The organism is Frischella sp. Ac48 (assembly GCF_019641635.1).
Lineage (GTDB): Bacteria > Pseudomonadota > Gammaproteobacteria > Enterobacterales > Orbaceae > Frischella > Frischella japonica.
Window position 1 is genome coordinate 1 of record NZ_JAETXP010000004.1, and the last position, 53,078, is coordinate 53,078.

53 protein-coding genes, 1 tRNA gene and 1 pseudogene are annotated in these 53,078 nt (G+C 32.3%); 26 read left to right on the plus strand and 29 right to left on the minus strand.

Going from position 1 to position 53,078, the window contains the following annotated elements; genetic code table 11:
- Positions 1 to 212 (plus strand): T6SS immunity protein Tli4 family protein (locus JMI89_RS03440; RefSeq protein ID WP_220679340.1); only part of this gene is annotated, 212 nt, incomplete at its 5' end.
- A gap of 93 nt (positions 213 to 305) precedes the next feature.
- Entirely contained in the window at positions 306 to 1,439 is a 1,134-nt protein-coding gene (locus JMI89_RS03445; RefSeq protein WP_220679341.1) for a T6SS immunity protein Tli4 family protein, read from the plus strand.
- A gap of 413 nt (positions 1,440 to 1,852) precedes the next feature.
- Here JMI89_RS03445 and narL read toward each other — a convergent pair whose 3' ends face one another.
- Entirely contained in the window at positions 1,853 to 2,506 is a 654-nt protein-coding gene (gene narL, locus JMI89_RS03450) for a two-component system response regulator NarL (protein WP_220679342.1), read from the minus strand.
- 3 nt (positions 2,507 to 2,509) lie between these two features.
- The gene (gene narX, locus JMI89_RS03455) at positions 2,510 to 4,318 is read right to left on the minus strand and encodes a nitrate/nitrite two-component system sensor histidine kinase NarX (protein WP_220679343.1); all 1,809 of its coding nucleotides are present in this window, start codon (positions 4,316 to 4,318) and stop codon (positions 2,510 to 2,512) included.
- Between the two features lie 219 nt (positions 4,319 to 4,537).
- On the opposite strand from narX, the gene rplU reads away from it, so the two are divergent.
- From rplU to JMI89_RS03520, 13 genes are all read left to right on the plus strand, one after another.
- The gene (rplU, locus tag JMI89_RS03460; RefSeq protein WP_039103244.1) at positions 4,538 to 4,846 is read left to right on the plus strand and encodes a 50S ribosomal protein L21; all 309 of its coding nucleotides are present in this window, start codon (positions 4,538 to 4,540) and stop codon (positions 4,844 to 4,846) included.
- 15 nt (positions 4,847 to 4,861) lie between these two features.
- Complete coding sequence (rpmA, locus tag JMI89_RS03465) at positions 4,862 to 5,122, plus strand: 50S ribosomal protein L27 (protein WP_187754170.1); 261 nt, start codon at positions 4,862 to 4,864, stop codon at positions 5,120 to 5,122.
- A 129-nt stretch (positions 5,123 to 5,251) separates the two neighbouring features.
- Positions 5,252 to 6,220 carry a DMT family transporter gene (locus JMI89_RS03470; protein WP_220679344.1) on the plus strand — a complete coding sequence of 323 codons (969 nt, stop codon included), beginning with the start codon at positions 5,252 to 5,254 and terminating at the stop codon, positions 6,218 to 6,220.
- Positions 6,217 to 7,380, plus strand: a complete 1,164-nt coding sequence (gene cgtA, locus JMI89_RS03475; RefSeq protein WP_187754172.1) for an Obg family GTPase CgtA — start codon at positions 6,217 to 6,219, stop codon at positions 7,378 to 7,380. Before JMI89_RS03470 ends, cgtA begins: the two co-directional genes overlap by 4 nt.
- A gap of 536 nt (positions 7,381 to 7,916) precedes the next feature.
- Positions 7,917 to 8,480, plus strand: a complete 564-nt coding sequence (locus JMI89_RS03480) for an NADH-quinone oxidoreductase subunit J (protein ID WP_220679345.1) — start codon at positions 7,917 to 7,919, stop codon at positions 8,478 to 8,480.
- Positions 8,461 to 8,763 (plus strand): NADH-quinone oxidoreductase subunit NuoK, encoded by a 303-nt coding sequence (nuoK, locus tag JMI89_RS03485; protein ID WP_187754174.1) that lies wholly within the window; start codon positions 8,461 to 8,463, stop codon positions 8,761 to 8,763. Before JMI89_RS03480 ends, nuoK begins: the two co-directional genes overlap by 20 nt.
- Complete coding sequence (locus JMI89_RS03490) at positions 8,760 to 10,607, plus strand: NADH-quinone oxidoreductase subunit L (RefSeq protein WP_220679346.1); 1,848 nt, start codon at positions 8,760 to 8,762, stop codon at positions 10,605 to 10,607. Before nuoK ends, JMI89_RS03490 begins: the two co-directional genes overlap by 4 nt.
- A 29-nt stretch (positions 10,608 to 10,636) precedes the next feature.
- Entirely contained in the window at positions 10,637 to 12,244 is a 1,608-nt protein-coding gene (locus JMI89_RS03495; protein WP_220679347.1) for an NADH-quinone oxidoreductase subunit M, read from the plus strand.
- Positions 12,245 to 12,249: 5 nt separating this feature from the next.
- Positions 12,250 to 13,947: an NADH-quinone oxidoreductase subunit N gene (locus JMI89_RS03500; protein WP_220679348.1), complete on the plus strand. Its 1,698-nt coding sequence runs from the start codon at positions 12,250 to 12,252 to the stop codon at positions 13,945 to 13,947.
- Between the two features lie 143 nt (positions 13,948 to 14,090).
- Positions 14,091 to 14,426 carry a preprotein translocase subunit YajC gene (yajC, locus tag JMI89_RS03505; RefSeq protein ID WP_187754178.1) on the plus strand — a complete coding sequence of 112 codons (336 nt, stop codon included), beginning with the start codon at positions 14,091 to 14,093 and terminating at the stop codon, positions 14,424 to 14,426.
- A gap of 48 nt (positions 14,427 to 14,474) precedes the next feature.
- Positions 14,475 to 16,331 (plus strand): protein translocase subunit SecD, encoded by a 1,857-nt coding sequence (gene secD / locus JMI89_RS03510; RefSeq protein WP_370633709.1) that lies wholly within the window; start codon positions 14,475 to 14,477, stop codon positions 16,329 to 16,331.
- A gap of 9 nt (positions 16,332 to 16,340) precedes the next feature.
- Positions 16,341 to 17,393: a protein translocase subunit SecF gene (gene secF, locus JMI89_RS03515; protein WP_187754180.1), complete on the plus strand. Its 1,053-nt coding sequence runs from the start codon at positions 16,341 to 16,343 to the stop codon at positions 17,391 to 17,393.
- A 129-nt stretch (positions 17,394 to 17,522) separates the two neighbouring features.
- Positions 17,523 to 17,598, plus strand: a tRNA-Ala gene (locus JMI89_RS03520).
- A gap of 1,033 nt (positions 17,599 to 18,631) precedes the next feature.
- Here JMI89_RS03520 and JMI89_RS03525 read toward each other — a convergent pair.
- The 6 genes from JMI89_RS03525 to JMI89_RS03550 form a co-directional block, all read right to left on the minus strand.
- Complete coding sequence (locus JMI89_RS03525; protein WP_220679350.1) at positions 18,632 to 19,330, minus strand: hypothetical protein; 699 nt, start codon at positions 19,328 to 19,330, stop codon at positions 18,632 to 18,634.
- A 61-nt stretch (positions 19,331 to 19,391) separates the two neighbouring features.
- Positions 19,392 to 20,075 carry a hypothetical protein gene (locus JMI89_RS03530; RefSeq protein WP_220679351.1) on the minus strand — a complete coding sequence of 228 codons (684 nt, stop codon included), beginning with the start codon at positions 20,073 to 20,075 and terminating at the stop codon, positions 19,392 to 19,394.
- On the minus strand, positions 20,075 to 20,374 hold the full coding sequence (locus JMI89_RS03535) for a hypothetical protein (protein WP_220679352.1): 300 nt from the start codon (positions 20,372 to 20,374) through the stop codon (positions 20,075 to 20,077). The genes JMI89_RS03530 and JMI89_RS03535 overlap by 1 nt, the downstream gene beginning before the upstream one ends.
- Positions 20,375 to 20,378: 4 nt before the next feature.
- Entirely contained in the window at positions 20,379 to 21,305 is a 927-nt protein-coding gene (locus JMI89_RS03540; RefSeq protein WP_187754185.1) for a hypothetical protein, read from the minus strand.
- A gap of 1,065 nt (positions 21,306 to 22,370) precedes the next feature.
- The gene (locus JMI89_RS03545) at positions 22,371 to 23,324 is read right to left on the minus strand and encodes a hypothetical protein (RefSeq protein WP_220679353.1); all 954 of its coding nucleotides are present in this window, start codon (positions 23,322 to 23,324) and stop codon (positions 22,371 to 22,373) included.
- Between the two features lie 19 nt (positions 23,325 to 23,343).
- The gene (locus JMI89_RS03550; protein WP_187754187.1) at positions 23,344 to 23,610 is read right to left on the minus strand and encodes a hypothetical protein; all 267 of its coding nucleotides are present in this window, start codon (positions 23,608 to 23,610) and stop codon (positions 23,344 to 23,346) included.
- Positions 23,611 to 24,554: 944 nt separating this feature from the next.
- On the opposite strand from JMI89_RS03550, the gene JMI89_RS03555 reads away from it, so the two are divergent.
- The 3 genes and pseudogenes from JMI89_RS03555 to JMI89_RS03565 all read left to right on the plus strand — a co-directional run.
- Positions 24,555 to 25,679 carry a glycosyltransferase family 4 protein gene (locus JMI89_RS03555; RefSeq protein WP_220679354.1) on the plus strand — a complete coding sequence of 375 codons (1,125 nt, stop codon included), beginning with the start codon at positions 24,555 to 24,557 and terminating at the stop codon, positions 25,677 to 25,679.
- Positions 25,672 to 26,475, plus strand: a complete 804-nt coding sequence (rfaP, locus tag JMI89_RS03560; RefSeq protein ID WP_220679355.1) for a lipopolysaccharide core heptose(I) kinase RfaP — start codon at positions 25,672 to 25,674, stop codon at positions 26,473 to 26,475. Before JMI89_RS03555 ends, rfaP begins: the two co-directional genes overlap by 8 nt.
- 15 nt (positions 26,476 to 26,490) lie before the next feature.
- Positions 26,491 to 26,628 (plus strand): annotated as a pseudogene (locus tag JMI89_RS03565) (DUF2813 domain-containing protein); the annotation flags it as partial.
- Between the two features lie 20 nt (positions 26,629 to 26,648).
- On the opposite strand, the gene JMI89_RS03570 reads toward JMI89_RS03565, so the two are convergent.
- The 14 genes from JMI89_RS03570 to JMI89_RS11865 all read right to left on the minus strand — a co-directional run bounded on the left by JMI89_RS03570 (position 26,649) and on the right by JMI89_RS11865 (position 37,146).
- Positions 26,649 to 26,849 (minus strand): hypothetical protein, encoded by a 201-nt coding sequence (locus JMI89_RS03570; RefSeq protein ID WP_220679356.1) that lies wholly within the window; start codon positions 26,847 to 26,849, stop codon positions 26,649 to 26,651.
- A gap of 147 nt (positions 26,850 to 26,996) precedes the next feature.
- A complete protein-coding gene (locus tag JMI89_RS03575) occupies positions 26,997 to 28,472 on the minus strand; it encodes a hypothetical protein (protein ID WP_220679357.1) in 1,476 nt (491 codons plus the stop codon).
- Positions 28,473 to 29,056: 584 nt separating this feature from the next.
- Positions 29,057 to 29,797 carry a peptidoglycan-binding protein gene (locus tag JMI89_RS03580; protein ID WP_220679358.1) on the minus strand — a complete coding sequence of 247 codons (741 nt, stop codon included), beginning with the start codon at positions 29,795 to 29,797 and terminating at the stop codon, positions 29,057 to 29,059.
- A gap of 96 nt (positions 29,798 to 29,893) precedes the next feature.
- Positions 29,894 to 30,883 carry a hypothetical protein gene (locus JMI89_RS03585; RefSeq protein ID WP_220679359.1) on the minus strand — a complete coding sequence of 330 codons (990 nt, stop codon included), beginning with the start codon at positions 30,881 to 30,883 and terminating at the stop codon, positions 29,894 to 29,896.
- A 3-nt stretch (positions 30,884 to 30,886) separates the two neighbouring features.
- Positions 30,887 to 31,492: a hypothetical protein gene (locus tag JMI89_RS03590; RefSeq protein ID WP_187754195.1), complete on the minus strand. Its 606-nt coding sequence runs from the start codon at positions 31,490 to 31,492 to the stop codon at positions 30,887 to 30,889.
- Positions 31,493 to 31,637: 145 nt separating this feature from the next.
- Positions 31,638 to 32,228, minus strand: coding sequence for a hypothetical protein (locus JMI89_RS03595; RefSeq protein ID WP_187754196.1), 591 nt, complete (start codon positions 32,226 to 32,228; stop codon positions 31,638 to 31,640).
- Positions 32,229 to 32,230: 2 nt separating this feature from the next.
- Positions 32,231 to 32,788, minus strand: a complete 558-nt coding sequence (locus tag JMI89_RS03600; protein ID WP_220679360.1) for a hypothetical protein — start codon at positions 32,786 to 32,788, stop codon at positions 32,231 to 32,233.
- Between the two features lie 174 nt (positions 32,789 to 32,962).
- Complete coding sequence (locus JMI89_RS03605; RefSeq protein WP_220679361.1) at positions 32,963 to 33,505, minus strand: hypothetical protein; 543 nt, start codon at positions 33,503 to 33,505, stop codon at positions 32,963 to 32,965.
- Between the two features lie 399 nt (positions 33,506 to 33,904).
- Complete coding sequence (locus tag JMI89_RS03610; protein WP_220679362.1) at positions 33,905 to 34,510, minus strand: hypothetical protein; 606 nt, start codon at positions 34,508 to 34,510, stop codon at positions 33,905 to 33,907.
- A gap of 414 nt (positions 34,511 to 34,924) precedes the next feature.
- Positions 34,925 to 35,530: a hypothetical protein gene (locus JMI89_RS03615; protein ID WP_220679363.1), complete on the minus strand. Its 606-nt coding sequence runs from the start codon at positions 35,528 to 35,530 to the stop codon at positions 34,925 to 34,927.
- Positions 35,493 to 35,783 carry a hypothetical protein gene (locus tag JMI89_RS03620; protein WP_220679364.1) on the minus strand — a complete coding sequence of 97 codons (291 nt, stop codon included), beginning with the start codon at positions 35,781 to 35,783 and terminating at the stop codon, positions 35,493 to 35,495. The genes JMI89_RS03615 and JMI89_RS03620 overlap by 38 nt, the downstream gene beginning before the upstream one ends.
- 160 nt (positions 35,784 to 35,943) lie before the next feature.
- The gene (locus JMI89_RS03625) at positions 35,944 to 36,549 is read right to left on the minus strand and encodes a hypothetical protein (RefSeq protein WP_187754202.1); all 606 of its coding nucleotides are present in this window, start codon (positions 36,547 to 36,549) and stop codon (positions 35,944 to 35,946) included.
- Positions 36,550 to 36,594: 45 nt separating this feature from the next.
- Positions 36,595 to 36,999: a M15 family metallopeptidase gene (locus JMI89_RS11965; protein ID WP_220679365.1), complete on the minus strand. Its 405-nt coding sequence runs from the start codon at positions 36,997 to 36,999 to the stop codon at positions 36,595 to 36,597.
- Positions 37,000 to 37,017: 18 nt separating this feature from the next.
- Positions 37,018 to 37,146, minus strand: coding sequence for a hypothetical protein (locus tag JMI89_RS11865; RefSeq protein WP_255562844.1), 129 nt, complete (start codon positions 37,144 to 37,146; stop codon positions 37,018 to 37,020).
- A 281-nt stretch (positions 37,147 to 37,427) separates the two neighbouring features.
- On the opposite strand from JMI89_RS11865, the gene JMI89_RS03635 reads away from it, so the two are divergent.
- The 7 genes from JMI89_RS03635 (at position 37,428) to JMI89_RS03665 (ending at position 44,819) form a co-directional block, all read left to right on the plus strand.
- The gene (locus tag JMI89_RS03635; protein ID WP_220679366.1) at positions 37,428 to 39,338 is read left to right on the plus strand and encodes a BglG family transcription antiterminator; all 1,911 of its coding nucleotides are present in this window, start codon (positions 37,428 to 37,430) and stop codon (positions 39,336 to 39,338) included.
- Between the two features lies 1 nt (position 39,339).
- Positions 39,340 to 39,819, plus strand: a complete 480-nt coding sequence (locus tag JMI89_RS03640) for a fructose PTS transporter subunit IIA (protein WP_220679367.1) — start codon at positions 39,340 to 39,342, stop codon at positions 39,817 to 39,819.
- An 11-nt stretch (positions 39,820 to 39,830) separates the two neighbouring features.
- The gene (locus JMI89_RS03645; RefSeq protein WP_187754206.1) at positions 39,831 to 40,145 is read left to right on the plus strand and encodes a PTS fructose transporter subunit IIB; all 315 of its coding nucleotides are present in this window, start codon (positions 39,831 to 39,833) and stop codon (positions 40,143 to 40,145) included.
- A 17-nt stretch (positions 40,146 to 40,162) separates the two neighbouring features.
- Complete coding sequence (locus JMI89_RS03650; protein WP_187754207.1) at positions 40,163 to 41,218, plus strand: PTS fructose transporter subunit IIC; 1,056 nt, start codon at positions 40,163 to 40,165, stop codon at positions 41,216 to 41,218.
- Positions 41,219 to 41,237: 19 nt separating this feature from the next.
- Complete coding sequence (locus JMI89_RS03655) at positions 41,238 to 42,509, plus strand: class II D-tagatose-bisphosphate aldolase non-catalytic subunit (protein WP_187754208.1); 1,272 nt, start codon at positions 41,238 to 41,240, stop codon at positions 42,507 to 42,509.
- A 252-nt stretch (positions 42,510 to 42,761) separates the two neighbouring features.
- Entirely contained in the window at positions 42,762 to 43,712 is a 951-nt protein-coding gene (gene tal, locus JMI89_RS03660; protein ID WP_220679368.1) for a transaldolase, read from the plus strand.
- A 447-nt stretch (positions 43,713 to 44,159) separates the two neighbouring features.
- The gene (locus JMI89_RS03665; RefSeq protein WP_220679369.1) at positions 44,160 to 44,819 is read left to right on the plus strand and encodes an HAD-IA family hydrolase; all 660 of its coding nucleotides are present in this window, start codon (positions 44,160 to 44,162) and stop codon (positions 44,817 to 44,819) included.
- Positions 44,820 to 45,165: 346 nt separating this feature from the next.
- Here JMI89_RS03665 and JMI89_RS03670 read toward each other — a convergent pair whose 3' ends face one another.
- The 6 genes from JMI89_RS03670 to metN form a co-directional block, all read right to left on the minus strand.
- Positions 45,166 to 45,855 carry a winged helix-turn-helix domain-containing protein gene (locus JMI89_RS03670; RefSeq protein ID WP_187754211.1) on the minus strand — a complete coding sequence of 230 codons (690 nt, stop codon included), beginning with the start codon at positions 45,853 to 45,855 and terminating at the stop codon, positions 45,166 to 45,168.
- Between the two features lie 478 nt (positions 45,856 to 46,333).
- Positions 46,334 to 47,674 carry a histidine-type phosphatase gene (locus JMI89_RS03675; RefSeq protein WP_220679370.1) on the minus strand — a complete coding sequence of 447 codons (1,341 nt, stop codon included), beginning with the start codon at positions 47,672 to 47,674 and terminating at the stop codon, positions 46,334 to 46,336.
- A gap of 91 nt (positions 47,675 to 47,765) precedes the next feature.
- A complete protein-coding gene (tsaA, locus tag JMI89_RS03680; RefSeq protein ID WP_220679371.1) occupies positions 47,766 to 48,461 on the minus strand; it encodes a tRNA (N6-threonylcarbamoyladenosine(37)-N6)-methyltransferase TrmO in 696 nt (231 codons plus the stop codon).
- Between the two features lie 99 nt (positions 48,462 to 48,560).
- Complete coding sequence (locus JMI89_RS03685; RefSeq protein ID WP_187754214.1) at positions 48,561 to 49,442, minus strand: MetQ/NlpA family ABC transporter substrate-binding protein; 882 nt, start codon at positions 49,440 to 49,442, stop codon at positions 48,561 to 48,563.
- Between the two features lie 20 nt (positions 49,443 to 49,462).
- Positions 49,463 to 50,122, minus strand: coding sequence for a methionine ABC transporter permease MetI (locus JMI89_RS03690; RefSeq protein WP_187754217.1), 660 nt, complete (start codon positions 50,120 to 50,122; stop codon positions 49,463 to 49,465).
- Between the two features lie 112 nt (positions 50,123 to 50,234).
- Complete coding sequence (metN, locus tag JMI89_RS03695) at positions 50,235 to 51,266, minus strand: methionine ABC transporter ATP-binding protein MetN (RefSeq protein WP_187754215.1); 1,032 nt, start codon at positions 51,264 to 51,266, stop codon at positions 50,235 to 50,237.
- A gap of 115 nt (positions 51,267 to 51,381) precedes the next feature.
- Here metN and gmhB point away from each other — a divergent pair, with 115 nt between their 5' ends.
- A complete protein-coding gene (gene gmhB, locus JMI89_RS03700; RefSeq protein ID WP_220679373.1) occupies positions 51,382 to 51,918 on the plus strand; it encodes a D-glycero-beta-D-manno-heptose 1,7-bisphosphate 7-phosphatase in 537 nt (178 codons plus the stop codon).
- A gap of 36 nt (positions 51,919 to 51,954) precedes the next feature.
- Here gmhB and JMI89_RS03705 read toward each other — a convergent pair whose 3' ends face one another.
- The gene (locus tag JMI89_RS03705; protein ID WP_255562845.1) at positions 51,955 to 52,674 is read right to left on the minus strand and encodes a DUF4184 family protein; all 720 of its coding nucleotides are present in this window, start codon (positions 52,672 to 52,674) and stop codon (positions 51,955 to 51,957) included.
- Between the last annotated feature and the right edge of the window lie 404 nt (positions 52,675 to 53,078).

The window sequence follows — 53,078 nt, forward strand, 5'->3', positions numbered from 1 at the left end:
TTTCCGATGAATCAGGTTATGAGTCAGATGACGAGTGGTATAAGTTTATATTAGGTATAAATATGCTCGATCCAACCTATAAAACGCCACAGTTGCAAATCAAAATGTATTATAAAATTCCCGAAGATGAAACTCAGGGGTATACACAAGAGCAGTTGATGGTGATTTGGCGAGAAATCACCAACAGTATTCGAGTGCGCGAGGGCTTTTAAAGCGGAGTAAAATTGGCTTATTATTTTTGAGAAAAAGAGTCAAGATCGGCTGCTGCGAGCGATTGTTGATATGATAAAAACGGAGTGTCTGGCATGAACGCATTGAGAAAAAATACGGCAGTTATGGTGACGATGCTATTAATACTAAGCATATTAATCAGTTGTCAGGCATTTAACAAGGATATCCAAAAAATGACTTTATCAGCAAACGAACAGCAGCAAGTTGATGTTTTACTAAACAATTCCCCGACACGCTGTGTTGGCACTTATTTAATTGATTTTCCTGCGGCATTTAAAGTCAATAATGAAAGCCTGTTTTATTATAAAGGCACGGGTGATTTTGTGATTACCACCAAGAAGCAGTATTTACCGCCGTTTAAACAGATGATCGCCCGGCGTGAGCAGGCGTTAAAAGAAACTAAAACGATGGTCCCGATTGATAGCCCCTATTTAAAAGCAATATATCCGGTACAGACTAATCATCCGGATAAAATGCAAGGGATTATTTTTGAACGGATGGAGAGTCCAGGTACCGATGATTCCGCCAGGGTTCTTGAAGGTTACCGCTGGCAAGATGAAGTGACGTTAAAAATTGAGATGAAAGCGCAAAACGGTTCTGATGAAAAGCATGATGAAAATCGGATGAAATATCCAGAACTTTATACCAATAATGTCCCACAAAAATTACAAGAACTGCGCCAATTGTTTGAGCGAATTCAGCCACGCGATGATTTAACTATCCCAACCACACCAGGCTTTTGTCTGTTACATGGATTTATGCAAGGGGAGGATAGCGAATGGAAAGATACCGGGGTTACTTATCGGTATAATGAGGGCAATAATTTTTATTTTAGTATTTCGTATAACAATTATAAAGGTTTTTATAAGCTACTTGATCAAGCCGAAAGTTACGTCACCGATGATCGGGGGCACACAATTTATAAGGGTACGCGCGAAAGTCAAGGTTTGCAGTTAGAAGAGTGGTTAACCAAAGGGCAGTTTTTTTCGGATGGATCAGGTTATGAGTCAGATGACGAGTGGTATAAGTTTATATTAGGTATAAATATGCTCGATCCAACCGATAAAACGCCACAGTTGCAAATCAAAATGTATTATAAAATTCCCGAAGATGAAACTCAGGGGTATACGCAAGAGCAGCTGATGGTAATTTGGCGAGAAATTACTAACAGTATTCGAGTGCGCGAGCGTGCTTTTGGATTGGAGTAAGGATAAATAATTGTGATATTGCCTTAATATATTGAGGTATTTTCTAATTAAAACTAATTTGCTTGAATAATAATTCGATACTCGATCCCAAACGGCGGTGATAGTATCCTCTAAAATGTGACGCTCTCCTTTAATGCGCCATCATTTTAACGAACAGTTTAGTTAACTCATTATTTCAGTTTATTTTCAAATTGAACAGGGGGTAAATAATTCAAATGCGAATGTTTTGTTATCCAGTTATAGTAGGCTTCAAAATACCACAATCTCATCGATTAGCCTTTTTCGTCACGATTAATAAATATCGCAATGACATTGGTTTAGTGATTTTTGATGTTGGCAATATAGCAGTTATTTTTGTTTCTGTAGAATAATTGCTTATATATTGTTCAGTTATTATTATTTGATGATGACGATTATTCCTTGCTTTGTAAGTACCATACTGTCATTTCCATGCGTGATTTAAAATTGAGTTTTTTAAATATATTTTTAATATGGACTTTGACAGTACTTTCAACAATCGCTAATTCTTTAGCGATCAGCTTATTAGATAACCCCTTGACTAATAGATGAAAAATTTCCTGCTCTCTGGGAGTGAGTAAATCAACGTTATGTTGATGATTGGTTGTTGATTTATCACCATAACGCATATAGTCTAACATGATGTGAGAAATCGCATCATCCATCACCACTTTACCCATCGCAATATTGTGTAACGCTTTTAGAAAATCTTCTGGTTCCATATCTTTTAATAAATAACCATCAGCCCCGGTTTTTAGCGCCGTAATAATATCTTCTTTGGCATCTGAAACCGTAAATATGATGATCCGGCTAGCAATATTCTTAGCTCTTAAATGGCGTAAAATTTCTAATCCATTCATATCATTCATATTGATATCAAGTACAATGATATCGGGTTCAAAAGTTTCAGCTAATTGGATACCTTCGATACCTGATCCGGCTTCACCGATTACTAAAAGACGATTATCGGTACCAATAAGTTGTTTTATCCCGTTACGCAACATTGGATGATCGTCAATTAAGAGAATCGTATTGTGTATTTGATCCATTTATCACTCTTCAATTGTTTGATATGCAATCGCGGTGGTAGCTTTAAACGTTATCATTATTTGTGTTCCTTTATTGGGGTTGCTATCGATTGTAAGATTTCCATTTAACAAGTCAACGCGATCTTTCATTATAATTAGTCCGTAATGGTTTTCCTGTCTTATATTAGTAGGTAAACCAACACCATTATCGCGAATAGTGATCGTAATAATTTGATCATGGTTGATATTAAAATTGAGAGCTACTTCACTTGCTTTGGCATGTTTGAAGATATTATTCATTGCTTCACGAACAATTTGCAATAAATGAATAGCATATTTACTGGTGATCATATTTAACGGTAGTTGGTAATCAAATGCGATATTCAGTTGCAATTTTTGATTAAACTCCTCTATCAGTTCGGTAAGACTGGCGTAAAATCCCGTTTGATTTAAACGTAGACGAAATGAAGTGATTAATTCTCTCAATTGTGAATAAGTCATATTAACCTCCTTACGCATCGTATTGAGTAAATTAATGCTTTCAGGTGAGGTTAAATCGGCTTGCATTTGTAAACAGCTAAGATGAATTTTGATGCAAGAAAGTGACTGAGCAATCGAATCATGTAGTTCTCTCGCCATTGCGGTACGTTCTTTTATTAATAAATAATGTTTTTGTTGTTCAATTTGCCGATCGAGCATTATTGCCGTGGTCATCTGTTCAATAATACTGTTAAGTAAATTTTCTTGTTCTTCGGTTAGAGGATTGGTTGGCGATTGAACGGCAAATAGTATGCCATATTTTTGTTGATTATCTTGCAAATACCAGTAACGTTGCCTGCCATTTTTAGGGTGAGGTTTAGCCGGAATTAAGCAAGCATTGCATTGTGGATCTTGACAATAAGGGTGTTTTTGTTGATTTGCATAGCTAATTTGTTGATAGCGTTCTGGAGCATCTGATTCATATAAACGAATCTGAAATTGGCTTAATGGGACTAATTGTTCTAGATTGTGTAAAATGGTCAAAAAGCGTTCGCATAGCGGTAAGGAAGAATGTAACTGTTTTATGGCTTGATATTGAAAAGAAACAATATTATTTTTTTGCTGTAGTTCGGCAGTTTTTTCCGCTACTTTTTCTGCTAATAACGAGTATTGAAACTCAATTTGGTCGGACATTTTATTTAACGCTTGTCCTAGCAGATCAAATTCATTCATTCTGGGTCTAACAGTAAAACGTTCAGTAAATTGATGTTGTGCAATGGCTTCTGCCATAGAAATCAACTTACGCCAAGGGGCAAATAAATAACGTCGCAAATAATAAATTTGTATGATTAAGCATATGCTAATGAGTATAATAAATAAAATTTGTAACTGGGTAATATAACCAATTTGGTTTTCAGTTTTTAGATCGATTTGATGCACTAAAGCGTCAATACGTGCTACGTATTGATCAATGTCGTTACGTATTGTTTCGATATGTTGTGCTTGTTTGAGTTTTGGACTAATATCAACTAACCAATCGTTTTTTAATTGATAAAATTCATTAATTAAATGGTAACGATTGAGAGTCTCAAGGTGTTGTGTTGTTGGTAAAAGATTATCAAAAAGATTAAGTCGAGAGTATTCATCCTGTTGCAATGGGATCATGGATAATAACTGATAATTTTTCATTCTTAGCAATCCTAATTGATTGATCATATAGGCACTGCCTTTAGTGTCATTAGCAAAGCGATTTGAAAGCGATAAAGCTAGTAAGGCGATCACGCCTAAGAAAAACATTAATAGCGTTAACCAATTGATTATTGATACACTATGGTTAATTTTTCTTTTTAGCATGGTAATGAGATGAATTCGATTATTGATATTTATTTTTAGTAATATTATAACGTTAAAATTTAATACGCTGATCTTTTTTTGTTACTTTTTGCGATCTTTTACTAAACAGCACTTGCATACCATATAAAATTTGCGTAAAATTCACGCCCTATATGATTAATCTATGCAGACCGTAAAGAATTTAAACGATGTTGTCTGCTTTTTATTGCGGAGTTAGATATGTACGCAGTTTTCCAAAGTGGTGGTAAACAACACCGAGTCAGCGAAGGGCAAGTTATTCGCTTGGAAAAATTAGAAGTCGAAACCGGTTCAGAAGTTGTTTTCGATAAAGTTTTAATGGTAGCAAATGGTGAAGACATCAAAGTTGGTGCTCCGTTTGTTGAAGGTGCAACAATTAAAGCAGAGATTGTTGAACACGGTCGTGGTGACAAAATTAAGATTGTTAAATTCCGTCGCCGTAAGCATTACCGTAAACAACAAGGTCATCGTCAGTGGTTTACTGATGTTAAGATCACTGCAATAGCTTAATAGGAGTAATTAACAATGGCTCATAAGAAGGCTGGTGGTTCATCACGTAACGGACGTGATTCCCATAGTAAACGTTTAGGTGTTAAACGTTACGGTAGTCAGGAAGTTTTAGCGGGTAACATTTTAGTTCGTCAACGTGGAACTCAATTCCATCCAGGGACAAATGTTGGTTGTGGTCGTGACCATACTTTATTTGCTTTAGTAGATGGTCAAGTGAAGTTTGAAGTTAAAGGTCCTAAAAACCGTCGCTATGTTAGTGTTGTCGCTAATAGCTAATTAAAGCGAATCTGATTGATGAAAGCCCCACAAATCCTGTGGGGCTTTTTTGCATTTTATTCTTTAAATCAATCACTTATCCCAAAGATGATGTAAACTATACATAATTATTCTTTGGGTGATGCGCTTATGAGTAAGCAACAAAACGTTAAAATCGGTTTTATACTCGCAATGTTAACCGCTATATTGTGGGGAGCTGTACCTATTGCAATGAAATATGCAATGGTATCTATTGATGCATATACCGTGGTATGGTATCGATTTTTGATCTCCGCCATCGGATTAACTGTTTGGTTAGCTTATAAACAACAATTCCCTAATTTTCAAATTTTTAAAAAACCACGGCGTATTATCATGTTAATTATTGCCGGATTGGGTTTAATGGGGAATTTTGTATTATTTGCGTCAGGGGTAAAGTATTTATCACCGACAACCTCGCAAGTTGTTGCTCAACTAGGAATTGTTATTTTTATGATCGCAAGTGCGATTGTTTTTAAGGAACATTTAAAAGCTTCGCAAATCGTCGGTATGATTATACTGCTTATTGGATTGGGATTGTTTTTTAATAAAAGTATTATTGAGCTTTTTACTAACATCTCGCAGTATGGTAAAGGAGTATGGTTAGGTGTATTAGCGGCTATTGCTTGGGCAATTTATGCGTTGGCACAAAAGGTATTATTAAGTAAATTACGAGCGGAACAGTTGCTGTGGTTGCTTTATATTATGTGTTCGATTGTTATTATCCCGATTACTACTCCGAGTGAGATTTTTAACGCTGATGCTGGACAATTATTAGCGTTAATTTTTTGCGGAATCAATACAATCGTATCGTATGGTGCATTAGTGGCAGCAATGGAACGTTGGCAAGCTGCGCAAGTAAGTGCCGTAACCACTTTAACCCCATTATTTGCGTTGATATTTTCCGATCTATTTGCGTTATTATGGCCAGAAAAATTTGCCATGCAATATCTTAATATTTGGGGTTATATTGGTGCGTTAGCTGTAATTTGTGGCGCCATGTTTGCTACGATTGGGCATCAGATATGGCATCCAGGAAAAGGTTTTCTGTTTAAGCAGAAAACGGGAGAAAAAGAATGAAATTTGTTGATGAAGCTTCGATTCGTGTTGAAGCAGGTGATGGCGGAAATGGTTGTGTAGGTTTCCGTCGAGAAAAATATATTCCAAAAGGTGGACCTGACGGCGGTGATGGTGGTGACGGTGGTGATGTGTATTTTATTGCCGATGAGAACTTAAATACCTTAATCGATTTTCGATTTGAGAAAGCTTATCGCGCAGGTCGTGGGCAAAATGGTCAAGGTTCTGATTGTACTGGAAAACGTGGCGAAGATATTACGGTGAAAGTGCCAGTGGGAACTCGAATTACCGATAAATATACTAATGAGGTGATTGGTGATTTAACACAACATGGGCAAAAGATCATGGTTGCTAAAGGGGGATTTCATGGTTTAGGCAATGCCCGCTTTAAGTCATCGATTAATCGAACACCACGACAAAAAACCAATGGAACACCTGGTGAAAAGCGCGATGTATTATTAGAGCTATTACTACTAGCGGATGTGGGGATGCTTGGTTTACCTAATGCCGGTAAATCGACATTTATTCGTAGTGTTTCAGCAGCAAAACCGAAAGTAGCTGATTACCCTTTCACGACCTTAGTGCCTAGTCTAGGGGTGGTGAGAATGGATAATGAGCAGAGTTTTGTGGTTGCTGATATTCCTGGTTTAATTGAAGGTGCTTCTGAGGGAGCGGGTTTAGGTATTCGTTTTCTTAAACATTTGGAACGTTGTCGGGTGTTAGTACATTTAGTTGATATTGCTCCGATTGATGAATCTGATCCTGCGGAAAATGCGCGCGTTATTGTTCAAGAATTACAACAATATAGTGATGAATTAGCCAATAAACCACGTTGGTTAGTTTTCAATAAAACCGATCTTATTGGTCAGGAAGAAGCAGAACTTAGAGCTAAGCATATTGTTGAACAATTAGGTTGGCAAGACAAGTACTACTTGATTTCAGCGGTTAATCATGATGGACTGAAGTCGTTGTGTTGGGATTTAATGACTTATATTAATGAGCATCCAAGAGAACAGGCGCAAGCTGATGATAAAAATGAGAAAGTAGAATTTATGTGGGATGACTATCATCAACAAGCGATGGAAGACGCATTAGCCGATGACGACTTTGACGATTGGGATGAGAGTGATGAAGAAGGTGTAGAGATAATTTATAAAAAATAGTTAAAATGTGTGAGTCATTAATTGATTTTGAAATATTGAAACAATATAAAAAATAAAACTTGATTTTGCAAATGATAATTATTATCATCAAAGCCGTACTTGATTAGTTGCAGATGCTTCTAGAGAGTATGACATTGCTCACATTGCTTCCAATGTTTGCCAGCTTGATTCGTTATTAAGCTGGCTTTTTTATTTTATATGATTTTATATACCTTTTGAAATATCCAAAAGTTACAAAAATTGGTTATTATGGATTGTATTTAAAAATTGATGGTCTGTTTAATTTTTAATTTAATTTAAAGAAATTTACGATAAATTTTATTTAATTATACAAATTAGCTAGACTTTTTGCTTAATAAGCATAAGAATAAGTTAATAATGTCAATAAATAGTTTATATATTGCTATCCTTAATTAACTGCAAAGTAAAATTTCCGTGGAAGGATATCGAAACTAAAGTAGCTAATTTTATTTTGCTAAATGTTAATTGGTATCGTTAAATAAGATATAAACTATTATATAGATATGGATAATTAAATGGTTTGGGTTTTTTATATTGCTGCTATTATCACTGTCATAGCAAGTATTAAAGTCATTATTAGCAGAAATACGATGCAGGCTTTATTATATTTTGTCATTTCATTATTGGCAACGTTAATGGTTTTTGTCGCCATGAATGCTTATCTTTCTATTTTTTTAGTTATTATACTTTTTATTGGTGCGGTCTCATTAATTTTCCTTTTGCTGTTGTCTTTACTCAAATTACGAACGGATGTTGTTGAACAAAATAAATATGGCATCAATCCTAAAATATGGTTAGGTCCTTTAATTTTAGCATTTATTCTATTTGTGATGCTGATATATGGTATCACCAGCACGGATTATTCTACATTGCAAAATGGTCGGATTGATGAAGTCGCTACAGCCAATTTACTTTTCGAAGAATATATTTTAATCATTGAATTAGCTGTATTATTACTTGTTGGAGCGTTAGTGATTGCCTATCATTTTGTATATCGTCTATATATTAATCAAGACACTAAATTACTAACACAAAATAAAAACGATTCTGGGGAAAAACATGATTCCGTTAATGCATAGTTTTATTTTCGCCGTATCGCTGTTTATGGTTGGATTATTAGGTGCAATGATTCGTCGCAATTTCTTTTTTTTATTATTAAGTTTAATGATCATGATTAATGGTGCAGTTATTGCATTAGTTGCCGCAGGGGCTTATTGGCAGCAACAAGATGGTCAATTGATTGCAATGCTTGCTATTAGTACAGCATTAGCTGAAACATTAGTGGGTTCAGCTTTATTGATTAAAATGTTTTATCGACGTAAAACCGTCAATATTGATTCTTTGAGTGATATGAAAGGATGAATTTACTTTATTTAACCATTGTCATTCCCATACTATCTTTCTTACTATTAGTTTGTTTAGGTCGTAATATTGGTAAGGGTAACATTGTTGTTACAGGCATTAGTACTATTGGATTATTATGCTTATTAATGGTGTTTATTTGTATTGATTATCATGTTAATTCAGTACCGGAAACCTCATTAATTTATACGCGTTTTTTATGGAATTGGTTTACTATCAATGATCTTACTATAACGGTAGCGCTCTATTTGGACGGTTTATCTTTAATCTTTCTGATCATTATTGTATTTTTTAGTTTAGTCATCTATATTTTCGCTGCTTGGTACTTTTCGTCTTCTAATGATATTTATCCCTTTTATGCTTATGGTAATTTACTGATTGCCAGCATATTTTTACTGATTCTAGCCGATAATTTATTTATGCTTTTTGTTGGTTGGGAAGGTGTTAGTATTAGTTGTTATTTATTAATTGGTATTTATTACCGTGCCATGAGAGTAAGTTATTCAGCCATTAAATGGTTTGTGATGACCCATATTGTAGATGTGTTTCTGTTAATTGGTATTTTTTTGATTTATTGTGGCTTAAACACACTTAATATTCGCGAAGTTCTAAGTCTTGCTAATAATGATTTGGCTGTCGATTCAGACATTATTTTTGGGATAACATTAATGCTCTTTATTGGTGTAATGGGGCGTTTAGGATTATTTCCTTTTCATCTGGGCTGTGCACAATTTGTGGTTGCACCTATGCCTTCAGTGGCTCTTTTACAATCTTTCACAACAGTATTATCTGGCGGATATTTGATTCTAAGACTTAGTTCGCTGTTTGCCATGTCGAGTGATATCTTCGTATATATGGGAGTTATCGCCGGTATTAATATTATTTTCGCTAGTTGTATTTCACTTGTACAAAATGATATTAAACGTTTAGTAATATATATTAATTTAAGTCAAATTAGTTATATATTCTTAGCATTCATGATCCAAAATTGGATTTTATCTCTAAACTTCATAATCAGCTATGGGGTAACGAGTGCATTATTATTGTTGTCAACTGCCATTCTGATTAAAGCATGTAATGGTGAACGAGACATTAATAAAATAGACTGTTCATATCGTAACCATCCATTATTATATGGTTGTTTTTTACTATCAGCGGGATCTGTCTCCGCTTTACCTTGGGTTATGTCTTCATTTTATACTGAAGGTGACATTATTTGGGGATTAATAACAGCGAATAAAATGGGCTTAGGGATAATTGCTTTGGTGGGGATTTTATTATCAACATTAAGTATTTTAAGGCTAATTTTCCTCGTATTTCATCACAAAAGAAAAACCTTACCTAATATAAAGGTGAGTTATTGGATTTATATTCCGTTAATTGTTTTAGCAATTTTAGCGACGGCGATATTTATTTATTTACCATTACCAATTCAAGGAATTATTCCTATTATTGATTTTAATAACCATAATCAATTAGCCTTACAATTATTATTAGTATCCATTACTATTTTAGGTATTCTAATTGCTTACATACTTTTTTATCACCCGAATCCAGAAATTAAGGAAATTGCTAGTACACCAATTAGTAAGGTCTTGATCAGATTATGGGGTAATGACTGGTATTTTGATAAATTAATATTGTTATTATTGGTAAGGCCATATATTTATATTGCACAATTAATCCAAAGGGATCCGATATCAAAATGGATGTATTTTATTAATTGGGGAATTAAGAAAATTAATTTTCAGATTATTTCCTTAGAAAGCGGGCGCTTACGATGGTACATTATGTCTATTGTGACTGGTAGTATTATCATATTATTCCTGTTAATTTTAATTTAATTGATTCATCACTCTAGAAAGGATTTTACGTGTTAGTTTGGCTGGTATTTTTACCTTTATTAGGTGGATTGGTAGGCTGGTTACTCGATGCCTATTTGCAACGTTCTTTTGCCCAAATAAAGCAAAATAAACGCAATCTGGATAATAGCTCAGATTTAATCTGTAAATTGCGCGATGAGTTCCGTTTGTTTTCGGCTAACTGGATTGCGTTAGCGTTTGTGCTAGGATCATTGGTTATAACAGGCATATTTATGCTTAAAGCGTTTAATGGAGAAAATCCAGAGTTAAGTCGGATAGAAGTTGTTGATCTTGATTGGATGCCATTACTCGGTATACGTTTTCATTTGGTGTTAGACGGCTTAGCTGTTTTGATGATTTTTCTAACCCTGATTATTACCGCGATTGCTATTATTTATTCTCGTAGAGAACGCCCCAATAGTTCAGGGTTGTTCTATTTTTGCTTATTATTTATGTCTTCAGCTGTAATCATGTCATTTGTAACTGTTGACTTATTTTTATTTTTACTAATATGGGAGGCGGTTTCCATTCCCGTATATTTTCTAATTGTATTGTGGGGCAGGCGAGATTCTAATGCACAATTGCGATTTAATGGTGCGAGTAAATTTTTGATTTACACTCAAGTCAGTAGTTTGCTTATGTTGATATCAATAGTATCGTTAGCTTTAATCAATTGGAAACTGACTAATAAATGGTCTTTTGATAGTGCGACGTTAATCAATACCCCAATATCAAGTTATGTTGAATTTTTATTGATGTTAGGATTCTTGGTCGCCTTTTTAGTTAGAATTCCTTTATTGCCTTTTCATGGTTGGTTTATTCAAGCACATATCGAATCTTCGACTACGGGATCAATTATGATCAGTGGATTACTGGTCAATACGGCGACTTATAGTTTGTTACGCTTGGTTATTCCATTATTTCCCAATGCGTCATTAACCATTATGCCTATTATGGTGGGGCTTGCCATAATCACATTATTTTATGTGGCAATATTATGCTTTAATCAAAATGATATAAAACGGTTAATCGCCTATGCTCATATTGGTTTAATGAGTGTCATGACAGCCGTACTTTATAGTGGTTCATTATTGGCATATCAAGGTATTGTCATTGAAATTATTGCTATTAGTTTGGTGATAGTTGGATTATTTATTATTAGTAATTTATTAATCGAACGTTATTTGACACGCAATATTAATCATTTTATCGGTTTAAAATCACATGTTAAATATCTATCCACTTTAACATTATTTTTTATTTTAGCTATTTTAGGCGTGCCAGGTACGGCAAACTTTGTTGGTAACTTTATGATGTTTTTAGGGAGTTATGAATCTTCAGCTTATTTTGGTGTATTATTGATAATCGGACTCTGTTTACTTTCGATTTCTATTATTATTCGAATCCAACCGATGTTTTATGGTCTGGTTGATAAACCAATCATAGATAAAAAACATATTTCCGTTAAAGATTTGTCATTATTAATCTTTATTTTAATCATTTTATTTTTCATTGGATTATATCCACAATGGTCATTGGATCTTTGCTACCCGGCGATGAATAAAATTCAGCAGATTATTGGCAGCGCACAAACCAATCTGATTAAAGGGGATGTATAAGTTATATGATGGCGATAACAACTTATGAATTTATTTATTTATTGCCTTTGCTGATATTAGGTAGTGCAATAGTCATATTAATATTTTTTCTATTGTTTAATCGAATTAGCACACAACAAACAGCAATGTTGGCAATTTTTTGTTTACTCTTGTCGTTGGTATCCTCTACGTGTATTGGTTATAAGATTATTTCCGGTTCTGATAATGATGCCCTTATTTTGACAAATCTGGCACAAAACGTTGATGAGGTTACGGATAAACCAACTGAAGTGACGGATGATATTAATGACGCTGCAACTAATGAGCAAATGTTACCGGAAATGCATACTGTTGAATTACCACCTTCAATGTTAAATGATGGAGCGTCGATCGAAGATGATATAGTAAGAAATAAAAACGTCATTTTAACACTATTTACTATTGATGGTTATGGTGCACTTTACACGAGTCTTATTCTGTTTTTATCTATTATTGTTTCTACTTTAGCTGCGACTTGGTTTAAGAATGAAGCGACACATCACGATTTATTTTATTTGATGGTGCTTTTCTCTGCTTTAGGGGCAACGACTTTAATTTACTCTAGCCACCTGATTTCATTTTTTATCGGTATGGAATTGTTGTCGATTATGGTTGTCGGTTTAGTTGGCTATCAATATACACAAAAATACTCCTTAGAAGCTGCAATAAAATATATGGTGTTATCGGTTATCTCAACTTCCTTTCTGTTAATGGGTATTGCTTTTTATTATGCTGCTACAGGTGAATTAACATTTAGTGGTTTAAGTTATCAGTTATCAACATTATCATCGCCAAGCATATTATTATTGTTGGGTGTATGCTTAATGCTAGTTGGAATTGGTTTTAAACTTTCTTACGTTCCGTTCCAATTATGGTTACCTGATGTCTACCAAGGTGCTCCGACTTGTGTCTGTTTGTTATTAAATACGATCGGCAAAATTGCGATTTTTTGCGCTGTTGCTCGTTTATTTTTATTAGCGCCAATTGTTAATAATGAAACCATACGCATCATTATGACTATAATGGCATTTTGTTCCATAATTTGGGGAAATGTATTTTCCATCACACAGCATAAAATTAAACGTTTATTAGCTTATTCATCAATTGCTCATTTAGGTTATTTATTGATAGCCCTGATAGCCGTTCAATATCAAGTGTTAGCTTTGGAAACAATCGGTGTATATCTAATCGGTTACATGTTAGCCAATATTTGTGTGCTTGGTGTAATCAGTTTAGAGTCATGTTCAAATGCTAAAGAGGATCATGATAATGATGTAGATCTTTACGGATTATTCTGGCGCAGACCGATTATAGCATTGGCAATGGGAATTGGTTTGCTATCTTTAGCCGGTCTTCCATTGACAGTTGGCTTTATTGGTCGTTTCTCATTGATATTACTCGGTGTTACGGCAGAACTATGGTTGTTAGTTGGTACCGTAGTTATTGTAAGCGCCTTTAGTTTGTATTTTTATTTACGATTAGTGATTATTCTCTTCATAAAACCCGATAATATGATAAAGACTAATCTCACAAATACGAATATTTCTATTTTTGCCAAATTTAAACAGATTGGCATAAATGAAGTTTTTATTGTTGGTTCAGCCTTATTCATTGTCTTTTGTGGGGTATATCCGAAATGGTTATTTAATTTAGTGAGTATTGCACAATATTTAACACCACAATAAAGATATTATTTATTTTCCCAAATTATGGATTTAATGAGCAGCGGTTAACGCCACTAAATTTATGAATTAGTATGCTATAATTATGTTTTCATGTATTATTATGCACCGATATTATTTAACAATAACTGACTTAAGAGGAAAGTATGAACTTTTTTATCAGTAATGCTTATGCCAATGATGGCGCCTTTGTTCCAACTGACTCAAATACTATGACATTGATTATGTTAGTTATATTTGGGATTTTTTTCTATTTTATGATTATGCGCCCACAGCAAAAGAAAGCAAAAGCTCACAGAGAGTTGATGGCTGCCATTTCTAAAGGTGATGAAGTCTTAACTACTGGCGGATTAATTGGTCGTGTTGCTAAAGTGAGCGATAATGGTTATTTATCAATAGCACTTAACGATACTACTGAAGTCGTCATTAAACGTGATTTTGTTGCTTCAGTTTTGCCTAAAGGAACAATGAAATCTTTATAATTCATTGTGTAGAATGAATAATTAACATTAACCACAAGAGATTACGTCGTGTTAAATCGCTATCCTTTGTGGAAGTACATTATGTTGGTCGGCATTATCCTTGTCGGCCTACTCTATGCTCTTCCAAATATTTATGGTGAAGATCCTGCCATTCAAATTTCAGGTTCAAATAATAGTACCATAGTCGATATCAATACCCAAAAACAAGTCGAACAAATTATCAATAATAATAAGATACCTTTTAAATCAATTATTTTTGAAAATAAATCGATCTTAATTAGAGTAGCCACGAATGATATTCAACTCAAAGCAAAAGATGTGATCACAAAAGCGCTTGGTGATAACTATATTGTGGCTTTAAACTTAGCACCAGCAACACCATCTTGGTTGAATGCAATTGGTGCGGAACCGATGAAGTTAGGTTTAGATCTTCGCGGTGGGGTGCATTTCTTGATGGAAGTTGATATGACAACTGCCTTAGATAAAATACTTGATGCTACCCTTGATACATTACGTGCTGATTTTAATGCCAATAAAATAAATTTCACTGGTTTAAGTAAAAATAGTCAGCAACAAATTATTGCTTCTTTTGATAATAATGATGCGAGGAATGCGGCAATAACCAGAATTAGCTTGTCACCAGATTATCAACTTATTAAGCAAAACGACAAGCAAATCGTGATTGGTATTAGTGAAAGGCGCTTACAACGTGCCAGAACCGATGCTGTTGCGCAAAACACCACCATATTACGCAATCGAATAAACCAATTAGGTGTTTCTGAACCGATAGTTCAAAGACAAGGTGCGGATCGCATTGTTGTCGAGCTACCGGGTATTCAAGATACTGCTTTGGCTAAGAAAATCATTGGTGCAACAGCAACCTTAGAGTTTAGGCAGGTTAATACTTCAAGTGCCTATGATATTAATGATATTGTAACAGGAAAATCAAGAGTACCTTATGGTTCAGAGGTCAAATTTACCAAAAACGGTTATCCCGTTTTATTGTATAAAAATGTTATATTGACAGGTGATCATATTATCGATTCGTCATATAAACTCGTTGGTGAAAATTCTCAAGTTTCCATTCAGTTGGATAATGAAGGTGGCAAAAAAATGTTAGCTTTCACGCAAAAGAATCTAAAAAAACCAATGGCAACCTTATATGTAGAATATAAAGATACTGGTAAAGTCGATAGTGACGGTAAGCCAATTATGGAAAAACAAGAGCAAGTTATCAATACAGCGACCATACAAGATATCTTTAGTAATAATTTCCAAGTTACTGGTATAAAAGATTATGACGAAGCGAAACAATTATCGTTATTATTAAGGGCTGGTGCGTTGATTGCTCCGATGAAGATCGTTGAGGAATTAACTATTGGACCATCAATGGGGCAAGAAAATATTACTCAAGGTTTAGAGTCGTGCTTATGGGGATTATTGATTTCCGTTGCATTTATGTTGGTTGTTTATCGTTTATTTGGTCTCTTTGCTAGTTTGGCATTAATAGCTAATTTGATTTTGATTGTAGGCATGTTGTCTTTATTACCAGGTGCAACCTTAAGTATGCCTGGTATTGCTGGTATCGTTTTAACGGTGGGAATGGCTGTTGATGCAAATGTGTTAATTAATGAACGCATTAAAGAAGAATTACGCAATGGTCGTGGTGTACAGCATGCTATTGATGAAGGTTATTCTGGGGCATGGAGTAGTATTTTTGATGCCAACATTACCACTTTAATTACTGCAGTAATTTTATATGCTGTTGGTACCGGTTCAATTAGAGGTTTCGCTATTACGTTAGGTATCGGTATTTTGACATCGATGTTTACCTCTATTGTCGGAACCCGTGCTTTAGCTAATTTAGTATACGGTGGACGCCGTATTGAAAAGCTATCAATTTAGGAGTCGAAGGTGGCAAATTTAAAATTACAGAAAGATAACGAAAAAAATCCATCGACGAATGTTGAATCACTCAATCACGGTCGTCGTGTTATCGATTTTCTTCGTTTTGGTTTTATTGCATTTGCGATTTCTATGCTGTTAGTTGTCGGTTCAATTGTTGTCGTTTTGGTAAAAGGTTTTAATTTAGGGCAAGATTTTTCTGGTGGTACTACGATTGAAATCACATTAAGTAAACGAGTTGATTTAGACGATATTCGTGCAAGTTTGAAGCAAGCTGGTTACGGTGAACCAATAGTACAAAATTATGGTTCCAGTCAAGATATTATTATTCGTTTACCACTTATTAAAGAAGATAATACGACTGACATCGATTCAAATCTGACAGAAGAGCAGAAAATTCAGAAAATCAATAGTGCATTAGGTGCCAAAATAGCTGATTTGATGCATAAAAACATTGATAATAATGCTGAAATTAAACGTGTTGCTTTTGTTGGACCATCAGTTGGTTCTGAATTGGCACAAGATGGTATCTTAGCTATTTTAGCGGCATTGGTATCAATTCTAATTTATATTGCCTTACGTTTTGAATGGCGTTTTGGCACTGGTGCCGTTGTTGCGTTAGCTCATGATGTCATCATTACAGCGGGTTATTTGTCGTTGTTTGAGCGTGAATTGGATCTAACCATTATTGCGGCAATGTTATCGATTATTGGTTATTCGCTTAATGATACGATTGTCGTTTTTGACCGAATAAGGGAGAATTTTAGGAAAATACGTCGTGCTTCACCGTACGATATAATTAATATTTCTCTGACACAAACCTTAAGTCGGACCTTGATGACATCAGGTACAACATTGGCGGTAGTAATCATCCTTTATTTTTTTGGTGGTAGTATGTTACGTGGTTTCTCTGAAACACTAGGGATTGGGATTGTACTTGGTACTATCTCTTCTATTTATGTTGCCGCCTATATGTCATTAAAGATGGGAATTAAACGAGAACATTTTATTCAACAGAAAGTTGAAGTAGAAGGAGCTGATCAAGCGCCTATTTTACGCTAATTGATGTTAAAAACACCTATTTATGTTGGTTATATAGCAATATAAATAGGTGGATAAGAAAATAAAAAATTATTCCATTTAACTATCTTGACAGAACGTCTTGAGTTGCATATCATTGCCTAGGTTCTTGGGGCCATAGCTCAGCTGGGAGAGCGCAACGCTGGCAGCGTTGAGGTCAGGGGTTCGATCCCCCTTGGCTCCACCAATTCACTATTCTGCAATATTCATTAATACCCATTTAAACACCTCTAACACACTAATAGTAAGCATTAAGCTGTATTTTAATATTTTATTAGTATTATTAAGATACATATACAACCATAATTTTTGGTATACGATTCGGTATATGGTTATCGTTTACTTTTTTACCGAATACCTTAAAATTTATAATTATGGCAAGGAAAATCACAGCATTGATAGATAAACAAATCAAAGTAAGCCTAGTGATAAAGACTTGGCATTGTTTGAAGTTGATAATAGATAATTGCTTGTTAAATCTAATAGATCAAAGATAAAAAATATGGTGTTTAATCCATACTTTCCCCATATACCAAAAAAGGACAATCAGGATTGAAGTAACCGCTGATTATCCTCATGTGATAAAACCCAATCGTTTAGCGTTTTGACCGTCAACTCTGGTTCATTATCTACTCTTATTTTTAAGTGATAGCCATACTATTCGGCTAAGTTGTCGAGCTTACGTGCCATTCTACCAGTCGGTAAACTGATGGGGTTATCATCGCAATATTTTTATATTTTGTTAATGATGAGTAAATTGATATTCAAGGGATAGTTATCTTGTACTTTCTTCATTATTAAGGTGAAATTGTAATTTATTCTTACTTATTTGGGCCTTCCCCAAAGGTTCATAACCACTCACATAGAAATCTATAGGGATTTTTTTTACTTTTATGCTTAAAAATATATGGCGGAAACATATCTGTTTGTTGTATTTTTGTACTTCTAACAGCTAATATATTAGCTTAAAAGAATTTTTATATATTTATTGATTTTATAATAAGTTAGGCAATATCAATGATATTAAAATTAATGGTTTCATAAACTATCCTTATTTATCGTAAGGATTTCCTATTATAATTGGTGACCTTGAATATTTATCATTAGAGAATAGAATTTTGACTTCATAAATCCCTAAGACCGCCTTAAAAATCACTGTAAAACTAGATGATTGAGATCCCTAAATTGATGTAGTACTTTACTCAATTAAAGCAAGCTGACTATTTATTTTTAAAATTTTTATTTTTACAAACCAATTTAAGACCGCCATTTTCGAACTGACATTTGATTTCATCGAGCAAATTAAACTTTCCTTTGTTATTAATTTTGTAATGTTGCCACAAAGAAGCCATTGCACTTTCTTCGAAGAAGAAATGTTCAAATAGCCAAATATTTAATTGCTTATCGATGTAAAAATCTAATGTCTTTTGAGACATGCTACTCTGATTATATTCACTTGAATAAACAATAAGTTGATTTATTATTTTGCTCGATGATTCAATAAACATCGTAATAATAAACTGTTCGGGGGAAACTGCACATTTACCTTCAAGCTGTTTTCCTTCAACAAGGCATTTTTTTGTATCGGTCGTTTTTTTTAAATAAATATTAAATTGATTGGATTGATATAAATAGACAATTTTATTTTTTTGTAGTTCTTCAAATATATTCCTAACATTCTGAGTTGAAGAAAAAGTCGATAATTTACACTTTTTATGATACTCTTTCTGTTTTTCCTCTGTATAAGAAAAATAATCGTCAATTCTACAATTATCGTTAATATCCTTAACCAGCTTTTTATTTATAATTTGAGGCGTTCCCACAGGTAATAAATTAGTATGAGTTAAAGCGTTCAACGAATGTGAACATGCTAAAATAGGTAAAAATAATAAACCATAAAATAAAGACTTTATCTGCATTATAGAAACACCCTTATTATTTCATATTGAAAGTTCTCAAATTACTGAATTGATATGCTGACTATTTATTTTTACAAACCAATTTAAGACCGCCATTTTCGAACTGACATTTTATTTCATCCAGCAAATTAAACTTTCCTTTTTTACTAATTTGGTAATGTTGCCACAGAGTCGCAGATGAACCTTCTTCATCTAAAATATGTTCAAGTAGCCAAACATTTAATTGTTTATCGATGTAAAAATCTAATCTCTCTCGAACCAATCCATTATGATAATATTTACCATAATAAACAATAAGTTGATTTATTATTTTGCTCGATGATTCGATAAACATGGTAATAATAAACTGTTCGGGTGATATTGCACATTCACCTTCAAGTTGTTTTTCTTCAACAAGGCATTTTTTTGTATCGGTCGTTTTTTTTAAATAAATATTAAATTGCTTGGATTGATATAAATAAACAATTTTATTTTTTTGTAGTTCTTCAAATATATTATTAGTATTCTGGGTCGAAGAAAAGGTCGATAATTTGCATCTTTTATCATATTCTTTCCAGCCATTCTTTGCATAAGAAAAATAATCGTCAATCCAACAATTATCGTTAATATCCTTAACCAGCTTCTTATTTATAATTTGAGGTTTTCCTACAGGCAATAGATTAGTATGAACTAAAGCGTTCAATGAATGTGAACATGTTAAAATAGTTAAAAATAATAAACCATAAAATAAAGACTTTATCTGCATTATAAATAGACCTCAGCTACTTCGTATTGAAATTTATCAAAGTGCATATGATTATTATGTAAATTATCACCATTTTCTCCGCCAAGAGTGATTAATTTTTTATAGTGAGGAATATATGGTTTAAATATATCCTCATCGGTATTAGGGTTACCAACTAAGATTTCTGTAAAATGAAATTTTTTCATTGCCAATAAAAAATTTTCATCATTAGCATTATAAAAATAGTGAATATCAATACAGGCACCATTTGCGTGATTTGCACTCGGAAAACACGAGCCTCGCTTATTTTTCCAGTTCATTGAATCATTTCTTCAGTTTATTTATTTCATCTTTATATTCATCTATAAAACAAGACATGACTTTTATTAAATAAGAATCAAACTTATCATCATAATTAGGAGGGGAAAAACTTAGACATTTTGAGTTTATTCTATTTTTTAACGAAACAATTGATTTGTTTTTGGTTTTATTTTTTTTATTAAACGCTATGATCTTATTCTCTAGTAGACGTTGATAATGGCTATATAAATCAAAATAACAACTACAATAGTAGCCTTCTTCGCATTCATTTAAACATGAATCATCAAATTGTTTATTAGAATTTTCCGAAAATTTATTATTCGAAATTGCACTAAATTTATCAGGATAAACAATTTTAAATTGATCATAATATCGGTTTATTGACATTTCTTTAAGAATAAATTTCTTATTTTTGCTATCAATTTTATAATGTTTCCAAAGTGTAGGCGAAATACCATCTTCTGTTTCTATTAACCATAAAGTATAAATATCGCCGTTGGATGAAATATAATAACGTTGATAAGCAACCCAACCTCCACATGCACTGCTACCATCACTCATATAACCATAAAGATTAATCTTATCTTTCACCTGATGATTATGAATTAAAGATAAAATTATGTCGTCACTTGATAAACTTATTTCCAGCTGAAAATTATCATCTTTGTATACAATGGGATCTTGCTCAATTAAATTATATACATTTCCATAATCAAATTTAATAGAATTTAGAGGACAACGGCGTTCTTCCTCATCCTGGATATCACTATCATTCCAATACTCGACACTCCTTGAACAATCCTCTTCTAATTTTTGCATATTTACATTTTTAAAGAAGGGGTCTCCTTGGTAACTTTTATTGATATTATACAATGCACTATTTGCATAAAAACTAACCAAACATAAAATAAGATACAATAAACCTTTCATAAATTAATCTTCCATTACCAATCTTTGAAAAAGGAAACACAGCTTGAAAGAGAGAATTACTTAATGTTGCGTCATTTTTCACGCCAGATAATCTGAAAAAATAATCTTTCGGCGCAGCATTTGCATTAAAATTGACGTTTAATATTATCAAAGTTTATAATAAAAATATGGTTATCGCTGTAATTTTTCGCATTTTCTTCCTCTATTTTATTTTTTGTTTTTCCGATCGTTGTCCCAATGCAGACATCTTTCTTTTATTATTTCTGAAAATATTTTGTTTAAAACTCTTTTGTCCCGAAATTAATTTAACTACTTTTCAAAGGGTTAAACTTTTCATTCGGTTCAGCTATTATTCCGGAAATAATAATTGAACGACTATTTAAATGATGCTCTATAGAAAATTCATTTTCATCTTTTATTAAAGAAGCATTAGGTAATCCAATTACTTTGTTGGAGAGTCAGTTTATAATCTCTTCACAAATTGCGCCTCCACCATATCCGTAAACCTTAAGTTTTGTATTTTTAGTTTTTTTTAAGTGAAAATCGTTAAAATTTATTTTAATCGGTTTTTTATTTTGAACCATGAAAGAATAACTAACTGAAAAATATAATTAACATAAAATAGCAAATTTAATCTTCTTCATATTTATTTCCAATTTTCATTTTTCGCTTCTCTTAAAGCATCAACCATTTTGTCTGGTTATATATGGACGGAATTCAGCCCATCACCTTGATAATATAATAATCGCCAAAAGCTGCAACGCTTACCAGTCAAATATCGTTTTATCTTTAGGTACTCTGATGATGCGAATTCTTCAGTCAAATCATAAATAGCATCTTCAACATCACCATTATGCTCAAAATATTTTTTTCTTTTTAATCTTTACTAAATTATTAATAGTAAATCTAATTTCAAATAATGTAGAGCTGAGTTTAAAGTTTCAGGAATTATTTGAAAACGCCCAGCTGCAAATATTCCTTTTTATACTTTCATAGTTATTCATTAATTAGCAAACTTATACTAATGGCTTAACCTTTAAAATTTATTTAACAGCCAAACAAAATTTATTGTTTTTCTAATTCAATAAAAACTCCTTTTTCACTAATAACATATTTTGTTTGATTTAATAATTTTGTTTGTTTTTTAGAGCCATCATAAGGGCTTTCGATTTTTTGTATTGTGATGCAGTAATTTTTATCAATAAGGAATTTGTTCCAAACACCACCATCCTCTAATTCAAAATGTTCACCTAACTCCAATCGATCAATGAAATTAAACTCATTGGAAAGGCTGACTAATGATAATTGAGGTGAACCCGAAAGAGAATATGAAGATAATAATAGTAATTTTATATTGTTAAATTCTTTTAATTTTATTGCTTTAAAATAATCGTCATCTAGCATACCTTTAAAAAAATAATTAAACTCATCAGGTATAGGTAAAAAACCATCATTTTTTTCTGGTGGCCAATAACGATCATTTAATGGGAGAGTAACAGTATGTAATTGATTATATATACTTTCCAATTCTTTGCGCATCTTCTGTTTATTTTTGTATGTTAAAATAATATCGTTATTATTGAATAAGAAAAGATAATCAGAATTTAACACTAATGATTCATTTAAATTATATTGGTTTGGTAATGTTTCAATCATAAAATTTTGATTATCTTGCTGATTATCAATTAAATTTAGTCGTTTCAATTCGTTGTGTAATAAATTATGAATATTTGCTGCTAAATTGGCTTTATTTTGTTTTATATTTAACAAATATTTATTATCAAATATTAATTGATATTTATTACTTTTAACTGATATTTCTTTTAAGCGTCTGTAAATTTGGTCAATTAGCTCAAAGTCAGTTGTAGAATTAGATAGGTAGTTAATATTAATTAATTGCCATTCTATTGTGTCATCTTTTACCGAATCATTGGCGTTATTTTTTGCTTCTGTATTGGCTATTATTGCGATGTAACAAAACAAAAACAATCCGACAAACCTACTTATAATTTTAAACATTATTAACCTCAACCATAAATTAACTATGAATAAATGTAATTAATTTTTCTTCATTTAAAGTTGTAGCATCAGTACAAAAATATTCATCTAATAAATATCGTTTTTCAAACGTTCTAACATCCATATGAATCCAACTATAAGTGTGCTGCTCACCTGTTATTGAACTATGATTATTTAATCTAATTGGTTCAATGCTAAAAAGATTTGTATCGTTCCATTTTTTGTATTTTAAGGCAAGTGATAAAAAAGTATCACGTATATAGTAAAGGCTCAATATTTTTATCATTTTTACCACCAATAGCCCAATTTCTTTTGTAAAATTGAATATCTATCGCTTTTCCTGTGTGATTGGTAGTTTTTCCCTTCTGGATGCTGACTACAACGATAATCAGATAAAATTAATCTAAATTTATAAACATCTTGTCTACCTAAATAAAAACTTAACCTATATAATCCAAAAAACAATCATCTATGTAACCCTGAATGTTCAAATATTTTTGTTCATCAAATAATGTGATTACATACCATTTATAATCTTTGGGAAGTAACTGAAGATCAAAATTCACTTTGGTGTCGACTTGTAATACATAAAAAATGTTGTCTTTTTTGAGTCAGGTAATTTTCGAAACGGGTCACCTCTCTCGTTTTTATACTTAAATTGGCGACAGTATTCATTTAGATAATTTCCCGATTTATCCAGACATTTAGTCTTTATTCGTTTATTACGATTATAGCCTATGCATTAAAAATCATCTGTGTGCGATATTTGGTCATTTTCTTTTTACCCAGACAAAATTGGTAATTAGTGGAAGTTTTTGCTTTATCATTCAATATAATAAATTGTTGTTGGGGTTTGTCATAAGCGTAATATTCTATTTTTTATTAAGACCATAGTTGCTGCTTTTTTTGAGATATAAATCATTATTATCTCCATCAAAATTTTCATTAGTAATGAAACTCACATAAGCGTTAAAGTGACAATCTTTGCCAAGAACTTTCAGAAAATACCTACTTTTCAATATAAAAACCCAGTTTTTCTTTTTTTATACAAGATTAACAAAGTTAATTGTTATATTCACAGTACTATTAACTAAAAATCATCTAAACAATTAAATTAACAAATAGAACAAAACCACATATATTTTCTGTAAAACGAAAGATTAAATCTATTTTTTGTACCTTGCGCAGCAACAAGTATATAATACTTCTTTCACTCTTGAGGCAATGTGCATGCAACTAGCTTTTTGTATCTATAAATATTTTCCTTACGGCGGTTTGCAACGTGATTTCTTGCAAATTGCCCGAGCTTGTCACGCTAAAGGGCATAAAGTTCGTGTTTATGTTATGCAGTGGCAAGGCGATAAACCGACTGAGTTTGAGATTATTTTAGTCCCGAAAAAGGGGCTATCGAATCATAGCCGTAATCTAGCTTATTATCATTGGGTCAAAGATCATCTACAGACATATCCGGTTGATTGTGTCGTTGGCTTTAATAAAATGCCGGGATTAGACGTCTATTTTGCCGGCGATACGTGTTTTGCCGAGAAAGTCTCCCATAAAGGCTTTTTTTATAAATTATCTAAACGCTGTAAACACTATTTGGCGTTTGAAGATGCGGTATTTAATCAGCAGCATGATACCAAAATTATGGTGCTAACTAAGCAACAAATTAGCGATTTTGAAAAATATTACCATACTCAAGCATCAAGATTTGTTTTACTGCCACCCGGTATTGCAAAAGATCGGCAATATTATATTGATTCACCAATTAAACGCCAGCAATTTAGGCAAGTCAATCACATTGCGCAAGATGCTTTTGTGATTGTACAAATTGGTTCTGATTTTAAACGAAAAGGTGTTGATCGCACATTAATAGCGATCGCTGCTTTGCCCGAAGCATTAAAAAAACAGGTGTGCTATTTGATTGTCGGGCAAGATAAACCCGATAATTACCAAAAAATGGCGAAACGGTTGGATATTTTTAATCAAGTCCGTTTTTTTTCAGGGCGGGATGATATCCCCGATTTTCTCTTTAGCGCAGATCTGCTACTGCATCCAGCTCGACAAGAAGCCGCTGGTATGGTTTTAATCGAGGCTCTAGCTGCTGGCGTGCCGGTGATTGTAACCGGGATAGCCGGTTATGCTTATCATATTACAGATGCGAATGCAGGTGTGGTGCTTAGTGAGCCTTTTGATCAATCAGAATTAAATAGCACACTGGAAAATGCTCTCACTAATCAAGCACAACGAGCTGCATGGCATCATAATGCGATTAAATATGGGCAAAACGCCGATTTATATCACCTTGCTGAGCGTGCTGCCGATATTATATTAGGTTGTCATCATTATGAATGAAATTATACTCAAATCGCCTTTTGAGAATTTATGGAAAGGCAAAGATCCGTTTAGCGAAGTTGAGCAGATTTCCGGTGAAGTTTATCGGGCGGTTAAACAGCGTAAAACATTGAATTTTAAACTTGATGATGAATCTTACTTTATTAAAATTCACCGTGGCATAACGGTAAAAGAGATCGTCAAAAATTTATTGTCCTTGAGATTACCAGTGTTAGACGCCAAACAAGAATGGACAGCCATTCACCGTTTAGCGCAAGCGGGAGTAAATACCATGGACGGGCGTGCTTTTGGTCGTAAGGGGTTAAACCCACTAACACGGCACTCGTTTATTATTACCAAAGATCTTAACCCGACAGTGAGTTTAGAGGATTTCACTCGGTCTTGGTTAACCAATCCGCCGAGCTATCATCTGAAACATTCATTAATAATCTATCTGGCAAAAATGACCGCCAAAATGCATGCCGCCGGGGTCAATCACCGTGATTGTTATTTATGCCATTTTTTATTGGATTTACCGTTATTTGAACATCATCAGCAAATTAAATTATCCGTCATTGATCTGCATCGGGCGCAAACCCGAAAACGAGTGCCAACCCGTTGGCGTGATAAAGATTTGATTGGGCTGTATTTTTCATCGACCAAAATCGGGTTAACTAAACGTGATATCTGGCTATTTTTAAAAACCTATTTCAATAAACCATTAAAAACGATTTTGCATGATGAACATAAACTGTTAACAACCGCGGAAAAAAAATCGGCGCGAATTGCAAAACGAACTGAAAAATATCAGCTTTAATGATAAGGAAATCCTATGTTTATTGAACAAATTGAGATTACCGGATTTAGAGGAATAAGTCAGTTATCTTTAACATTTAATCCGGAATCGAGTGTGCTTATTGGTGAAAATCGGTGGGGAAGATCGCGCTTAATTAGCGCTTTAAAGTTGTTATCACTCGATAACTAATTTTATCAAATTGTCGATAGCGATTTAACATGTAAGTAAGGGGTACTAATTCCTTTAGCATTATCGGTATCACCAGCGTTAACCTTTCTTCTTGTTAAAATCACTGAACATAAATGGTAATCGCGTCGATAGAAATATGCACTATTTATATCTAAATTACTGGCTTGCACTATCTCAGTTTGCTTTTTTTCAATAAAGACAAGCATCAATAGCTGAACAATGAAGCCATTTTTTTTGATTTACTCACCTTTAACCAGACATTCATAATGTCGGTTTTTATCCCAAATCACAGCCAAAATTTCAACAAAATCGTGTTTTATTAGATAAAGATCTGATGCATTATTATTTTTACATCAATCATAATCCATTTCTTGATCAGTTAATTCACTTGCAGTAGGTTGTCTGTAGGCTGCAAGATAATCTTCACCCACAATAAAGAGCATTTCGTTCATATAAATCGCTTTATTTCTATTTAGTAGATATTTAGCTAATGGCGATTTGTCGATATTGTCAAATGTGATATATTCCAACTCGTTACTAATATCTATATTAAATTTTTTAAAATTTTCGACTTGCTGTTGATAAAGTTTTTCATCACCAAATAACTGTTTTGATTTCGCTTTACCAAAGGTAAATGAATAGGCTTGTTGATAATTGACACAAAGCTTTTTATCAGCAGGATTTAAGGTTAGTGTAATATCATAAAGCTCATTGAATATGTTGCTTTCAAAGCGCATATAATTATTTGCTTGTTTACTAGTTAGTAAAAGGCTTTTTGTTGAATGTATTTTGTTATCTTTAACCGCTAATTCACTGTAACAATTTGAAGTGACAGGTAATTCTTGAAACTTCCCTTCTTTAGTCACTTGAAAATGTTGTACTTCTATTGTTTCATCTTCAAAACGTTGGCGACGTTCAATAAAATAGTTTTTATCAATATTGTAATAAATAAATCCGATTGGTAAATCACCTGTTGCAGGATTATGTCTTGTCATACCAATTTGAGAAGACAATATAATTTTATCGGAAAAATTAAATTGTTCTGAGAAAAGGTAAAGATAAACTATTTTCTCTTCATTCTCTTGAGTGCCAATGATTAAGATTGTATCTATTACATTATTTATTTTTGGTAATTTTATTCCATTTAAATTAGTTAAATAATTATTTAACTGTTCATATAACCTATTGTTATCAAATAATTTTAAATAGTGTAGATAACTTCGTGATATATTTTGAGGATAATTGTGATAATTCTCATCCTTAATAAAATCTGTTGAGCTTTGAGAATTGATTGGTAGATCTAATGCAGGAAATTTATTAGCTAATGTTAGAAATGAATTTTTGTCTTTAGGTTTTAAAAAAGAAGCAACTAAAGATTCATTTATAAATAACAACTTTTCTTTGCCTAAAATCAATCTGCCCTTTGGTAATAATAATTTAGCTAAATTAATATCTAACACATCCTCGAATTGTAAATAATTGATATTCCCTGTTGGTAAAATAAATTCATTTATGATTGGGTTTTCTATTAGCTCTTTTGTGAGTAATTGTGATATATCAGATGTTTGGCGTACAATAACATTATATTGATTATTATTAATATAAATGATGTTATTAACTAATTTAACTCTCAAATCGTTTAAATAATCAAAATCATAATTATTTTTGTTCATTTGGTTATAATTTTCAACATATTGATCTAAAATCCAGTAAGGTTGCTCAATATCTTTAGCATGAACATTAGAAAAATTAAAAAAAACATATAATAAACATATAATTCTTATTAACATTATATTCTTTTTAATTAAAGAAAGATAAAACCCATGCATATTATTAGTTCCTCTAATTTTTAACCAACTCTTTTAAATATTTACTATTGGCATTTTTTTCTGTTTTCACAAAAACTGATTTTCTAAAAATTTACTCTCAAACACGCGAACATCATAATGAACCCAATTGCTCGCTAGACTTTTATTATCACGTCCTTAATATCTTGTATAACTATTTTCTAAAGCAATGCCATTAGAATAAAACCATCTATATTTATTCTCCGCATTTGTTTTTTCCGTCAAAATATCTCTAACTAAATCATAACAAACTATCTTTTCATCTTTGGTGTGTTCAGATTTCGTTTTTTTTTAATTATATGGATATCGAGCGCTTTACCCATATGATTAGTACTTACTCGGTTATGATAATTATTATCCCTCCAACATCTTTAACCAGAAGATACGATATAAACTGTCAAATGTTGATATCTTTCATCTGAATCAATATAAAACATAATGCTTCTTAATACGCAAACAAAGTTCTATGTAAGCTTGGATATTCAATTCCTGACGCATAATTATTACCTGTTCTTCCATTATTGGTTTTATTTAGACCAAATCCCTCACAATTGGCTACTTTTAGATTAGTAAAAGTTATATTTACACTTAGCTTGAGCAAAATATGTTTCTATTGGGTATTCCTCTTGAAACGCATCAATCGATTCAATTACTTGCATATCAACAACACCCGTTTCTTCAACTTTCATATAGTCACGTTGAAACTGTTTGATCATGTTTTTCGTTCTTTCCGTAAACTCATCAGTCGGGACATTGCCACCAAAACCGGCAAGGCGGATATTGATTTCTCGAATTATTTCATCTTTATCGCCTTTTTGGAAAAGAATCTTATTATCAGAGAAATAATTTATCATAGATATAGGATGCATAAACCACACCCGACCATTTTGACTCAAGGTGGCTGGCGTTGATGAAGTTTCTGCTTGTTGTTTTGAGCTGTCTTCTGCCTTATCTTTTTCAGTGTCGCTTTGTTTTGTCTTTTGACTTTGCTTAGTTAAACCTTTGGCTACACCGTCCCACCTAAGCATTTTTGTCGCTTTTTCTTTGGCGTTTTCCCATATGATTAATTTCTTTTTAGACTCCGCTTTATCATCTTTCAGAAAACTTTGATAATCTTTTCTTTGTTGCTCTAAGCTTTGTTTTGTTGATTCTTGTTGGCTTGCGTCTAACTTACTAACATATGCATCACGTTTTGCTTCATCACCGTTTTTTATATAACCCAAATAGTTTTCCGCATCATCTGTCATTTCACTGTTTAACTCTTCCCATTCCGGTCGTTTACCTTCAGTATTTAGTTCGGCATACATTCACTTTCATATTTAACTAACAGATGCCCTATACGCTCTGCTGTCCAGCACTAGTAAAACAGTATTACTAAACGATCAAAATTGTAGAAGTTATTACTATTTAATATTTTGGTGAGGATAATATTCCGCCAATTTTTGATCTATGTCCTCTATTTTTTGATGTAGTTGTTCTGTTAAACATTTGGTAATCTTATAGGTAAAATTCTTCGTTTCATCCTGATAATTTGGAGGTTGTGAAGTTAAACACACCATATTGATTTCTTTATCTATTATTTCCATGAACTCGTTAGCATGAGGATTTTTAGTTTTAAGAAAATTCAATTTTTGAGATAAAATATTATGATAGTAACGATAAGATTCTATACTACAACTAGTTGAGTATTCTTCTTGATAACAAGTTTTTAGTTTATTAATTTGATATTTTGATGTTTCAAGCGAACCTTCGAGAATTTTAAATTGATCAGGATAAATAATTTGATATTTATAACCTTCGTCAATTAATAATGCTATAAGTTGAAACTGTAAGCTTTTTTTATCTATTTGGTAATGTTTCCAAAATATTGGTTTTACACTGGTTTCGACATCTTTTGCCAATAATACATAAACATCCATATTAGGTGATATATAATAGTATTGATTACTTAACCAATAATAACCTTCAACATCATAAGAACTATTTGCCAATATAATTTTATCTTCAAGGTTTCCTTCATGACTGAGAGATAAGTTAAGCTCTTTAACTGGATATATTTTATTATTAACGGTTTTATTATAGATTTTTTTATTAATAGTAAGCTTTAAATCATCAACATCATATATAACAATATTATTTCTAATAATGTCATATAAATTATCAAAATATGAAGCCATTTGATTAATTGGACAACGCTCAAGTATTTCTTCTCGTTCAGTATTTGAAATATGCCAAAAATTATCGTTCTTTTCGCAATCTTTTGTTAGTTTAGTGATATCTATCGCGTTAAGAAAAGATTTACCTTTATAGTTCTCAATAACATTAATTTCCTCTCCATAACAACAAAAACTGACAAAAAATAAAACTATTTGGATAAACAATAAATTTTTCATTACTTAATCCTTTATTGTGTTAAAAAAGCCTGAAGAACTCATTTGATATTTCTTTTCTTTGGTATAAATTTTTTTATCTTTTGGATTTTCATCTAGCTCAAATAGATTTTGTTGTTGATGTTGTTTTATTAATATTTTACCATCAGGCTTTATTACAAAATCATTCCAATAGGATATTTCGCCATTTTGAATTTTGTACAAAAGTATAGCATCAATCAAATTTCCATTATTACCATAACTATATAATTGAAAAGTAAAAACTTTTTCATCATTTTCACCTATAGCCATTTGAATAATGCCTTTATATAAAATGTCCTTATAATAAAAATAGCCATGAGGAAAATAAAAAGTTGTTTTAGTAAGATATTCAAATAATTTTGGTTTAAATGAAAATTCTTTATTGGTAAATCTTAATGGAAATGGCATATTAGGGGAAAGATATAAGCCATATTCTCCCCAATAATAATATTTTTTTAACTGATTGGAAGAATAGGGTAATTTAATTTTATGATAGTAAGGTAAATCACTCTTAAAATTTTCTGACAATGCAATATTTACATTAAATAATGATAATAGACAGATTATGATAAATCTTTGAATATATTTCATTATTAAATTTCCTCAATGTTATTCATGCTTAATACAATATCTTAATTAATATTGTATTTTTTATTAGAATATTATTTAATATAGTAAAATAAAGGCGATAAAGAAAATGTCTTTGGTTAGTCTAATTTAAACTTTGTCACAATCGTTATTCAAAATTAATATTACCCATATTATCAATTAAATAATAACTTACCTTATGTTGTTCAGTCATAAGCTTGTCTGTTTCTATATCAATGCAATATTCTGATTCTATTATTTCAAATTTCTTATTTTTATAAATACGTGTTCTTTTATTGATTGAGCACTCTGCTTGTGCACCATCCACAACAATCATTTTACTAATCAGTTGATTACTCTTATCAAAAATCTGTAATTCAAGAGATGGAAGGTTATAATATGAATCTTGATCATTACGATCCCAATAAGCAAAAAGGTACACATTTAGCTTGTTATCAAGCGGAAGCTTTTTAAATAATATAGCTTCACCTGTGTAAGGTTTTCTATGCTCAACCATGCTTAATAAAGGTGTATTGGGATCAAAAAGCGCATTCAATGGATTTTTTTCATCATATATTTGATTATTATCCGCAAAAAAGTCTTTCAAAGAATGATAGGAAGAGGTTTTTTTTGAATATCCTTTAAATTCATAAAGGATATTATTAAGATTTTTATCTTCTGCAAAAGAAAAGAACGAGACTAATAAAATACATATATAGAAAAATTGAAATCTGATCATTTTTAATCCTGTACATTGATAATTAAGTTAAAATCAAAACCACATATATGTAAATGATGATGATGTCTATATCCATTTGGCGGATCTTTTTTCATATGTTTTGTATATTTAAGTAAAGTATTTGATTGTTTCTTATACGTAAAATATTCCGAATACATTAACGACGTTCTAGCCCAACCAAATTTATATAATGCAGTATTAAATTTTTCTTGCTCATCAAAATCAAAAGTTGAATAAGATAGCCATGTTAGCTCACCATTTCTTTTTTCTGATATATACCTTAGATCTCCTGCAATCCCATTTATATGAGATTTGCTCTCTACAGATTTAGCGTCATGAGTGCTAAATCCGTTAAAGCCTAAATAATCAGCATTTAGTTCTAACATAGCGCCGAGCAAACCAGCAAAACAATTAGGATTTAGATACCATCTATTATGATCACTATTAAATGTTGCAAATTTTGCTTTAACACTACCATCAGATGAAATGTATCCATTTTCAAATTCCTTAACATTAATTAATTCCACGTCATGTTCTTGCGGAATATTTCCTCTCGCCATAGCCTTAGTCACATAAACAGTAAAAATACCTAACTCATGTATTTTTTTATTCTTATCATGCTAGATATGATAAGTCACAATTCCCGCTCCAGGAAAATAATCAACCATTGCGCCGGGGTAAATAAACCAAGCTTTGAGATGAATCGATATAAAACAGATTAGGTGTATTAACTTTCATAATTTATCTAAATGTGCACAACCCTCAAATATTTCACCTTTATAGTCGATAAAAATTTCATAGATTGAAGCAGGTTCATCAAGATTTGCTTCGCAAAAAGTTCCATTAGGAAGACTACGAATTAAACCATAAATACCATTATTAGAATGGAAGATTGTCACAAAATTATTTGTTATAGCAGAAGATTTTATATCTATAGAAATTTTAACGTTTTCTTCTTTATTAAGCCTAAATTGCAATTTATTCTTACTTATTATGGCATTCCAAAAAGGTTCATAACCACTCGCATGAAACCCTATAGAATTTTGTTTGACTTTATCCCAAAAAATATGCGGTGATAATATATCTATTTGTTGCATTTGCTGTAATTCTGACAGGCTTATCCAATCTATTTTTTTATTTTTAAGATTTAAAAAATTTCGCTTACCATTTTCTGTACTTCCTAAAGATAAATATTCTTGATTAGAAGAATTTTCATATATTTCCTGTGCTAATAATAAATTAGGTAATATCAATAATAATAAAATTAATTGTTTCATATAATATCCTTATTTACCGTGAGGGTTGCCTTTTAAAATTGGTGTCCATGAATATTTATTGATAGCAAATAGAATTTTTGATTTGTTATATCCCCAATGTTTTGTCTGTTGGTTTAGCTTCGTTTTGTTAAACCTTTGGCTACATCATCCTACCACAGCTATTTTGTTGCTCTAATCCTTGTTTTGTTGATTCTTGTTCGCTCAGTTCTATTTTACTCAGAAAAGCATCACGTCTCGTTTCATCACCGTCTTTATCTTTTTGTGTGTCAGTATTTTCATTTTTTAATTGAAATTTTGTGACAATGCACCTATTAGTAAAAAACCTGATTTAAAATATATCTCTACTTAGCATAATATATTTATCGGGCTACTTACTGTTAGATATATAAAGAAAAATTGTTAATTATAGCATTTATCGATAATGGTTTTTCGTTCAATTGATTTGTCCAGATTATTACTCAGATAATCAATAATATCAGTTAAGCACTCAATACGTTGTTTACTAATAAGCAACATGTTTTTTTCTTTGGTTTCTAATATGCCTTTTTTTTCTAGCATAGAAGATAAAATTTTGTATTGTTTAAGCATAAAGGGGTAATTGAAACAATCCGAACATACTGGATCATCCCAATTTATTTGTTTACTATCATATTCATATGTCCTGCTAACTTTTTCATCTATTTGTAATTGAATAAACAGTACTTTTGATGTTGGATAATCCTTAAAAAGATAAGCAAGCTCCTCAGCTATAACCCATACAGGTACTGTCCTTTTGTCATCTACAATTCTTTTAAACTCATCTTCAAAATATTGCTTTTGCGTTGCCGTCAATGATGAAATTTTCTTTTCATATAAATCTGTGCATTCTTCAATAGGATGCTCTACCATCCAATTCAAATCACAGTCATGAAAACTCTTAGCAAGAGCTTGACTTGCAATGCAGCTAAAAAAACAGATCAATAAAAATTTACTTATTAACTTCCAAAAGTGCGACAATATTATCATTATTTTTTCCTTTTCCTCTATGTTTAACTAGATAATCATGTATTTCTAGATATTTTTCATAATCAACAATAGATACACAACCATTAAACAGATGCCAAATATGAATAAATCCTTCTTCAGAAGGAATTTTACCTGCATCTGCCGGCGTTTGGGTGATGAATTTCGGCTAATTTTTACAAGTAAAACATTCCACGTGTAGACATGTTTTAAATTAACTTGTTAATAAACCAGTTTTTAGCGGTAAAGTCGCCATATCTATATCATTAGCATTTTTTGGTGTATCAGTGTTTTTATTTTTTAATTGAGATTTTGTGACAATACACCCTTTAGTAACAAACCTGACTTAAAATATATCATCACTTAACATAATATATTTATCAGGTTACTTACTGTTAGGTGTATAAAGAAAAATTGTTAATTATAGCATTTATCGATAATGGTTTTTTGTTCAATTGATTTGCCCAGATTATTACTCAGATAATCAATAATATCAGTTAAGCACTCAATACGTTGTTTACTAATAAGCAACATGTTTTTTTCTTTGGTTTCTAATATGCCTTTTTTTTCTAGCATAGAAGATAAAATTTTGTATTGTTTAAGCATAAAAGGGTAATAGTAACAATCCGAACATACTGGATCATCCCAATTTATTTGGGTACTATCATATTTATATGTCTTGCTAACTTTTTCACTTAATTGTAATTTAGTAAACAGTACTTTTGATGTTGGATAATCCTTAAAAAGATAAGCAAGCTCCTCATATATACCCCATACAGGTACTGTCCTTTTGTCATCTACAATTCTTTTAAACTCATCTTCAAAATATTGCTTTTGCGTTGCCGTCAATGATGAAATTTTCTTTTCATATAAATCTGTGCATTCTTCAATAGGATGCTCTACCGTAAAATTCAAATCACAGTCATGAAAACTCTTAGCAAGAGCTTGACTTGCACTGCAGCTAAAAAAACAGATCAATAAAAATTTACTTAATAACTTCCATAAATGCGACAATATTATCATTATTCTTTCCTTTTCCTCTATGTTTAACTAGATAATCATGTGATTCTGGATATTTTTCATAATCAACAATAGATACACAACCATTAAACAGATGCCAAATATGAATAAATCCTTCTTCAGAAGGAATTTTACCTGCATCTGCCGGCGTTTGGGTGATGAACGTCGGCAAATCTTCACAAGTAAAACATTCAACATGTAAACTTGGTTTATATTGACTTGCTGTTAAACCTGTTTTTAGCGGTAAAGTCGCCATCTCTATATAATTACCATCTTTTTTTTGTTAGTGTTTTCATTTTTTAATTGAGATTTTGTGACAATACACCCTTTAGTAACAAACCTGATTTAAAATATATCTCCACTTAGCATAATATATTTATCAGGTTACTTACTGTTAGGTGTATAAAGAAAAACTATTAATTATAGCATTTATCGATAATGGTTTTTCGTTCAATTGATTTGTCCAGATTATTACTCAGATAATCAATAATATCAGTTAAGCACTCAATACGTTGTTTACTAATAAGCAACATGTTTTTTTCTTTGGTATCTAATATGCCTTTTTTTTCTAGCATAGAAGATAAAATTTTAAATTGTTTAAGCATAAAGGAGTAATATAAACAATCCGAACATGTTGGATCATCCCAATTTATTTGTTTACTATCATATTCATTTGTCCTGCTAACTTTTTCATCTATTTGTAATTTAATAAACAGTACTTTTGATGTTGGATAATCCTTAAAAAGATAAGAAAGCTCCTCAGCTATAACCCATACAGGTACTGTCCTTTTGTCATCTACAATTCTTTTAAACTCATCTTCAAAATATTGCTTTTGCGTTGCCGTCAATGATGAAATTTTCTTTTCATATAAATCTGTGCATTCTTCAATAGGATGCTCTACCATCCAATTCAAATCACAGTCATGAAAACTCTTAGCAATAGCTTGACTTGCACTGCAGCTAAAAAAACAAATAAATAAAAATTTACTTAATAACTTCCAAAAGTGCGACAATATCATCATTATTTTTTCCTTTTCCTCTATGTTTAACTAAATAATCATGTATTTCTAGATATTTTTCATAATCAACAATAGATACACAACCATTAAACAGATGCCAAAGAGGATAATCTTTTTGCTTTTTCCAATAGCCTCTTCAAGAAAAATCATTTCTATAACATCTATTACTAGTCCATAGTTATGATAACTATATTCCCCTATAACCCAAGTCACTATAAAACCTGATGTAGTTCTACCTTGCTCATAAAGCCTATTTTGTTCTTCAATAGTTCTAAGCCAAGTTGTAACTCTTATCTGTATATCGAATTCTTTTTCAACTTCATTGATGAAATTCACCGCTTTTTGACGAATTTGCGGATGTAATAACGCTATCCTTGAGTTTGTTACTTTGTCCCACGTTTCAGTTTTTTTCACTTCGATATTAAAATAACCCACCATTACAAATGGATGCATAAACCACTCCCTAACGTTTTAGCTAAAGATGGTAGGCGTTGATGAAGTTTCGGTTCGTTGAGTTGAGGTGGCTGGTGTTTTAACCTTTTCAGTGATCGCGTTACTTTGTTCTGCCTGTCCGTTTTGCTTAGCTAAAACTTTTACCACTTCTTTTACCAAAGTACTCTCGCTATCTTCTATTATATACCCCAAATAGTTTTAAGCATCTTCAGTTCTGACTCATCGCTGTTTTTTATTCTTTAAATAACTTAACTGCTGATTATTGGATAAACTCTGATTTAGTAATTTATTATTAAAAAATCAATATGTGGTATTTCTATGAGTAGCATTTTTATTGCAACAATTTATTGAAGATCTTTGTGATATAAAAAATATGCTAGCTAACTATAATCAAACCATAGTTTTGGTTTTGAACAAGGAGGCATCATATGCTAACGCAAAGGCAAGCGTGTTTAGCTAGGTTGCTAATTAAACAAAATGGATACAAAACTGTAAAGTATTATGCTCAAGAACTCAATATTTCACAACGCACAGTCCATTCTGATTTAGTACAAATTGGTAATAGCTTATTAAAACAAGGTTATGTTTTAGATAAAAAACCAGGCATTGGTATAGCGGTAAAAAAGACTCACAAAGCCAGTTCTGGCTCCAAAGTTAGAACCCTGACCTTATCCAAATTTAATCGACGAAAAAAAATTATTGAACTAATGTTGCTTGAGGGAAAAACCGTTACGTTTGAATATTTGTCAACATTATTTTCCGTCAGCAAGTCTTCCATTGAACACGATCTTAAATTTGTGAAAAAATTGTTAACTTCCAAAAATAGACTACAACTGATAAGTGATGCTGCAGGAACTCGCTTATTCGGTTCCGAAATCGACATTCAAAATGCTTATTTAATCTTCAATTTTTTCATTTATGAAGCCAGCTTGGATATTTTAGATGATGGTAATGCAAAATTAATGACATTAACTCATTATTATGGTGAACAAAATGTTAAAACCTGTTTTCGTGTTTTGTATGCATACGTACGTTTAGATAGCAATTTTATTGCTGAACATTATATATTTAATGTATTGAATATGTTGGTTATTATGGTCTATCGGGCAAAAAATAATCACCACATTGATGAGAATATTACGATAAATGATAATGTTCAATTATTCAAAAATAGTGCAAAAAATTTATTAAAAAAAATATCATCAAGACTCAATTTTTCTTTTAGTGATGGTGATATCAATTATTTATCAAAGTGTCTGCTATCCAATCGAATTGACATATGTGCTTCTAATCAATGTGATATTACACTGGTTGATAAAATTATTTCGAGCGTAGGCGCTTCGCTATACATTGATTTTAGCAAAGATTATAAATTACGTGATTATTTGATACAGCATATTCCGCCGATGCTATATCGATTAAGAGAAGGGATTAAAATTAATAATCCTTTTGCAACACAAGTTAAACATGATTTTTCTGTTTTATTTAATTTAATATGGATTATTGCTAGCGAATGTGAAGATGAATTGGGTATAACATTCAATAGTGATGAAATCGGTTTTTTAACAATTCATTTTCAGGCAGCCATTGAGCGGGTCAAACATGGCAAGAAAATTTTGGTGGTTTGTCAAAATGGTATTGCAACAACTGAACTTTTAGTCAATCGAATTATCAGGGTATTACCATCATTAACTACAATAGAAGTCGCCTCGGTGAGTGAATTAAATAATGAAACACTTGCGAATGTTGATTTAATCATATCTACAATTAATTTATCGCTTGATTGTATTAAAGTCATTGTCGTTTCGCCACTATTAAGCGAACAAGATATCCGGAATATCTGGAATATTTATGGTGAGCAGCTGGTATTAAATGATCATATTCAAGAAGGTGAATTAACCTTTTTTTATCTTAACAATTATCTGAATAAAGATTTTATTTATTTAAATCAAAATTATAACTCAAAAGAAGAGTTGATAAATTGCATTGGTGAAAAATTAATTGCTCAGCAAATCATTCAACCTGAGTTTGTTCAAGGCATGATTAATCGCGAAGCTTTAGGTGGAACTGACTTACCAACTGGAGTGGCTATTCCTCATGGCAATCCTAAATTCGTTAAACAGACCCAAATAATCATGGTTACCAATTTCAAAGCGATTAAGTGGAATGAACATTTAGTCAAGATGATCATTATTGTGTGTATTGCCGAAAAAGACACCAAAAATTTAAAGAAAATCTTAGCTGAGGTGTATTCGTTAGTAAAAAATAAATCTGTTATAAATCAATTATGTGAAATATCAAATAATCAAACTTTTATCCATTATTTAAAAGGTGCTTGAGATGAATATGTCAGCCAACAGAGTAATTCGAAATGATATGATTTTTTTGAACGAAAGAATTAGTTCTAAGGAAAATGCCTTATATTTTCTGACAACGAAAGCTGTACAAGTAAAGATAATTACTCAGCAAGAAGAATTTTTAAGTAAGGTATTAGAACGTGAAGCAATGGTATCAACCGCAGTCGGGTATCAAATTGCAATGCCGCATGGTAAAAGTCAGGCAGTACAACAACCTTTTATCGGGTTTTTACGCACCTTAGAGCCTTTCGTTTGGTCAACACAAGATAATGAAGCAGTCAATATGGTTTTTTTGATCGGCGTACCCGCTGAAAATCAAGGAAACATTCATTTAAAAGTGATATCTCAATTAAGCAAAAAATTATTACACGATTCATTTCGCGAACAATTAGCGCAATTGAATCAGGTCGATGAAATCTATTCACTATTAGCATCGCTTAATAAAAATTTATCCGCAAAATAGGAGTAATTGTCATGAAAATTGTTGCTGTAACCGCATGCCCAACTGGGATCGCTCATACCTATATGTCACAAGAAGCGATTGAACGCGAATGTAAAAAACGTGGTTATCAAGTCAAGGTTGAAACACAAGGGAGTATGGGCATCGAGAACGAATTAACACAATCTGACATTGAAGAAGCTGATGTTGTTATATTGGCCGTAGGTATTGGCATTGATGGTGAAGAACGGTTTGATGAAAAACGGGATAACGGAAAAGTTATCGAAGCCAATCCTAGTTTAGTCATAAAAGATCCGAGTAAATTTATTGATGAAGCAGAAAAATTATAAATCCAAGGAGGCGGTATATGTCAAAAGCTAATCTGATATTAAAAGATATTCAAAAAGCATTTAATACCGGTGTTTCATTTATGTTACCTGCGGTTGTTGTTGGAGGGATTTTTTTAGCTATAGCCCTATCAACCGGGGAGGCCGGTGATTCAGGAATGCAAATAACCAATCAATTTATGAAAAATTTGAACGATCTTGGTGCGATTGGTTTCACTATGATGATTCCGTTGTTATCTGGTTATATTGCCTATTCTTTAGCTGGCAAACCAGGGATTGTACCGGGAATGATACTCGGTTATTTAGCAAACACCCCAGTAGGTAGTGAAGCAATAAAAACCGGATTTTTAGGTGCAATGATATTAGGTGTGGCTGCTGGTTACTTTGTTTGTTGGTGTAAAACGTGGAAGGTTCCCGCAACAATCAGAACCATAATGCCAATTTTGATTATCCCGATTTTCGTTATTTTTGTATTAGGCATGTTCTATATTTATGTGATTGCCTATCCGATTGGTGTTGCAATGAATTGGTTAGTTAGTTTCCTAAGCAGCTTACAAGGTAGTAGTGCCATTTTATTAGGTCTGGTTATTGGTGCTATGACTGCGATTGATATGGGGGGACCAATAAACAAAACAGCAACCGCATTTACTCTTTTTTTAATGGCTGAAGGTGTGTATGGTCCAAATGGCGCACATCGCATTGCCGTTGCTATTCCACCGTTAGCCATGGGGGTATCTGTATTTATTGATAAGAAAAAATATAGTAGCGAAGAACGTGATTTAGGACTTCCTGCTTTCTTTATGGGGTTAATCGGTATTACCGAAGGAGCAATACCTTTTGCAGCTAGAGACATGAAGCGCGTATTACCTGCAATTATGATTGGTAGTGCAATTGGTGGTGCGTTAGGCATGATGAATAATGTTGAAACCTTGGTACCACACGGTGGTTTAATTGTTTTACCAGCCGTAAATGGCAAGCTTTGGTACGCACTTTCAATGTTTATTGGTGTGGCAATATCGGTGTTAATTCTACATTTCACTAAACCAAATATCGATCAAGCTGATAGTAACGTCTAACATTAATTGGAGAAATAAAATGAATAAATTATCCATCAAAAAAGTAGTTCATGGTCTATTAGAATTACAAAATACAGGGGAAAGCGCTGTTATTTTAGGTATTGGTCCTATGTCTAAAAATTGTGTACAAGCTGCGTTGGAGTTATCTAAAGAAGATGATTATCCGATAATGTTTATTGCTAGTCGTAACCAGGTTGATGCCGATGAGTTAGGTGGTGGATATGTCAATAATTGGAACCAGTTTACTTTTGTGCAAGCGGTAAAAGATGTTCAAAGGGCAATTGGCTATGATAATTTATGCTATATCTGTCGTGATCATGGTGGTCCATGGCAACGTGATAAAGAACGAAATGATCATTTGCCCATAGAAGAGGCGATGAAATTAGGTAAAAAATCGTATGTTGCTGACATTGAAGCAGGCTTTGATCTCTTAATGATAGATCCAACAAAAGATCCAATAGAAGTGGGAAAAGTAATCCCTTTAGATACTGTCTTGGAACGCACTGTAGACCTCATTGAATTTTGTGAGCAACAAAGAATTGCCAGAAACCTACCTGAAATTGGTTATGAAGTCGGGACTGAAGAAACCAACGGAGGATTAACCTCAACAGATACTTACGAAAAATTTATTTTGAAACTCAAAGTTGAACTAGGAAAACGTAACTTACCTATGCCAACTTTTATTGTAGGTCAAACTGGCACTTTGACGCGTAAAACAGAGCAAATTGGTAAATTTAACTTTAAAAATGCATATAGCTTAGCAGAGATGGCAAAACAGTACGGTGTAGGGTTAAAAGAACACAATGGTGATTATTTTGATGATGTGACATTATTGGAACATATCCCTTCAAATATTGTTGCATCGAATGTGGCGCCACAATATGGTACACAGGAAACGCGAGCTTATTTGAATTTAGCTAAAGTAGAAAAACGTTTGAAAGAACAAGGTTTAATTGAAAATGTATCTGCAGTAAGGGACGTATTATTAGAACATGCCATTAAGTGTGAACGTTGGCGTAAATGGATGGTGGGTGAGCAGAAAAATTTAACTATTGCCCAAATAACCAATGATTCAACTTTATCTGAAGAAATACTGGATATAGCGGGTCACTATACGTTTAATGAAGATAAAGTTAAGCAAGAAATAGAAAAAATGTATCGTAATTTGAAAAAGAATAATATTGATGGTCAACGATATGTCATTGATTATATCAAAAGACCTATTCGAGATTATGCAGAGTCTTATCATTTAAAAGGCGTCACAACACGAATTAAACGTGTTTTGGCATAAATTATATAAATAAATATCTGTAATAAATTCTAAAAGCTAAATCAACAATAGATTGCTTATTTTTTGAGGATAGGCAAAAGGGGGACTTTTGCCTATTCAAGTGTAAAACACTATTACAGATATCATTCATAGAGTCTAAGTAATGATCAGATATAACTTGTTTTAGTGTATAGCAAAAGTAGCTTACCCCAAAACAATATGAGTGTTATCTGAAATACACCTTTGTCGCTCTTAAATTGTAGGACATGTAATATGAGTCAATTAGATGAGTTTAAACATTTCACAGTTGTGGTAGCCGATACCGGTGATATCGATTCAATTAAACAATTTGCACCGGAAGATGCGACAACTAATCCTTCTCTAATACTAAAAGCTGCACAATTATCACAATACCAATCTTTAATTGATTTGGCAATCGAAACAGCTAAAACTAAAGGTGGTAGTAAACAAGCGCAATTACTTAATGCTAGCGATCAAGTTGCTGTTAATATTGGGGTTGAAATTCTGAAAATTATTCCCGGCCGTATTTCAACCGAAGTCGACGCCCGACTATCTTTCGATAAACAAGGTAGTATTGATAAAGCACATAAAATTATCAAGCTTTACCAAGAAAAGGGTATTGATAAATCACGAATTTTGATCAAAATAGCTGCAACTTGGGAAGGGATTAAAGCAGCAGAATATCTTGAAAAAGAAGGAATAAACTGTAATTTAACGCTTTTGTTTTCATTTGCACAAGCTCGGGCATGTGCTGAAGCAGGGGTGTTTTTGATCTCTCCTTTTGTTGGGCGCATTTATGATTGGTATCAAGCAAAAGAAATAATCGATCCTTATATTGTCGATCAAGATCCCGGTGTTGTTTCTGTTCGTAATATTTATAACTACTATAAACAACATGGTTATAAAACGATTGTCATGGGAGCTAGCTTCCGTAAAATCGAACAAATATTGGCATTAACTGGATGTGATCGTTTAACTATTGCCCCCGATTTTCTAGCAACAATGAAAAAATCGACCGCCTCGGTAAGCTGTAAATTATCTGCCAATCAACCTGTTGTAACTAGGCCAAACTTAATGAGTGAATCAGAGTTTAGATGGCAACATAATTCTGATGCAATGGCTGTTGAAAAGTTAGCTGAAGGTATACGCGTGTTTGCTATTGATCAAGGTAAACTCGAAGCTATGTTAGCTAACCGGCTATAAATTATTTGTATACAAAGCTATCTTGTTGAGATAGCTTTTTAGCTCGTTAAAAATATTATTTGTGGACTTTTGTTATATAAAAAAGCAAATATTACCGCAATTATTTTTACGAACTATCTGATCCTCACAAAAAAACAGAAGTTGCTACCATGATATTAACTAAATGAGTACGTTAAAAGGTTATTTGATTGGAAATGATGTGACAAATTTAATCATAAGAGTGGCTTTAATTATGGATCAAAAATTCTGCTGTTTGCTCTATGAACATAGAGAAGCGGCTTAACCTAGCAGTTGGTTAGCGCATTTTAGTCATTATTTAAATGATAAATTCCATTTTGACAAGCTTGGTTAACACTATAGAAATAGCATAATCTTCATTGTGGCTTTATAATTCATATGACTCATAATAGTAATTTATTATTAACTACACATATGGAATTAAATAATATGGCAATACATGAAATTAAAACAAAAGCATTCCTTTTTGATATGGATGGTACATTAGTTGATTCAAGACCTGTTGTCGAAAATGTACTTAGAAAATTTTCTGAAAAACATAATCTCGAATTACAAAAGGTTATTGATTATGCACATGGTCGGCAATCTATTGATACTGCTACTCATTTTCTAGGTAATAATGATTTTGCTATGCAAGAAGCCAAATTTCTCGAGCGTGAAGAGCTCTTACCGCAATCTTTAAAACTTGTTAAAGCTATGACTGGAGCAAAAGAACTATTAGACTTAATTGACCCTAATGATTGGGTGTTAGTCACTTCAGCAAGTAGAGAAATAGCACTAGAAAGAATGAAAGCGGCCCAATTACCTATTCCTAAAATTACCGTTTGCGCTGAAGATGTCACAAATGGTAAACCTAGTCCCGATGGTTATTTATTAGCAGCAACAAAAATTGATATACCTATTCAACAATGTGTTGTTTTCGAAGATGCTGAAGCAGGCATCCAAGCTGGTATAAATAGCGGTGCACAAGTGTTGGCGGTTAATGGCTTTGTCAATAACGTACCCAATTCAGTATATCTGGTAAATTCACTGGATAAAATTACCATAACGCATGAACAAGATTTTTATAGATTAAGTTTTACAATCTAAATAATCGTAAATGATATTAATGCGTAAGAATGGCCTCATTGAAAGGTGTTTAGAATATATTAAGGTAACTTATTACGCGCTAATCTGATAGTGTTGCATTGTCTATCAATAAAACTAGCCACTAGTTAATTTAGTGGTTAATTTTCTATTTTTTAATATCAATTTTATACATGTAGTGAAAATAAATTCAATCATCGACATAATATTTTTAACAAGAAATTTATTCATCAATGATGATAAATATGATATTTAATTCACAATATTTTATTGTCATAGAGCGTGGGCGAAAATTCAAAATAAAAAAAGACTGCTAAATCAGCTTACGTTAAAAAATTGCTGCGATGTATCATTTTCTTAGTTCTAAAACATAACCCATGCCACGTATTGAGTGAATTAGTTTTCTTTTAAAACCTTGGTCAATTTTATTTCTTAATCTTTTAATTGCCACATCGACTAAGTTAGTTTGATTGTCGAAATTAATGTCCCAAACATGGGAAGTAATAAATGTTCTGGATAGAGGTTCACCGATATGCTGCATCATTAATGCTAATAATGAAAACTCTTTAGCCGTCAGGTGAATCGTTTTATTGCCTCGAACAACATAATGGCGTCGCCAATTTAACTGCAAATCATCAATGACATATATTTCATCCTCTTCAATTCGATGATGCTGATTACGCCTTATAAGGGCTTTTATTCGGGCTAATATTTCTTGAAAAGAAAAAGGTCTGGCAAGATAATCATCCGCACCAGCTTCTAGAGCTCGGATATGCCACTCAACTTGATTTTTATCTGAAAGTAATAGAATAGGGACTTGTTTATGGCTATAACGGATAGTTTGCAACACATCCCAACCGTTCATTTTTGGAAGAAGGATATCTAAAATAATAATATCAAATTGTTTAGTTAATAGCAGTTCGAGACCATCTAATCCATTATGAGCAGAATCAATATGGTTATAGCCTGATTGATTTAACAGACCGATCAGTTTTTCAACTTTATTTGAATTACTAATGATAAGTATATTTATAGACATTAATTAGCTTCTTTAAAGTGATATTTTTACTAAGAATCCATAATTCAATCTTTGCCAAACAACTTAAATTAATTGAAACCGTTTACTCGTTTGATTGGAAAAACATATCGAGTAATCATTTACAAAAACGCGATATTATGTTGAATTATGTAGCAGATTTACTTACCTAAGTATTTAACAAAATAATTTATTAGATAGTGAATTTGACACCTTTTCCATATAAGACTCTCTGATATTTTAATTATTTTTATCGTTAACTAATGACATCATATGCTTTTTCAAATTACTTTTATATGACATATTTATTACAAATTTCGCAATAAATTTACTATTAAATAAAAATTCTAAATAAAATGGCTAGTTAAGCTATCATAATCATGATAAGAAATCATACCTATCCACCAATTTTTTAAGATCTAATATGGCATCACATATATTGAGCTTGGCAGGAAGTTAAAATAATTAAGAAATGATTAAGTTAATTTAAATTCAAAAGCCAATGTTTTATATCTTCCTCTTCTGTTAAACCTAAATGATTTAGCTTATTAATATAGAATTGTTTAACATCAGTCCATTGGTAATAGGGATAGCGAGTCGTCTCAACCGGTAGATGGATTTCTCTTTCGTTCAATAACACTTTAACTAACAGTGGTTGAGTGATATCAGTACTTTGATAGAATATCAATTGTATATTGGCTCCCATCGGGATAATTTGTTCAGCGTGCCAGAAATGTGGATAATTTTCTATAGTATCAGTGATTTGAAAAGTACCTTCTAATTCCATTAGTGTGGCTAAAGGTGAAAGTGTTTCAGCATGAGCAAAACGAAAATTGGCATCGGTATCATTAGAATGAATTGCGTGATCAGACGATCTTATTATTTCAAGAAGTAGCGGTGCGGCAATTTTGATTTGTATACCATTGTTGTCAAAGGCTGGACCGATTTGTAAATAGTTTTTGGCTGTTACTACCGTTGTAAACCACTCTTTTTCTAGTGGAGTAAAATAATTATCAAAGTTAATTTGATTCGAATGAAGTATTTCTGGTGTGAAAGAGAATGTTTCCTGAAAAATATTGAATAATGCTATTACAAAATCGGTACTTGTAATGATAGTTTCATCAGTCATTTTTATTCCATTGTTCAATTTTGAAATAAATGATGGCGTAAAAATGCGGTGAATAATATGTTGACTGAAAAATTTTGTTAAATCTGTTTGTTCAAGTGTATGGATTTGTTGTTTTAGCTGGTGGCTGTTTTTATATTTTGTGTAAGCGGGGGAATAATCAAAAAAACGGAGTAATGTTTGATTATGTTCGGGCTGCTGTTGAATTTCCAGATTAGCATATAATGCTTCAAAGGGGGATAAAAATGCTCGAGCACTATCTATGGTGCGCTGAGAAGTTGTCGACATTGTGGCAATATGGTTGCCATGAAAGATAGTTGGATAATGATGTAACATTCGACTAGCGATTTGTTTGAGATCATCTTTCCCTAGTTCAGTTAATTTGCCATATTGATTGTGGTTTAAGGCAATAATTTTATTTAATTGTGTCAGTAAATCCCTGCCTAGAATCGTTAATTGTTGTTGTTCTGCTAATTGTAAAATTTGTTGTATGATGGTTTCGTATTTAGATTTACTGATATAGCGTGCCCCATGCCGGCCAATGTGATTGATATAAAATGGTTGATAGCCTGGAGGTGCGGCAGTTAATGTCGGTATAGTACTATAGTGATAGCTAGATTTTGAACCAGAAATTGACTGTTCAGCAAAACTAAAAAATGCGCTTAATAAAAGTAAGCTCGCGATATAGTATTTCATCATAATACCATGTCATCATTTAATAATGAATAATATATCATAATAATAACAATACGTTATCCTAAATTTATCCTTTTGAGTCGATATCCGGTTAACCTATTATTTTTTCCACATTAAGCACAACAGCATGATTATTTTCAACTTGCCAACGAATATTAAAATGATATAGCTTGATACCAAACTCTTGTTTCCCCGATTTATTTTTTTTATAGGCGGGTCTAGGATCTTGAGCGATGACCTGAATAATTAAATTGCGTAGTTCAAGCTGATTGACAAGTTCCCGTTCCACTTGTGGACTAAATTCGACCGTCAATCCACAATCTGGTTTCTCTACGGCATAGCTTGCTTGGGCATCGGGGTAGCTATCACTATATGGGATATAAGGTTTTATATCAATGATAGGAGTTTGATCAATCAGATCAACACTACCTAATTTTAAAATGATTTGTTCCTTATGTATAACAATATCATGCAATTCAACCGCCGAAAGACCAATAGGATTTGGTCTAAAAGTTGAGCGGCTTGCAAAAACACCAACGCGTTCATTCCCGCCAAGTCTGGGTGGTCTGACGGTATTATGCCAACCTTGTTGAGCGGTACCAGAGAATATGAAGAGCAACCATAAATGTGAAAACTTTTCTAAACCTCTTATACAATCAGGATGATTAAAAGGCGTAATGAGATGAAGTTCACCTCTGGCTAATGGAACTAAATTGGGTTGTCGGGGTACACCAAACTTTTCTTTATAGGGTGAACGTATGATGCCAATAGTTTTAAGATCAATCATAATGATGTTTGATAGCTTGAAAAATGGAGAAGATAATTAAAGGATTTAATATTGTATCATCCCTTAATTATCATATAGTTTTTTTGTATAAAATAGTAATTACCAACCTTTCACAGCACTACCATTAAACACTTCATTCGCTTTTTGTACCGCAGCATCACTATGTCGTGCATTGATATATTTAACAATGTTTGGATCATCTTTGTTGTCTTCACGAGCAACGATAATATTGACATATGGGGAATCCTTATCTTCTACAAAAATACCATCATGATTAGCAGTTAAATTAATTTGCCCTGCAAATGCGTTATTGATAATCGCAAAATCAACCTGCGCATCATCCAGTGAACGTGGTAATAATGGTGCTTCAATTTCTAGAATGTTTAAATGATAAGGATTGTCAGTAATATCAACAACCGCAGGGAATAATCCTTTATCAGGATTTACTGTGATTAATCCTTGTTTTTGTAACAATAATAACGCTCGACCTAAATTAGTCGGATCATTTGGAATTGCAACGGTTGAATAAGGTTTAATTAAGTAAGATTCACCACGAGGTGAAGTTACAATCATACCCTCTTCGTGATTTACTACGTCTGTAATAGGTTTAAGTTTATGGGTATAAGCGGCAATTGGGTGGACAAATGTTTTACCCACTGAGACTAATTTATAACCTCTTTCCTCAATTTGTTGATCTAAGAAAGGTTGGTGCTGAAAATCATTAATATCAATTTGTTTACTATCTAAAGCTTGATTAGGAATTACATAATCATTAAAAATCACTAATTCCACATCTAAATTATATAATTTTTTAGCTTGTTCTTTAGTGGCTTCGGCAACTTCTTGATCTGGACCAGAAACCACGCCGACTTTTAAAACCGTTGGTTTTATCGAAGCATCAACTGATTTTTTATTATCACATGCCGTGAGTAATACACTGCTAGCAAGGGCTGTTACAATGGCAAGTTTTTTTAATAGCATAATCTATTCCTTTTCTAATGTTAGTGGTGTGTAACGCGTTTAACAATCATATTACCAATAAATTGTATTGTAAAAACGATAAGAATCAATATGATAAGTACAGTATTCATGATTGCAGGTTTATAGCTATACAGACCATAATAGCGTGCTAATTCTCCCAATCCACCCGATCCTATCGCACCAACCATTGCAACATAGCCATTTAATGTAATTAGCGTAATGGTTAAGCTATTGATAATAACTGGCATTGCTTCGGGTAATAACACTTTGCGGATGATTTGCAATGGTGTTGCTCCCATAGAGCGAGCAGCCTCAATCAAACCAGTTTGGATATCTAATAGGGCATTTTCAATCATACGTGCAATAAGCGGCGCAACACCAATACTCAGTGGCACAATAGCCGCTTGTCGACCTAAGAATACTCCTTGACCAGTCATAATAAGCATAATGAAAGTCGTAAATGGAATAATCCAAAACAATAAAATAATAAAGGGAATTGAACGTAATAAATTGGTAAAAAACGACAATAATCCCGAAGCAATTTGGCACTCTAAAATCTGATTTTTGCGCGTGGTATAAAGTAAAATACCTAAAGGGAGACCAATAATTGTGCCCCATAATCCGGATAATACTGTCATATAAATAGTATTATCGGTTTCTTGAGCGATTTTAAAAATCATTTTTTCATTAAAGCCATCAAACTGTGCACAGAGGTTGACAAAGTTTGACCAAAAATCATAACCGGATAAATGACGGATCAAGGTTTCAAATGGTTTAAAAGAGGGAATAAAATCAAACATATCCAAGAACCTCTACAGTAATATTATTGGTTTGTAAAAATTTAATTGCATTTTGTGTATTTTGCGAGTTACCAATCATTTCCGTTAGCATAATGCCAAACTTAATACCACCAGCATAATCCATTTGCGCACTGATAATATTATTATCAATATTAAACTCTTTAGCTGCTTGCGATAAGCATGGCGTATCAACCGATACGCCGGCAAATTTAAGACGTAGTAGAGGATATAAACCATCTTGAGGTATTGGTGATAATTTTTGTAGATAGTCGTCAGGAATATCCAAATGTAAAGTCGATTGAATAAATTGTTGTGTGACTTCATTTTTAGGATGCGAAAAGATTTCACCTACGGTAGATTGTTCAACTAATTCACCTTGACTAATTACGGCCACTTGATCACAGATCTGTTTAACAACATCCATTTCATGAGTAATTAGCAGAATTGTTAAACCTAACTTTTGGTTGATATCTTTTAGTAATTCCAAAATAGAACGAGTAGTTTCGGGATCCAAAGCACTGGTTGCTTCATCACATAATAAAACTTTAGGATCGTTTGCCAAAGCTCTGGCAATCGCTACACGTTGTTTTTGTCCACCAGACAGATTAGCTGGATAAACATTCCATTTATCTTGTAATCCAACTAATTCAAGAAGTTGATTGACCTTAGGTGTGATCTTTTTCTTGGGTAAACCAATAAATTCTAAGGGTAAAGCAATGTTTTCGAAAACCGTTCTTGATGATAACAAGTTAAAGTGTTGAAAAATCATACTAATTTTTCGACGAGTTTGTATTAACATTCTGTTTGATAATGTGGTTATATCTTGATTGTCAACGATCACTTTACCGGAAGTTGGTCGCTCCAGTAAATTAACACATCGAATTAGTGTGCTTTTTCCTGCACCTGATTTACCAATAACGCCAAATATTTGTCCGGCAGGGACATGTAAGTTAATATCTTTTAGCGCATATATTGGTTGTTTATTATGAATAAACGTTTTAGAAATATTTTCGAGTTTGATCATAAAATTCTAAATAATGGATGTTAGTTTCAGAATGTTAAGACGTCTAGACATCTAAGTCAATAACTATTATGCTAATGATCTTGATTAAGATAATTTCCACAATAGAGTAAAAATAATGAAGCCAGCTATTTTTTTGGATCGTGATGGAACAATAAATATTGACTATAATTATGTGCATAAAATTGATGATTTCCATTTTATTGATGGGGTAGTTGATGCATTAAAAGAATTAAAAAACATGGGTTTTTTGTTGGTTATCACGACTAACCAATCAGGTATTGCAAGAAATAAATTTACTGAAGAGCAATTTAATACCTTAACTGAGTGGATGGATTGGTCATTACAAGACCGAGGTGTTGACATTGATGGTGTTTATTATTGCCCACATGATCCTCTGGTTGATGACTGTGAATGCCGAAAACCAAATCCCGGTATGATACAAACAGCAGCGAAAGAGTTAAAAATTGATATTGCCAACTCTTATATGGTCGGTGACCGAGTGTCTGATTTATTGTCGGGGAAAAAGGCCGGAGTTAAAAAAACGGTTTTGGTGAAAACCGGTGATGCCATTACTGAAGAAGCATTAGCGCAAGCTGATTGGGTAATCGATAGCTTGGCTGATTTACCCAATAAAATAAAAGCAGAGTCATAATTTTCTAAAAATACTATCGTTATACGGCATTTAAAATTAATGTCGTATAATTCTCACGATAAGAGGTGATAATATTAACCCCAAAAATAGTGCATTAATAAAGTTCACCACACTTTGACCAAAGGTATGAATAGTATTGGCGAAAAAAAGAGAAAAACAACTTAAAAAAATCAAAAATACTGCCCCCCAATATAGAAAGCTAATTTTATTTGTCTTATCAACCAAGATCGGTAATTTGAGAATAAAGAGGCATATTAAACTCAATCCTATCAAAGTACTTCCATGTTGGAGTAATTGGTAGATAGGAATATCTGTATTTTTTAATGAGAGAGTCTGTTGTAAAAAAGGAAGGTGTTGTACAAAAAAGCCAGTCAAGTGAGTAAAACTATCCCAACCTAAATGAGACAGTGCGCCAATTAATGCAGAAGTTATGACTATAAACCAATGATGGTAGCAATATTCACTCCAATTAAAATTTAAATAATGAGCAAATCGTTTATAAAGAAAATGAGGCAAATTCTTAATCAATTCATTACGAATAATAAAGTGAAAGATAAAAGCAACCGTTAATGTTATTGGTAGGTCAAAATAAAAGATACCTGATAAAGTATGGCTCATATCACTTTTTATTTTCATTCTAAGAAAATATTCAAAGTCAGGTGACATACTACCTATAATTAAGGTTGTCATGGAAAAAAATTTAGGCTTTTTGTAAAAAGGTAAAACAATTGCTGGATGTGCAAAAGTGAAAGGCATAAAAAATCCACTTAAAAAGTTAGACTGAAAAGAAAAGTAACGATTATATAATCAATAGTAAATTAAAGAAAAGTTTGTAAAATTTGTATAGGATTAGTTTATTTTCAATACGGCATGGGTAAAAAAAGCACAAACAGAAATAAAATTTCAATAATCGCTTGCATGATTTATTTTTGCTCTTATAATGCCGACCCACTAACCGATGATGATTCGCAATGATTAAATGTTTCATCAAGGTAAATTGTGAAGTAAAGATTTTTTAGTTTGTTTTAAGAATATAAATAAAATTAAAAAAGTTACTTGACAATAAAGTAAGGTAAGCGTAACATACGCAACCCTTGAGACAGTAAACCTAGAAGGTAAACTGTTAGCTCTTTAAAAAGTAAAAACAGACAATCTGTGTG

Excerpts from the sequence above, each read along its gene's own strand:
- yajC (WP_187754178.1), top strand. The coding sequence starts at position 14,091 with ATGAACTTTTTTATCAGTAATGCTTATGCCAATGATGGCGCCTTTGTT.
- JMI89_RS03625 (WP_187754202.1), bottom strand. The coding sequence starts at position 36,549 with ATGATGATATTGTCGCACTTTTGGAAGTTATTAAGTAAATTTTTATTT.
- JMI89_RS03490 (WP_220679346.1), top strand. The coding sequence starts at position 8,760 with ATGAATTTACTTTATTTAACCATTGTCATTCCCATACTATCTTTCTTA.
- JMI89_RS03540 (WP_187754185.1), bottom strand. The coding sequence starts at position 21,305 with ATGAAAGGTTTATTGTATCTTATTTTATGTTTGGTTAGTTTTTATGCA.
- JMI89_RS03570 (WP_220679356.1), bottom strand. The coding sequence starts at position 26,849 with ATGCTTGTCTTTATTGAAAAAAAGCAAACTGAGATAGTGCAAGCCAGT.
- JMI89_RS03590 (WP_187754195.1), bottom strand. The coding sequence starts at position 31,492 with ATGAAATATATTCAAAGATTTATCATAATCTGTCTATTATCATTATTT.
- JMI89_RS03635 (WP_220679366.1), top strand. The coding sequence starts at position 37,428 with ATGCTAACGCAAAGGCAAGCGTGTTTAGCTAGGTTGCTAATTAAACAA.
- JMI89_RS03675 (WP_220679370.1), bottom strand. The coding sequence starts at position 47,674 with ATGAAATACTATATCGCGAGCTTACTTTTATTAAGCGCATTTTTTAGT.
- JMI89_RS03585 (WP_220679359.1), bottom strand. The coding sequence starts at position 30,883 with ATGAAAAATTTATTGTTTATCCAAATAGTTTTATTTTTTGTCAGTTTT.
- JMI89_RS03690 (WP_187754217.1), bottom strand. The coding sequence starts at position 50,122 with ATGATTTTTAAAATCGCTCAAGAAACCGATAATACTATTTATATGACA.
- JMI89_RS03595 (WP_187754196.1), bottom strand. The coding sequence starts at position 32,228 with ATGATCAGATTTCAATTTTTCTATATATGTATTTTATTAGTCTCGTTC.
- JMI89_RS03685 (WP_187754214.1), bottom strand. The coding sequence starts at position 49,442 with ATGCTATTAAAAAAACTTGCCATTGTAACAGCCCTTGCTAGCAGTGTA.
- nuoK (WP_187754174.1), top strand. The coding sequence starts at position 8,461 with ATGATTCCGTTAATGCATAGTTTTATTTTCGCCGTATCGCTGTTTATG.
- metN (WP_187754215.1), bottom strand. The coding sequence starts at position 51,266 with ATGATCAAACTCGAAAATATTTCTAAAACGTTTATTCATAATAAACAA.
- JMI89_RS03555 (WP_220679354.1), top strand. The coding sequence starts at position 24,555 with ATGCAACTAGCTTTTTGTATCTATAAATATTTTCCTTACGGCGGTTTG.
- JMI89_RS03480 (WP_220679345.1), top strand. The coding sequence starts at position 7,917 with ATGGTTTGGGTTTTTTATATTGCTGCTATTATCACTGTCATAGCAAGT.
- gmhB (WP_220679373.1), top strand. The coding sequence starts at position 51,382 with ATGAAGCCAGCTATTTTTTTGGATCGTGATGGAACAATAAATATTGAC.
- JMI89_RS03530 (WP_220679351.1), bottom strand. The coding sequence starts at position 20,075 with ATGCAGATAAAGTCTTTATTTTATGGTTTATTATTTTTAACTATTTTA.
- JMI89_RS03605 (WP_220679361.1), bottom strand. The coding sequence starts at position 33,505 with ATGAAACAATTAATTTTATTATTATTGATATTACCTAATTTATTATTA.
- JMI89_RS03705 (WP_255562845.1), bottom strand. The coding sequence starts at position 52,674 with ATGCCTTTCACTTTTGCACATCCAGCAATTGTTTTACCTTTTTACAAA.
- narL (WP_220679342.1), bottom strand. The coding sequence starts at position 2,506 with ATGGATCAAATACACAATACGATTCTCTTAATTGACGATCATCCAATG.
- JMI89_RS03445 (WP_220679341.1), top strand. The coding sequence starts at position 306 with ATGAACGCATTGAGAAAAAATACGGCAGTTATGGTGACGATGCTATTA.
- JMI89_RS03575 (WP_220679357.1), bottom strand. The coding sequence starts at position 28,472 with ATGCATGGGTTTTATCTTTCTTTAATTAAAAAGAATATAATGTTAATA.
- JMI89_RS11965 (WP_220679365.1), bottom strand. The coding sequence starts at position 36,999 with ATGCATCCATTTGTAATGGTGGGTTATTTTAATATCGAAGTGAAAAAA.
- JMI89_RS03470 (WP_220679344.1), top strand. The coding sequence starts at position 5,252 with ATGAGTAAGCAACAAAACGTTAAAATCGGTTTTATACTCGCAATGTTA.
- JMI89_RS03650 (WP_187754207.1), top strand. The coding sequence starts at position 40,163 with ATGTCAAAAGCTAATCTGATATTAAAAGATATTCAAAAAGCATTTAAT.
- JMI89_RS03655 (WP_187754208.1), top strand. The coding sequence starts at position 41,238 with ATGAATAAATTATCCATCAAAAAAGTAGTTCATGGTCTATTAGAATTA.
- JMI89_RS03620 (WP_220679364.1), bottom strand. The coding sequence starts at position 35,783 with ATGGCGACTTTACCGCTAAAAACAGGTTTAACAGCAAGTCAATATAAA.
- JMI89_RS03640 (WP_220679367.1), top strand. The coding sequence starts at position 39,340 with ATGAATATGTCAGCCAACAGAGTAATTCGAAATGATATGATTTTTTTG.
- JMI89_RS03580 (WP_220679358.1), bottom strand. The coding sequence starts at position 29,797 with ATGTATGCCGAACTAAATACTGAAGGTAAACGACCGGAATGGGAAGAG.
- rfaP (WP_220679355.1), top strand. The coding sequence starts at position 25,672 with ATGAATGAAATTATACTCAAATCGCCTTTTGAGAATTTATGGAAAGGC.
- JMI89_RS03615 (WP_220679363.1), bottom strand. The coding sequence starts at position 35,530 with ATGATAATATTGTCGCATTTATGGAAGTTATTAAGTAAATTTTTATTG.
- JMI89_RS03535 (WP_220679352.1), bottom strand. The coding sequence starts at position 20,374 with ATGAACTGGAAAAATAAGCGAGGCTCGTGTTTTCCGAGTGCAAATCAC.
- JMI89_RS03670 (WP_187754211.1), bottom strand. The coding sequence starts at position 45,855 with ATGTCTATAAATATACTTATCATTAGTAATTCAAATAAAGTTGAAAAA.
- JMI89_RS03600 (WP_220679360.1), bottom strand. The coding sequence starts at position 32,788 with ATGGCGAGAGGAAATATTCCGCAAGAACATGACGTGGAATTAATTAAT.
- JMI89_RS03550 (WP_187754187.1), bottom strand. The coding sequence starts at position 23,610 with ATGATAAAAATATTGAGCCTTTACTATATACGTGATACTTTTTTATCA.
- tsaA (WP_220679371.1), bottom strand. The coding sequence starts at position 48,461 with ATGATTGATCTTAAAACTATTGGCATCATACGTTCACCCTATAAAGAA.
- JMI89_RS03610 (WP_220679362.1), bottom strand. The coding sequence starts at position 34,510 with ATGATAATATTGTCGCACTTTTGGAAGTTAATAAGTAAATTTTTATTG.
- narX (WP_220679343.1), bottom strand. The coding sequence starts at position 4,318 with ATGCTAAAAAGAAAAATTAACCATAGTGTATCAATAATCAATTGGTTA.
- rplU (WP_039103244.1), top strand. The coding sequence starts at position 4,538 with ATGTACGCAGTTTTCCAAAGTGGTGGTAAACAACACCGAGTCAGCGAA.
- rpmA (WP_187754170.1), top strand. The coding sequence starts at position 4,862 with ATGGCTCATAAGAAGGCTGGTGGTTCATCACGTAACGGACGTGATTCC.
- cgtA (WP_187754172.1), top strand. The coding sequence starts at position 6,217 with ATGAAATTTGTTGATGAAGCTTCGATTCGTGTTGAAGCAGGTGATGGC.
- tal (WP_220679368.1), top strand. The coding sequence starts at position 42,762 with ATGAGTCAATTAGATGAGTTTAAACATTTCACAGTTGTGGTAGCCGAT.
- JMI89_RS03665 (WP_220679369.1), top strand. The coding sequence starts at position 44,160 with ATGGCAATACATGAAATTAAAACAAAAGCATTCCTTTTTGATATGGAT.
- JMI89_RS03500 (WP_220679348.1), top strand. The coding sequence starts at position 12,250 with ATGATGGCGATAACAACTTATGAATTTATTTATTTATTGCCTTTGCTG.
- JMI89_RS03645 (WP_187754206.1), top strand. The coding sequence starts at position 39,831 with ATGAAAATTGTTGCTGTAACCGCATGCCCAACTGGGATCGCTCATACC.
- JMI89_RS03545 (WP_220679353.1), bottom strand. The coding sequence starts at position 23,324 with ATGTTTAAAATTATAAGTAGGTTTGTCGGATTGTTTTTGTTTTGTTAC.
- JMI89_RS03525 (WP_220679350.1), bottom strand. The coding sequence starts at position 19,330 with ATGCAGATAAAGTCTTTATTTTATGGTTTATTATTTTTACCTATTTTA.